The sequence below is a fragment of the Tistrella arctica genome, from assembly GCF_039630945.1.
In the GTDB taxonomy this organism is placed as follows: Bacteria; Pseudomonadota; Alphaproteobacteria; order Tistrellales; family Tistrellaceae; genus Tistrella; species Tistrella bauzanensis.
Genome location: NZ_JBBKTV010000020.1, coordinates 1 through 46,422, shown reverse-complemented (window position 1 = coordinate 46,422; position 46,422 = coordinate 1). Strand labels below are relative to the sequence as shown.

At 68.2% G+C, this 46,422-nt stretch carries 34 protein-coding genes; 15 read left to right on the top strand and 19 right to left on the bottom strand.

The annotated features are described in order from the left end of the window. Positions 1-99: 99 nt before the first annotated feature. Entirely contained in the window at positions 100-267 is a 168-nt protein-coding gene (locus tag WG924_RS26855; protein ID WP_345936108.1) for a hypothetical protein, read from the bottom strand. A 225-nt stretch (positions 268-492) separates the two neighbouring features. Between WG924_RS26855 and WG924_RS26850 the strand changes: the two genes are divergently transcribed. After that, entirely contained in the window at positions 493-1,689 is a 1,197-nt protein-coding gene (locus WG924_RS26850; protein WP_345936107.1) for a M20 aminoacylase family protein, read from the top strand. Between the two features lie 224 nt (positions 1,690-1,913). Next, positions 1,914-4,505, top strand: coding sequence for an EAL domain-containing protein (locus WG924_RS26845; RefSeq protein WP_345936106.1), 2,592 nt, complete (start codon positions 1,914-1,916; stop codon positions 4,503-4,505). Positions 4,506-4,547: 42 nt separating this feature from the next. Here WG924_RS26845 and WG924_RS26840 read toward each other — a convergent pair whose 3' ends face one another. Continuing rightward, positions 4,548-5,549 carry a threonine dehydratase gene (locus WG924_RS26840; RefSeq protein ID WP_345936105.1) on the bottom strand — a complete coding sequence of 334 codons (1,002 nt, stop codon included), beginning with the start codon at positions 5,547-5,549 and terminating at the stop codon, positions 4,548-4,550. A gap of 186 nt (positions 5,550-5,735) precedes the next feature. Between WG924_RS26840 and WG924_RS26835 the strand changes: the two genes are divergently transcribed. From WG924_RS26835 to WG924_RS26810, 6 genes are all read left to right on the top strand, one after another. Continuing rightward, the gene (locus WG924_RS26835) at positions 5,736-7,280 is read left to right on the top strand and encodes an aminotransferase-like domain-containing protein (protein ID WP_345936104.1); all 1,545 of its coding nucleotides are present in this window, start codon (positions 5,736-5,738) and stop codon (positions 7,278-7,280) included. An 87-nt stretch (positions 7,281-7,367) separates the two neighbouring features. Beyond that, complete coding sequence (locus WG924_RS26830; protein WP_345936103.1) at positions 7,368-9,068, top strand: L-lactate permease; 1,701 nt, start codon at positions 7,368-7,370, stop codon at positions 9,066-9,068. Between the two features lie 115 nt (positions 9,069-9,183). Then, positions 9,184-11,004 (top strand): gamma-glutamyltransferase family protein, encoded by a 1,821-nt coding sequence (locus WG924_RS26825; RefSeq protein ID WP_345936102.1) that lies wholly within the window; start codon positions 9,184-9,186, stop codon positions 11,002-11,004. 4 nt (positions 11,005-11,008) lie between these two features. Continuing rightward, positions 11,009-11,902: an HPr kinase/phosphorylase gene (locus WG924_RS26820; protein ID WP_345936101.1), complete on the top strand. Its 894-nt coding sequence runs from the start codon at positions 11,009-11,011 to the stop codon at positions 11,900-11,902. Beyond that, entirely contained in the window at positions 11,899-12,765 is an 867-nt protein-coding gene (locus WG924_RS26815) for a sulfotransferase domain-containing protein (protein ID WP_345936100.1), read from the top strand. Before WG924_RS26820 ends, WG924_RS26815 begins: the two co-directional genes overlap by 4 nt. 178 nt (positions 12,766-12,943) lie before the next feature. Beyond that, the gene (locus WG924_RS26810; RefSeq protein WP_345936099.1) at positions 12,944-13,081 is read left to right on the top strand and encodes a hypothetical protein; all 138 of its coding nucleotides are present in this window, start codon (positions 12,944-12,946) and stop codon (positions 13,079-13,081) included. Positions 13,082-13,105: 24 nt separating this feature from the next. Here the strand turns inward: WG924_RS26810 and glcF are convergent, their stop codons facing one another. The 6 genes from glcF to WG924_RS26780 form a co-directional block, all read right to left on the bottom strand. Further along, the gene (gene glcF / locus WG924_RS26805) at positions 13,106-14,434 is read right to left on the bottom strand and encodes a glycolate oxidase subunit GlcF (protein WP_345936098.1); all 1,329 of its coding nucleotides are present in this window, start codon (positions 14,432-14,434) and stop codon (positions 13,106-13,108) included. After that, positions 14,431-15,711 carry an FAD-binding protein gene (locus tag WG924_RS26800; RefSeq protein ID WP_345936097.1) on the bottom strand — a complete coding sequence of 427 codons (1,281 nt, stop codon included), beginning with the start codon at positions 15,709-15,711 and terminating at the stop codon, positions 14,431-14,433. Before WG924_RS26800 ends, glcF begins: the two co-directional genes overlap by 4 nt. A gap of 24 nt (positions 15,712-15,735) precedes the next feature. Next, positions 15,736-17,223 (bottom strand): FAD-linked oxidase C-terminal domain-containing protein, encoded by a 1,488-nt coding sequence (locus WG924_RS26795; RefSeq protein WP_345936096.1) that lies wholly within the window; start codon positions 17,221-17,223, stop codon positions 15,736-15,738. Positions 17,224-17,441: 218 nt separating this feature from the next. Continuing rightward, positions 17,442-17,567, bottom strand: coding sequence for a type B 50S ribosomal protein L36 (ykgO, locus tag WG924_RS26790; protein ID WP_188573920.1), 126 nt, complete (start codon positions 17,565-17,567; stop codon positions 17,442-17,444). Between the two features lie 157 nt (positions 17,568-17,724). Continuing rightward, positions 17,725-18,693 carry a class I SAM-dependent methyltransferase gene (locus tag WG924_RS26785; protein ID WP_345936095.1) on the bottom strand — a complete coding sequence of 323 codons (969 nt, stop codon included), beginning with the start codon at positions 18,691-18,693 and terminating at the stop codon, positions 17,725-17,727. A gap of 188 nt (positions 18,694-18,881) precedes the next feature. After that, positions 18,882-20,651 carry an AMP-binding protein gene (locus WG924_RS26780; protein ID WP_345936094.1) on the bottom strand — a complete coding sequence of 590 codons (1,770 nt, stop codon included), beginning with the start codon at positions 20,649-20,651 and terminating at the stop codon, positions 18,882-18,884. A gap of 407 nt (positions 20,652-21,058) precedes the next feature. Between WG924_RS26780 and WG924_RS26775 the strand changes: the two genes are divergently transcribed. Beyond that, the gene (locus WG924_RS26775) at positions 21,059-22,624 is read left to right on the top strand and encodes an acyl-CoA carboxylase subunit beta (RefSeq protein WP_345936093.1); all 1,566 of its coding nucleotides are present in this window, start codon (positions 21,059-21,061) and stop codon (positions 22,622-22,624) included. 190 nt (positions 22,625-22,814) lie between these two features. Continuing rightward, positions 22,815-23,381 (top strand): HD domain-containing protein, encoded by a 567-nt coding sequence (locus tag WG924_RS26770; RefSeq protein WP_345936092.1) that lies wholly within the window; start codon positions 22,815-22,817, stop codon positions 23,379-23,381. A 12-nt stretch (positions 23,382-23,393) separates the two neighbouring features. On the opposite strand, the gene WG924_RS26765 is transcribed toward WG924_RS26770, so the two are convergent. After that, the gene (locus WG924_RS26765; protein WP_345936091.1) at positions 23,394-24,014 is read right to left on the bottom strand and encodes a TetR/AcrR family transcriptional regulator; all 621 of its coding nucleotides are present in this window, start codon (positions 24,012-24,014) and stop codon (positions 23,394-23,396) included. Between the two features lie 80 nt (positions 24,015-24,094). On the opposite strand from WG924_RS26765, the gene WG924_RS26760 reads away from it, so the two are divergent. Further along, positions 24,095-25,324, top strand: coding sequence for a serine hydrolase domain-containing protein (locus WG924_RS26760; RefSeq protein ID WP_345936090.1), 1,230 nt, complete (start codon positions 24,095-24,097; stop codon positions 25,322-25,324). Here the strand turns inward: WG924_RS26760 and WG924_RS26755 are convergent. Next, complete coding sequence (locus tag WG924_RS26755) at positions 25,306-25,869, bottom strand: TetR/AcrR family transcriptional regulator (protein ID WP_345936089.1); 564 nt, start codon at positions 25,867-25,869, stop codon at positions 25,306-25,308. The two genes, WG924_RS26760 and WG924_RS26755, sit on opposite strands and share 19 nt — an antisense overlap. A gap of 103 nt (positions 25,870-25,972) precedes the next feature. Here WG924_RS26755 and WG924_RS26750 point away from each other — a divergent pair, with 103 nt between their 5' ends. Beyond that, the gene (locus tag WG924_RS26750; RefSeq protein WP_345936088.1) at positions 25,973-26,659 is read left to right on the top strand and encodes a glutathione S-transferase family protein; all 687 of its coding nucleotides are present in this window, start codon (positions 25,973-25,975) and stop codon (positions 26,657-26,659) included. Between the two features lie 60 nt (positions 26,660-26,719). Here WG924_RS26750 and WG924_RS26745 read toward each other — a convergent pair whose 3' ends face one another. The 3 genes from WG924_RS26745 to WG924_RS26735 form a co-directional block, all read right to left on the bottom strand. Next, a complete protein-coding gene (locus WG924_RS26745; RefSeq protein ID WP_345936087.1) occupies positions 26,720-27,514 on the bottom strand; it encodes a DUF4394 domain-containing protein in 795 nt (264 codons plus the stop codon). Between the two features lie 170 nt (positions 27,515-27,684). Further along, the gene (locus tag WG924_RS26740; protein ID WP_345936086.1) at positions 27,685-29,229 is read right to left on the bottom strand and encodes an AMP-binding protein; all 1,545 of its coding nucleotides are present in this window, start codon (positions 29,227-29,229) and stop codon (positions 27,685-27,687) included. A gap of 439 nt (positions 29,230-29,668) precedes the next feature. Beyond that, positions 29,669-30,514, bottom strand: coding sequence for a PhzF family phenazine biosynthesis protein (locus WG924_RS26735; RefSeq protein WP_345936085.1), 846 nt, complete (start codon positions 30,512-30,514; stop codon positions 29,669-29,671). Positions 30,515-30,661: 147 nt separating this feature from the next. On the opposite strand from WG924_RS26735, the gene WG924_RS26730 reads away from it, so the two are divergent. Together WG924_RS26730 and WG924_RS26725 are read left to right on the top strand one after the other, a co-directional pair. Next, complete coding sequence (locus tag WG924_RS26730) at positions 30,662-32,068, top strand: aminotransferase-like domain-containing protein (protein ID WP_345936084.1); 1,407 nt, start codon at positions 30,662-30,664, stop codon at positions 32,066-32,068. A gap of 371 nt (positions 32,069-32,439) precedes the next feature. After that, the gene (locus tag WG924_RS26725) at positions 32,440-32,583 is read left to right on the top strand and encodes a hypothetical protein (protein ID WP_188573908.1); all 144 of its coding nucleotides are present in this window, start codon (positions 32,440-32,442) and stop codon (positions 32,581-32,583) included. 73 nt (positions 32,584-32,656) lie between these two features. Here WG924_RS26725 and WG924_RS26720 read toward each other — a convergent pair whose 3' ends face one another. The 4 genes from WG924_RS26720 to WG924_RS26705 form a co-directional block, all read right to left on the bottom strand. Then, positions 32,657-33,163, bottom strand: a complete 507-nt coding sequence (locus tag WG924_RS26720; protein ID WP_345936083.1) for a DUF6314 family protein — start codon at positions 33,161-33,163, stop codon at positions 32,657-32,659. Further along, on the bottom strand, positions 33,160-34,752 hold the full coding sequence (locus WG924_RS26715; RefSeq protein ID WP_345936082.1) for a flavin-containing monooxygenase: 1,593 nt from the start codon (positions 34,750-34,752) through the stop codon (positions 33,160-33,162). The genes WG924_RS26720 and WG924_RS26715 overlap by 4 nt, the downstream gene beginning before the upstream one ends. Positions 34,753-34,956: 204 nt before the next feature. Continuing rightward, on the bottom strand, positions 34,957-35,175 hold the full coding sequence (locus WG924_RS26710; RefSeq protein ID WP_188573905.1) for an acyl-CoA carboxylase biotin carboxyl carrier protein subunit: 219 nt from the start codon (positions 35,173-35,175) through the stop codon (positions 34,957-34,959). Positions 35,176-35,223: 48 nt separating this feature from the next. Next, positions 35,224-36,618: an acetyl-CoA carboxylase biotin carboxylase subunit gene (locus WG924_RS26705; RefSeq protein WP_345936081.1), complete on the bottom strand. Its 1,395-nt coding sequence runs from the start codon at positions 36,616-36,618 to the stop codon at positions 35,224-35,226. A 161-nt stretch (positions 36,619-36,779) separates the two neighbouring features. Here WG924_RS26705 and WG924_RS26700 point away from each other — a divergent pair, with 161 nt between their 5' ends. Continuing rightward, positions 36,780-37,448 carry a DUF1826 domain-containing protein gene (locus tag WG924_RS26700; protein WP_345936080.1) on the top strand — a complete coding sequence of 223 codons (669 nt, stop codon included), beginning with the start codon at positions 36,780-36,782 and terminating at the stop codon, positions 37,446-37,448. 111 nt (positions 37,449-37,559) lie between these two features. Here WG924_RS26700 and WG924_RS26695 read toward each other — a convergent pair whose 3' ends face one another. Both WG924_RS26695 and WG924_RS26690 read right to left on the bottom strand, forming a co-directional pair. Next, positions 37,560-39,119 (bottom strand): TolC family protein, encoded by a 1,560-nt coding sequence (locus tag WG924_RS26695; protein ID WP_345936109.1) that lies wholly within the window; start codon positions 39,117-39,119, stop codon positions 37,560-37,562. Positions 39,120-39,247: 128 nt separating this feature from the next. Continuing rightward, complete coding sequence (locus tag WG924_RS26690; RefSeq protein WP_345936079.1) at positions 39,248-46,396, bottom strand: cadherin repeat domain-containing protein; 7,149 nt, start codon at positions 46,394-46,396, stop codon at positions 39,248-39,250. Positions 46,397-46,422 lie beyond the last annotated feature (26 nt).

The window sequence follows — 46,422 nt, the reverse complement described above, 5'->3', positions numbered from 1 at the left end:
GGGCGGCGCGGGGGGGGGGGGGCGGGGGCGCAGGGGCCCCCGGCGGGCGGCGGGCGCCGGGGGCGCGCGGGGGCGCGGCGCCGGCGCGCACGCCTGGGATCAGAGGTGCACGGCGATCAGCACCGGCTTCTCCTGGGTGGCCGGACGGACCTGGACCAGGAATGTCCGGCCACCGGTGAGCCCGGTGCGGAGCGCGATGTCGGGCTCCTTCGCATCAAGCCCCAGCTTGGCGAGGGCGTCCTTCACTTCGACCATATTGTCAGCCATGGCGTTGCCCTTTTCGGGGGTTATCGGAACGGCTTCATTCTACCAAAGGTTAAATTGGAGTCACGCGTATTAGTGCATAAATTCTCGCTGCCATTGAATTGACGGTTGCGCCCCCCTGCTCGGAGCCGATGCGCTTGCCATTTGTTTCGTCACGCGATTTTGAGTCTCCGCTGACGCAGCCGGCGCGGTATGCTGGCAGCGCCCCCAAAAACCCGAGGTTGCAGAATGCCAGTTTCCGCCGCCATCGACACCGACATCCGATCGCATATCGAGGCCTGGCTGCCCGAGATGATCAGCCTGCGCCACCATCTGCATCGCCATCCTGAACTGTCCTTTCAGGAACACGACACCGCGGCGCTGGTGGCCGACAGGCTGACCGGCTGGGGATATGAGGTGCATCAGGGTCTGGCCGGTACCGGCGTGGTCGGCACCCTGCGCCTTGGCGACGGGCCGGCATCGGTCGGCATCCGCGCGGATATGGATGCCCTGCCGATCCTCGAGACCACCGGGCTCGACTATGCCAGCATCCATGACGGCCGGATGCATGCCTGCGGCCATGACGGCCACACCGCGATTCTGCTGGCGGCGGCGCGCTGCCTGGCTGAACGGCGCCGGTTCGACGGCACGTTGCGGGTGATCTTTCAGCCGGCCGAGGAACATGGCGGCGGCGCCCGCAGGATGATCGAGGACGGGCTGTTCCAGATCCTGCCGGTCGACCGGATCTTCGGGCTGCACAACATGCCGGGGCTGCCGACCGGCGTGTTCGGCTTCAGACCGGGTCCATTGACGGCTGCGAATGACGACATCGTCATCACCATCCGCGGCAAGGGCGGCCACGGCGCTTTCCCCGACACCGCCATCGACCCGATCCTGGCCGGCGCCGCCATCGTCATGGCCTTGCAGGGCATCGTCGCCCGCAATGTGCCGGCGGCCCGGCCGGCGGTGATCACGGTCGGCAGTTTCCATGCCGGCACCGCCGCCAACGTCATCCCGGACGAGGCGGTGCTGCAACTGAGCATCCGCACCACCGACCCCGACACGCGCCGTCTGGTGATCCGCCGCATCCACGAGGTCGCCGAGGCCCAGGCCGCCAGTTGCGGCGCATCGGCGACGCTTGAGGTTCATGCGGGATATCCGGCCGTGATCAACGATCCCGCGGCCACCGCCTTTGCCCGCGACACGGCCGGCCGGATGTTCGGTCAGGCGCGGGTGCACGACATCGCCGATGCCGCCATGGGCAGCGAGGATTTCGCCTTCATGCTGGAAGCCGTGTCCGGCTGCTATCTGGTCGTCGGCAATGGCGACGGCACTGGTCCCACCGCCTGCATGATCCACAACCCCGGCTACGACTTCAACGATGCCATACTGGGCGATGCAGCCGCCCTGTGGGTGGGGGTTGCGGAAGCATCACTTCAAGGATGATGTCACAATGATGGTTGGGGGTACTTTGTTCACAATCTCACGCGTATGATTGTGAACGCCCCTCACAGACCCGCGCCCAAAGCCGGGCCGCCCGTGTGATTCCGGACCGGAACTGCATGCCCCCCACCGGATCCGCTGATCGTGTTGTATCTGCGCGCCCGATCAGCCAACGCAGCAATCCCCCGTCGAGGCACCGCGGCGCCCGACGGCTCCTGACAATCGTCATGGTGATCGGTCTCTGGCTTATGGGGCTGGCGCTTGCGGGGCCAGGGCTTGCCGGAGTGGCTTCCGGCACACCGGCATATGCCGATCCACCGCCCGGGCTCGCCGTCACCGGCCATGAATCCGGCGTGCGGATCGCGCCGGTAGCCCAGATCCTGGAAGACCCGCAGCGCCGGATGACCGTCACCGAGGCCCGCGCCGCCACCAATGGCTGGCGGGCGATCGACGGCGACACCGTCACCCTTCCGATATCCGGCACCGTGTGGTGGGTGCGCTTCTCGCTGGTCAACACCACCAGCACCACCGTCCGCAGCATCATCGATCTGGGCACCGCCCAACAGGATTATGCCAGTTGGTACGTCCTTGAACCCGACGGCCGACTGCTGCTGGAAAACCACACCGGTGACCGGCTGGCCTTCGACAGCCGGCTGCTGGCGCATCGTGACCTGACCTTGCCGCTGTGGGTGCCGGCGGGCGAGACGCGCGAGATCTATCTGCGCCTCGACAGCCATGACGGTCTGTTCGCGATGATGCCGTTGCGGCTGTACGACCTGTCCAGCTTCTTTGCCGCCAGCACCCGCGAGGGCCTGCTGCTGTCGCTGTTCCACGGCGGGCTGGTCTCGCTGGCGGTGTTCAACCTGCTGCTGTTCATCTCGACGCGCCAGACGCAGATCGGGCTGTATGTCTTGCATCTGCTGGCCTTCCTGCTGGCCGGCGCCAGCTTCCGCGGCTTCACCTTTCAATACCTGTGGCCGGGCAGTCCCGCCTTCCACAACATGGTGACGGTATCCTCGGTCATCCTGGCCTTCGTATCCGGCAGCGTGTTCGTGATGCGCTATGTCCGCCTGCACCGGTATGTATCCCGGATCACCCGCGATGGCCTGCACGGATTGATCCTGCTCAGTCTGGCGGGCATGGTGCCGGCCGCGTTCGGCCATTACTTGACGACGGTGATCTGGACACTGGTCGGGCTGTTTCTGATCGTGGTGGTCTATCTGCTCAATGTCCGGCTGCTGATCCGCGGCGTGCGCGAGGCGCGGTTCACCGTCCCGGCCTTTCTGGCGCTGATCATCGCCGTCACCCTCTATTATCTGCAATTGGGTGGCATCATTCCCAATCTCGGCCTTGCCGTCTGGCCGCTGCTGGTCGGCGCCTCGGTTGAACTGATGCTGCTGGCCTATGGCCTTGCCGATTCCATGAATCAGCAGCGCGAGCGTCGCTTCGCGGCTGAACGTCAGGCCGAAGCCGCCCGCCGCGACATGGCCGAGATTGAACGTCGCGCCGCCCATGCGGCCCGTCATGATGAATTGACCGCGCTGCCCAACCGGCTCCACGCGGAAGAGCGGCTGAACGCCGCGATCGATCGCGGCCGGCCGATTGCCCTGCTGCATCTGGCAATGGGCAATTTCCGCACCGTGAACGAAAGCCTGGGCCATGCCGGGGGCGATGCCGTGCTTCAGCAACTGGCCCGCCGGCTGGAGATCGCCTGCGGACCGCAAAATCTGGCGGCACGCTTGCTGGCCGACGAATTCGCCATCCTGCTGCCCGGCACCGACAGCGATGGCGCCGTGCCGGTCGCCGACCGGGTTCAAAGGCTGTTGGCGGCACCGCTGCAGGTGGCCGGCAGCGACGTCACGGTCGACTGCCGGATCGGAATCGCGGCCTTCCCGGCAGATGGCAGAACGTCTGAGGATCTGTTCAGGCGGGCAGCGATCGCGGTTCAGGATGCCGCACGCATGCCGGGGCGACTGCAGATCTATCAGCAGGGGCGCGACGATGCCTATCGTCGCCGGATCAGCCTGATCCGCGATCTTCGCCACGCCGCCGGCGAGGGTCAGTTCCGGCTACATTATCAACCCAAGATCGATATCCGGACCGGGCAGGTGGTGGCGGCCGAAGCCCTGCTGCGCTGGCAGCACCCGCTGTATGGCACGGTCTCGCCGGCCGAATTCATCCCGCTCGCCGAACACACCGGCAGCACCCGCAGCCTGACCCACTGGGTGCTGGCCGAAGCCACCCGGCAACTGGAAATCTGGGCCGGCCGCGGTTTCGCCATCGGGCTGTCGGTCAATATTTCGGCGCTGGACCTGCAGGATGCCGATCTGGCGCCCTATGTCGACCAGTTGCTGAAGCGGCATGGTGTGGCGGCCGGCCAGTTGACGCTGGAGATCACAGAAAGCGCCGTGATGACCGATCCGGCACATGCGCTGGTCGTGCTGAATGCGCTGAGAGCCTGTGGCGTGGTGCTGTCGGTCGACGATTTCGGCACCGGCTATTCATCGCTCGCCCATCTGAAACGGCTGCCGGTGCAGGAATTGAAGATCGACCAGTCGTTCATCCGGGATCTGAGCGAGACCAGTGACGATGCGGTGATCGTGCGTTCCACCATCGACATGAGCCACAGCCTCAGCCTGAGCGTGGTTGCCGAGGGGGTGGAAACCCTCGACAGCCTGCACCTGCTGGACGTCTGGGGATGCGACATCGCCCAGGGCTATGTCATCAGCCGGCCGCTGCCGCCACAGGCATTCGAGGACTGGTTGACTGAACGCCAGAGCAGGCCGGCCTCAGACGATCAGGGCATTGCCGAGGCCTGAACGCCGGGATCATGCCTGAACGCCGGGATCATGCGCCCCCGGTCATGCAGCCTGGGCTGCAATCAGTTGCGCATAGAGTGCTGCATCGATATTGCCGCCCGACAACACCACGCCAACCCGCCCGCAGCCAGCCAGCCGCCCTGCGGCGGCATCGGCCATGGCACCGGCCAGGGCCGCGGCGCCGGCGCCCTCGGCCAGGTTGTGGGTATCGTCGTGAAAGGCCCGCACAGCCGCGATGATCTGTTGCTCCGGCACCGTCACGAACCGGTCGACACCACGCGCAATGATGTCCAGCGCGAACGGGTCCGGCGCCCGGCAGGCGATGCCGTCGGCAAAGGTCGTGGCCGTGTCGGTGGTGATCCGCCGTCCGGCCGCGAATGACAGCGCATAGGCCGGGGCGCCTTCGGCCACCACACCGATGATCCGGGTCTGAAGCCCAAGCGCATCGCGGGCCCGCACGGCGCCGCAGATCCCCGACCCCATGCCGACCGCCACATACAGCCGGTCCAACGCCGGTGCCGCGCGGAACAGTTCCAAAGCCTGGGTGGCGGCGCCATCGGCGATATCGGGCGACACCGGCGGCACCAGGGCCGCCCGCCCGCCCGCTTCGGCGATCAGCACCGCCGCATGATCGCGCGCCGCCTGATAGTCGATGCCACACTCCACAACCGTCGCGCCCAGTGCCCGCATCGCCGCGTTCTTGTCGGCGCTGTTGCCCAGCGGCACCACGATCGTTGCGGACAGGCCATGGCGGCGGGCGGCGAAGGCAACCGCCTGACCGTGATTGCCACGGGTCGCCGCGACCAGTCCGGTCAGGTCCGGCCGCGACGCCACCAACCGCGCCACATGCACCAGCGCGCCGCGCAGCTTGAACGCGCCGAGGGGGGTGTGGTTGTCGTGCTTCACCCAGGTCTCCACGCCCAGCCGCGCGCTCAGCAGGGGCCAGGCATATTGCGGGGTCGGCGCCATCGCCTCGCCCACGATCCGTGCCGCCGCGTCCAGCGCGCCGGTCTCTGCCTCGGTCTGTGCCTCGATCGGTGCCATGTGTCCTGCTCCCGCCAGACCGTTTTTGTCCTTAGGACAATAATGGTCATATCTGTTCTGTATCAGATAATTATATGCGACACTGTCGCGATATCAGGACACGCCTTTGCGGGCCTGCGGTCAACGCGGCGATTGTCCTGAGGGCAAGATTGAACGGAAAACCGGATCGATGACCATGGGGCGCTCATGACCGTCACAGGAGATGTGCCGAAGGCACAGCTCGACAACTGGCGCGCCGCTGTTGCCGCCGCGCGCGGCGGTGCGGTCTATCGCGCGCTGGCCGATGCGATTGCCGCCGACATCGCGGCGGCGCGGCTGGTGCCGGGAGCGGCGCTGCCGCCCCAGCGCCGGCTGGCCTGGACGCTGGATACCGCCATCGCCACCGTCACCCGCGCCTATGCGGATTTGTCGGCGCGCGGGCTGATCACCGCCGAAACCGGCCGTGGCACCCGGGTCGGGCGCCGGCGCCGCGCCGATGACGGCGTGATCGCCCCAAGGCTGGAGCCGGCCACGCGCGACGCGGGCCCCCGCCGACGGCCGCAGCCGCGCGCCGCCGACGGCGAGGATGGTCGGATGTCGATGACGGCCGATGCGCATGCCGATAGCGCCGGTGGCCCGATCGACCTGTCGCTGGCCCAGCCAGCCGACCCCGCGGCGGCGGCGGCACTCGCCCGGACACTGACCGCGATGGCCGGGTCCGATGGTCTTCTGGCCGGCCTGCTGGCCTATCAGCCGGCACGGGGGGCCGCCCGGCACCGGACGGCGGGCCGGCAATGGCTGGGCCGCGGCGGCTGGCTGCCCGACCCGGAGCGGCTGACGGTGACGGCCGGCGCGCAGCATGCGCTGGTGGTGGCCCTGGCGGCGGTGGCGGCCCCCGGCGACAGCATCGCGGTGGAAAGTCTCGCCAACCCGTCGATCCTGGCCGCGGCCAGGTTTCGCGGCGTGCGCCTGAAGCCGCTGCCGATCGATGCCGAGGGCGCCGATCCGGCGGCGCTGGACCGGATGGCCGCGGAAGATGGCCGGCTGCGCGCGGCGATCCTGCAGCCCAGCCTGCACAACCCGACCGGCGCCACCATGTCGCCCGCCCGGCGCGCGGCGCTGGCGCGGGTGGTGATCGGCCGCGGCCTGCTGCTGATCGAAGACGACGTTCATGCGCCGCTCGGGCTCCCCGGCGCGCTGCCGGCACCGGTGGCGGCGCTGATTCCCGACCGCACCCTGCTGATCGGCAGCCCCTCGAAGGTGCTGGGGCCGGGCCTGCGCACCGGCTGGCTGGCGGCGCCCGCGTCACTCGACGACCGCATCTCGGCCGCACTCTGGGCCTCGGCATGGATGGCGCCGCCGCTGGGGGCCGAGGTCGTCAGCCGCTGGATCGCCGACGGCACGGCCGACCTCCTGACCGCATCGGCACGCGCGGCCAATATCCGCCGCCGCGAGCTTCTGGCCCGGCGGCTGCCCGGGCTGGACATGACCCGGGACCGGGCATGCGCGCAGGCCTGGATCAGGCTGCCGGACGACTGGGATCCCGATCGTTTCGCCGATGCGGCCGAAGCCGCCGGCGTCAGGGTGGCACCGGCCCGCGCCTTCACGGTCGCGCCCACGCCGGTGCCGGTGGCGGCACGGATCTCGCTGGCCGCCGCTCCGGATGATGCGGTCTTCCTGCGGGCCCTCGACCGGCTGGCCGCCCTGCTCGGCACCCGCGTGCCCCATGGCCGCACCCGTCCCATCGCGTGACGCGCTGGCAGACCCTGAAAATAAAAGTCATATTGGTTGAGATCTGCCACACCGCTACGTCGCAATCTCAGCCACAGGGTGTCCGCCGTGACAACAGGTATCCAGGCCCTGCTCGCCTTCCTGCCGATCCTGGTGGCGGGGGTGATGCTGATCGGTCTGCGCTGGCCCGCGCGCCGCGCCATGCCGATCGTCTATATCCTCACCATCGCCATCGCCCTCGGGTTATGGGGGGTCAGCGTCAACCGGGTGATCGCCTCCACCCTTCAGGGGCTGATCCAGACCGCCGGCCTGCTGTGGATCATCTTCGGCGCGATCCTGCTGCTCAACACGCTGAAATATTCCGGCGGCATCGCCGCGATCCGCTCGGGCTTCGCCGCCATCAGCCCCGACCGGCGGGTTCAGGTGATCCTGATCGCCTGGTTGTTCGGGTCGTTCATCGAGGGTGCCTCGGGCTTCGGCACACCCGCCGCCGTGGCGGCCCCCTTGATGGTGGCGGTGGGCTTTCCGGCCGCGGCGGCGGTGGTCTTCGGCATGATGATCCAGTCGACGCCGGTCTCGTTCGGCGCGGTGGGCACGCCGCTGATCGTGGGTGTGCAAACCGGGCTCGACCGGGCGGCGCTGGATGCGCGCCTGCTGGCCGAAGGGTCGGGCTGGGACGCGTTCTTCCGGTTGATCACCTCGGAAGTGGCGATCCTGCATGCGATCTGCGGCACCTTGATGCCGCTGTTCCTGATCATGGTGATGACCCGCTTCTTCGGCCGCAACCGGTCATGGACCGAAGGTCTCTCGATCCTGCCCTTCGCGATCTTCGCGGCCTTCGCCTTCACCATTCCCTATATGCTGGCCGGCGTGTTCCTGGGCGCCGAATTCCCGTCGCTGCTGGGGGGGCTGGCCGGGCTGGCCGTGGTGGCGATGGCGGCCCGTGCGGGCTTTCTGATCCCCCGCGACCGCTGGGATTTCGCCCCGCCCGCCGAATGGCCCGAGGGCTGGATCGGCCGGATCGAGATCCGGCTCGACCAGATCACCGCCCGCCGGATTCCGGTGGCCCTGGCCTGGGCACCCTATGTTCTGCTCGCGATCATCCTGGTGGTCAGCCGCACGGTGCCCGCGGTTGGCGACGCGCTCAAATCGGTGACCTTCGCCGCCCGTGGCATCCTGGGCGAGACCGGTATCAACGGCGATTTCGCGCTGCTTTATCTGCCGGGCGGCATTCTGGTCATCGTCTGCCTGGCGACGCTCGTCCTGCACCGGATGGCGATGGGCGATTTCGGCCGCGCGGTCCGCGACAGCGCCGGCACCCTCGCCGGCGCCGGCTTCGTGCTCATCTTCACCGTGCCGATGGTGCGGGTGATGATCAATTCGGGCGTCAATGCCAATGATCTGGCCAGCATGCCGGTCACCATGGCGCGTTTCGTCGCCGACAGCATGGGCCATGTCTATCCGCTGTTCGCACCCGCCGTCGGCGCCCTTGGCGCCTTCCTCGCCGGATCGAACACGGTGTCGAACCTGATGCTCAGCCAGTTTCAGTTCAGCGTCGCCGAATTGCTGGGCCTGTCGGGCGCGCTGATGGTCGCCGGCCAGTCGGTCGGTGCCGCCGCCGGCAACATGATCGCCATCCACAACGTGGTTGCGGCATCCGCCACCGTCGGCCTTCTGGGCCGTGAAGGCTCGACACTCAGGATCACCATTCTGCCGACGATCTATTATGTGCTGCTGACGGGCGTTCTGCTGCTGCTGGGGTTCCACGGTCTGGGGCTCGGCGACCCGCTGGTCGGCACCACCGGCTGACCGGCATCGCGCGGCGGGGCTGACGAGGCCGTGGCAGCGATGGCATGATAAAGCCGACAAGCCCTCTGCCCCCGGCTGCGCCATCCCGCAGCGGCCGGCCATGAAAGCCCGGATCATGCTTGCCCGCCTCCGCCGATCAGCCGCTGCCGGCGCGATCGCCGCCCTGTTCGTCGCCACGGCCGCCATGGCGCAGCCGGCGCCCGGCGGGGCGCCGTCGATGACCGACGGCCGCGCCGCGCCGGAAGCCGCGACCGGCCGCGCCGCCGCCCGCGCGCCGGTCGTCACCACCCGCACCATGGTTGTGGCCGCCCATCCCCTGGCGGTTCAGGCGGGGCGCGCGGTGCTGGCCGAAGGTGGCAGCGCCGCCGATGCCGCCATCACCGTGCAATTGATGCTGAACCTGCTGGAGCCGCAATCCAGCGGCATCGGCGGCGGGGCCTTCGTGCTCTACCATGATGCAACGGACCGGCATGATGCAGCGATGGGCCGGCTCACCACGCTGGATGCGCGGGAAACGGCACCCGCCACCGCCGGCCCCGACCTGTTCCTGGGCCCCGACGGCGCACCGATGAGCTTCCGCGCCGCCGTGCCCGGCGGGCGATCGGTCGGCGTGCCCGGTGTGCCGGCGCTGATCTTCACCCTGCATGAAAAATTCGGCCGTCTGCCGCTCGACCGCCTGTTCGCGCCGGCGATCGCGCTGGCCGAGGCGGGTGTGCCGGTCTCACCACGGCTGGCCGGCCTGCTCGCCGACCCGCGTTATTCGGCATCGTTGCGCGCCGATGCCGCCGCGACCGCCCATTTCTATCCCGGCGGCGCCCCGGCCACCGCCGGCATGCTGCTGCCCAACCCGGCCTTTGCCGAAACCTTGCGGCTGATGCGCGATCAGGGCCGGGATGCCGTCTATGGCGGACCGGTGGGTGCCGATATCGTGGCCGCGGCCGCGGCACGGGCCGACAATCCCGGGCGCATCGCGGAAGGCGATCTTGCCGCCTATCAGGTGATCGAGCGCAGCCCGGTCTGCGTGCCCTATCATCAGCACAGGGTCTGCGGCATGGGGCCGCCTTCGTCGGGCGGGCTTGCGGTCGGGCAGATTCTGGGCTTGATGGACCGTCTGCCTGTTCAAGCCGACAAGGGGCTGCTCGCCCTGCCCAACGTCACCCTGCTGGCCGAGGCCTCGAAACTTGCCTTCGCCGACCGCGACCGCTGGGTGGCCGATCCGGATATGGTCGATGTGCCAAGCGCCGGCCTGCTCAATCCGGTCTATCTGGACGCCCGCGCCCGCAGCATCGAAGCCGGGCGGGCGATGGATGTACCGGCCCCGTCAGGCATGCCGCCCGGCGCCCGGTCACTGGCGATGGCCGCCGACCGCGGCCGCCACGAGAACGGCACCTCGCACATCTCGATCGTCGACGGCAGCGGCAACGTGCTGTCGATGACCACCAGCATCGAGGGCGCCTTCGGATCGGGCGTGTTCGTGCGCGGTTTCCTGCTCAACAATCAGCTCACCGATTTCTCGTTCCGGCCCGAGATCGACGGCCGACCGGTGATCAACCGGGTCGAGCCCGGCAAACGGCCGCGCAGTTCCATGGCCCCCACCATCGTCTATGACGGCGACCAGCGCCCGGCGATCGTCGCCGGATCGCCCGGTGGCAGCCGGATCATCGGCTATGTCGCCGGCGCCCTGACCGCGATGATCGACCACGGGCTCGATCCCCAGGCGGCGGCGGAACAGCCGCATGTCCTGAACCGCAACGGCCCCACCGAGATCGAGGCCGGCACCGCGGCCGAGGCGCTGATCCCCGGCCTGACCCTGATCGGCGACGACACCGCCACCGCCGAGATGACCAGCGGTCTGAACTTGATCCGCATCAACCGCGATGGCAGCCTGACCGGCGGGTCCGACCCGCGCCGCGAAGGCATCGCCGCCGGTGACTGAGCTGATGACATATCCCGACATGCCGGCCAGCACCGCCCTACATGTCGACATCCGCCAGGGCGACCTGCCGGCACTTCCATCAAACGCTCCGCGCGATGTGGGCGTGCTGATCCGGATCGAGGACGACATGTCGATCCGGATCACCAGTCCGGTCGGCGGCGCCTGCCATCTGGACGCCACCGCCCGCACGGTCACGCTGGACCTCACCGGCGCCACGGATGCCGCCGCCGCCCGCCAGATCTTTCTTGCCGACATGCTGCCAGGGCTGCTCTGTCATCGCCGGGGGTTGCTGCCGGTTTCGGCATCCGCCGTCGAGATCGGTGGCCGGGCCGTGCTCGTCACCGGGGTATCGGGCGCCGGTAAATCCATGGTCGCCGCGGAACTGGTCAGTCGCGGTCACCGCCTTGTCGCCGATGGGGTGGTGGCGATATCGACACGGCCCGGAGCGGCGCCTGGCGCAAAAGCCCTGGTGCTTCCCGGCATCCCGGGGCTGACCCTGCGTGACGATGCCGCCGCCCGCCTGACGGGCAGGCTGGCGACCGCACGCCCGGCCCGGCGGCTGCGCGCCGAGATCCCGCGTGACAGACATTATCCATCAGCGCAGACCGTGGCATCCCTGCCGCTCGCCGCGATCTTCCATCTGTATCAGACCCATGCCGGCCCGCCTCTGGAGCTGACGCCCGTTCGTGGCATGGCGGCCTTCACCACCCTGGAGGCCAGCATCCGGCAGTTGCAGGAAGGCCGGATCCTGCGCCAGCCGCAGCCGATATTCGCAGCCCTCTCCACCCTGCTGGCGCAGGTTGCCGTGTTCGTGCTGCATCACCGCCGCGACTGGTCGGCACCCGTGATCATCGCCGACCGGATCGAGGCAGTGATGTCGGATCGGAGCACCTCATGACGACGCATCGGCATGTCACGGACGGGCCCGGCTTCGTCTGGGTCGTGGCCTATCCGAAATCGGGCAGCACCTGGCTGCGGCTGGCGCTGTGGAGCCTGCGGCACCAGGGGGCCGCGCCCGATTTCCAGGTGCTCGACCAGGGTTGGATGACCATGGCCAGCAACCGGTCGATCTTCGATCGCAGCCTCGGCCTGGACAGCGCGGCACTGACCGACGACGAGATATCGATGCTGCGTCCGGCGGCCTTCGCCCGGCAGGTGGCGCTGGCACCCCAACCCCAGCTTCGCCGCACGCACGAGGCCTGGACATTGACGCCCGACGGCCGGCCGGTATTTCCCCATGAACACACGCGCGGCATCATCTATCTGGTGCGCGACCCGCGCGACCTGGCGATATCCAACGCCTATCACTGGCGGATCGATGTCGATGCGGCAATCACCATGATGGCCAAGGCCGACGCCGCCCTCGATGCCGGTGGTGCCACCCTGTACACCCAGTTGCGCCAGCCCCTCGGGCCCTGGGCGGATCATGTCGAAAGCTGGACCACGGCGCGGGATATCCCCTGCATGGTGCTGCGCTATGAGGACATGCTCGCCGATCCCCACGACGCCTTCGGCCGGGCCGCCGCCTTCCTTAACTGGCCGGCCGATGCGGCAACCGTCGAGGGCGCGGTGCGCGGCACCCGCTTTGGCCGCCTGCAGGCCGCCGAGGACGAGACCGGTTTTGCCAATGCCGTGGCATCCGACCGGCGGTTTTTCAGACGGGGCCGCGCGCAAGTCTGGCGTCACGACTTGAGCCCGTCCCAGGTGGCGTGGATCGAGGCCCGCCACGGCGACGTCATGGCCCGCTTCGGATATCTGTGATCGATCGGCCGTCAAACGAGCCGCCACGGACAGAGCACACGCTTTGCGACTGCGCGGTGCGGCAACACCGTGTTACGGTCGTGGCTACCTGCAGTCATGGCGTCGGCGCGGACACGGACCGCCACGGCAGCGGAACGCTGACGCCGCCTATGCCATCAACCTCATGGAGGCCATCCAGATGACCGACGTCAAGCACACCCACGACACCGGCCAGACCCGCGCATGCTGGCGGAAGCCCCGCCTCACCAGCAAGGCCATGTCTGAAACCGCTTTCAGCGGCACACCTAGTTTTGATGGAAAATACAACGTCTCCTGATCCGTATTCAGGTCAGCCGGTCGATCAGGCCACGCGCCCGGCCAGCGCCTCGGGCACTGGTCCGCCGGTCAGCCAGTCGGCCAGTTCCACCGTATGAACGAAGCAGGCCTCGGGCATGTGGTTGGCAATCTGGGTGAGGCAGCCCAGATTACCGGCCGCCACCACCGTGGCGCCGGTGCGGCGCAGATTGAGGGCCTTCCGCGCCCCCAGCCGCCCGGCCAGTTCCGGTTGCAGCATGTTATAGGTGCCGGCCGATCCGCAGCAGATATGCGGCTCCATCGGCTCATGCGGGGTGATGCCCAGCCGCTTCAGCAGGTCTTTCGGCAGATCGCGGATCTTCTGGCCGTGCTGCAACGAACAGGCGGCATGATAGGCGACCGGCAGATCCGCCGGCATCTGCCGCTGCGGCACAAGCTCCAGCCCCGCCAGCACCTCGGTGATGTCGCGGGTGAGCGCCGCGATCCGGCTGGCGCGCTCGGCATAATGGGCATCGCCGGCCAGAAGATGGCCGTAATCCTTGATCGGCGTGCCGCAGCCCGATGTCGTCACCACGATCGCGTCCAGCCCACCGGCGGATGCATCATCGGCAAGCCGCGCCCAGGCCGACACGTTGCGCCGCGCCTGATCGCGGGCGCGATCGACCAGCCCCATATGCTGCACCAGCGCCCCGCAGCAGCCGGCATCCCGCGCCACCACCACCTCGATGCCATGGCGGGTCAACACCCGGATCGCGGCGGCATTGATCCCCGGCGCCAGCACCTGCTGGGCACAGCCGGCAAGCAGCGCCACCCGGCCGCGGCGTTCACCCAGGGCCGGCCAGATCTGCGGCCGGTCGGTATCGGCGGGGGGCGGCACGGTATCGGGCATCAGCGCCATCATCGCGGTCAATTCCGGTCGCCGGCCCGCAACCAGCCGGTCCAGCCCCAGCCGGCGCGCGATGGTGCCGCCGATCAGCGCCGCGCGGAAACGGCGCGGATAGGGCAGCAGCCGTGCCAGCAGGCCGCGCAGCAGCCGTTCGGGCAATGGCCGGGTATAGGTATCGGCGATCCGCGCCCGCGCCATGTCGGACAGATGCATGTAATCCACCCCCGACGGGCAGGTGGTCATGCAGGCGAAACAGCCAAGGCAGCGGTCGATATGCCGGACGATGTCGGCATTGGCCGGCTCGCCGCGTTCCAGCATGCCCTTCATCATATAGATCCGGCCGCGCGGGCTGTCGCGTTCGTCGCCCAGTTCAAGAAAGGTCGGGCAGGTGGCGGTACAGAAACCGCAATGCACGCAGCGCCGCAGGATGGACTCGGCCTCGGCGGTTGCCGGATCGGCCAGTTGTGCGGCTGAAAAGCTGGTCTTCATGGCTGCTCCCCATTCGCCGCACTAATATCGGCACCGAGATCGGGGGCCTGCATCCGCCCCGGGTTGAACAGGCCGTGCGGGTCGAACCCGGCCCGCACCCGCTCGCTCAACCGTGCAAGAACCGGCGGCTCGGGCTCGAACACCGCCACCCGCCGGCGCAGGGCATCGGAGCCGCGCAGCAGCGTGGCATGGCCGCCGCCCTGCGCCGCGACCACCCGCCGCAGATGCCCGGCACCGCCATCGCCGCCGGTGGCTTCGGGCAGGGCCACCCAGACCAGCCCGCCACCCCAATCGATGAAGCCGCGCGCGTCACCACCCAACAGCGCCGCCGCCAGTACCCGCGCCCCCGACGCCGGCGGCACCGACAGCCGCCACACCGCCTCACCCGGTTGCGGGTTCAGAACCTCGGCCACCTCGGCGATGCGCCGCCACAGCGGGCGGGTCGCCCCGGCGGCCAGAACCCTGGTGCCGGCGGTGCCGATGCCGGCATCGCCCGCGCGCGCGATCCGGTCGGCCAGCGCCCCGTCGGGCCCCTCGAAGCGGACCAGCAACACGCCCTCCGCACCTTCTGTCAGATCACCCGCCAGCGCCGCCGGCAGCCAGGCAAGACCGGTCGGCTCAAGCGGCCCGATCTGCAGGCGGGTCATGGCGGCAACCGCCATGTCGGCCGCTGCCGGCACCACCAGCGTCACCATATCCTCAGGCGCCGGCAGCACCTTCAGGGTCAGTTCGGTCATCAGCGCCAGCGTGCCGAAGCTGCCGGCGATCAGCTTGGGCAGATCATAGCCGGTGACGTTCTTCACCACCTTGGCGCCGGCCTTGAACCGTTCGGCGCGGCCGCTGATCGCGCTGAAGCCCAGCAAGTGATCGCGGGCGCCGCCGGCGCGGATCCGCCGCGGCCCGGCCATGCCGGCGGCGACCGTGCCACCGATGGTGGCAGAGGCATCGCCGGTTCCACTCAGACTGCCGGTTCCACTCAGACTGTCCGCGCCGCACAGGACCGCGAAGCCGGGCGGTTCGAAGGCCAGCATCTGGCCCCGGCCCGCCAGCAATGCCTCCACCTCGACCAGCGGTGTCGCCGGCCGCAGGCTCAGCATCAGTTCCTCGGGCTGATAATCGACGATGCCGGCCAGCCCCGACAGATCCAGCCGCACCGGCGCCACGACCGGCCGGCCGAACCCGGCCTTGCTGCCGCCGGCATGGATCGCCATCGGCCGTCCTGCCTTGACGGCATCGGTCACCACCGCCAGAAGCCCGGCCTCGTCATCGGGCCGCATCGGACCGCATCCTGTGCTCATGGCTCAGAACCTCGGCAGATGGGCATGGGGCAACTGGCCCTTGTGAACATGCATCCGGCCCAGTTCCGCGCAGCGATGCAGGGTCGGGAACACCTTGCCGGGGTTCAGCAGCCCGTCGGGGTCGAAAGCACATTTCAGCCGCTGCTGATGGGCCAGATCGGCATCGTTAAACATCTCGCCCATCAGATCGCGCTTCTCGATCCCCACGCCATGCTCGCCGGTCAGCACGCCGCCAAGACGCACGCAGGCTTTCAGAATCTCGGCCCCGAACGCCTCGGCCCGGTCCAGCTCGCCCGCCGCATTGGCATCATACAGGATCAGCGGATGCAGATTGCCATCGCCGGCATGAAACACATTGGCGCAGCGCAGGCCATAGGTCCGGGTCAGCCCGGTGATGATCTCCAGCATCTCGGGCAGCCGGCCGCGCGGGATGGTGCCATCCATACAGTAATAATCGGGCGAGATGCGCCCCACCGCCGGGAAGGCCGCCTTGCGACCAGCCCAGAACCGCTGACGTTCAGCCTCGCTCCCGCTCTCGCGCAATGTGCTGGCGCCGCAGTCGCGGGCAATGCCGGCCACCCGCGCGATCAGCGCCTCGACCTCGGGCCCCGGCCCGTCGAGTTCGGCGATCAGCAGCGCCTCGACATCCAGCGGATAACCGGCATCGCAGAACGCTTCCGCCGCATGGATCGCGTCGCGGTCCATCATTTCCAATCCCGCCGGCACGATGCCGGCCCCGATGATCCGGGCGACGCAGGCGCCGGCATCGGCCACCGCCGGAAAGCCGATCAGCAGGGCACGCACCGTCTCAGGGCGCGGCAGCAGGCGCACCGTCACCTCGGTCACCACCCCCAGCAGCCCCTCCGACCCGGTCAGCACGCCCATCAGGTCATAGCCGCCGGCATCCATATGCCGGCCGCCCAGCCGCACCACGCTGCCGTCGATCAGCACCACCTCCAGCCCCAGAATATTGTTGGTGGTGACACCATATTTCAGGCAGTGCACGCCGCCGGCATTCTCGGCGACATTGCCGCCGATCGAGCAGGCGATCTGGCTGGACGGGTCGGGCGCGTAATACAGCCCGTGGGCGGCGACGGCGGTGGTGATCGCCAGATTGGGCACGCCCGGCTGAACCACGGCACAGCGGTTGTCCAGATCGATGTCGAGGATGCGGTTGAACCGCCCCAGCCCCAGCAGCACCCCGTCGGCCAAAGGCAGCGCCCCGCCCGACAGCGAGGTGCCGGCGCCGCGCGGCACCACCCGGATGCCGCGACGGCCGCAGATCCGCATCACCGCCGCCACTTCCGCGGTATCGGCGGGCAGCACCGCCACCATCGGCTTCTGGGCATAAGCGGTCAGGCCGTCATTTTCATATGCCTCCAGCCCGGTCTGATCGGCGATCACCGCCGCCGGTCCCAGCAGCGCCGTCAGTTCGGCGATCAGATCGTCGCGCTGGGCAAGAGAGGTCGCGTCGGGGGCTGGCATATGCATCGGTGCCGTCTCCTCAAGGGCGCGCATCCGCACGCTGCATCAGGCATCAGGTGCATCAATATAGGCGTCCGTCACGCCGCTCGCACGCAAAACAACCGGAACGCAAAACGGCCGCGATCCGAAGATCGCGGCCGTTTTGTTCGATCACGCCCGCCACACATGGTGTGCAGCGGCATCATCACAAGTCCGGCACAGTGCCGGCAGATCCGATAGACGGATCAGCCCTGGCGGCACTTCATGCGCGGGTTGGACTTGTTGATGACGAAAACGCGGCCCTTGCGGCGCACGACGCGGCAGTTCTTGTCGCGCTTCTTGGCGCTCTTCAGGGAGTTGATCACCTTCATCGGTCTGGTTCCTCGCGGGTTCACGCGCCCTTGGGCACTGCCCCGGGCTCCTCCTCAGGCGAAAAGTGGGCGGAGGATATCGACGGCCCCCTGCCCTGTCAACGCGGAACCGCCCTTGATCGCATGATGGCGGCAATGCCACGCGCGGGCAGGACGGTCAGCGCCCCACCCGCCTGGCATAGACGCGATAGACCTTCAGATGGCCGCGCTCGATCAACGTCGCGCGGCAGGCCCACATCTCGATTTCTTTCAACAGGGCGCGCCGGAAGCCGCGGGTCATGTTGCCACCTTCGAGCCGGCGGGCGAAATCCGCCCAGCCACGCCGGATCAGCCGGTGCATCAGCTCGCTGATGTCGTCGCGGATCCGCACATCCAGCTTCAGCGCCTCCATCGCCTCCATGGCGTCGTCCAGGCTCCACGGCTGAGGCGTCACCGGCTCCACCCCGGCCCACAGCCGCAGGTCCGGAATGACATAGCCGGGCTTGGGCAGCATATAGTCGGTGAACAGCAACTGGCCCGATGACGGCTTCAGAGCCCCCGCCAGATCGCGGATCAGCTTGGGCTTGTCGGGCAGCACGAACAGGGCTTCGCGGCTGATCACGGCATCATAGGCATTGGGCTTCAGCTTGCTTTCAACCGCGTCGAAATGCTGCACCGGTGCCTTCCGGCCCAACCCCGCGCGGTTCGAATAGTCGTTGCCGCGCTCGGCCAGCAGCGGATCGGGCTCATATCCCATGACCCAGGCATTGGTCTGGGCCACGATCGCCCGTGGCACGCCGCCAAGGCCCGCGCCAAGGTCCAGCACCTGCATGGAACTGTCGAGCCCCAGCGGCCGGATCAGCTCGTCGACCAACTCGGGGCCACCCGGCTGAATGAAGCCCTCCCCCCACAGATGCTCGGCAACCGTGATCCGGTCGGTGGTCCAGAGCGGCCCCTTGCTGCGCTTGCCCACCACCGAATTGTCGTCCGGTGGCGGATCGACCAGATTGACCAGGTCAAGGATCGGCAGTACCGGGGTCGGGGCGGGCAAAGCCAGGACCGGTTGATTGCGCTTTTGCCACCAGCCCAGGAAGCGTTGCCGCAATCCGGGCCGTGAGGGCTTCCGCCGCGCTGATCGTCGCGCCATGCGTCACTGGGTCTCCGTGCCTGTCATCTGCCCCGTCCCGGCCACCATCCCTGGCGGCACCGACAGCATAGACGCCGAAGGGCGGTCCACTCAATCGCGGACCGCCCTTCCATCGCACAAGAACATGCGCGCCGCCACCTGCAAACGCGGCAGGCATGGCCGGTGGCCGGCCATGCCTGCCTTGAAGGCTACAGCTGCGCGGCCAGTTCCTCCTTCTTGACCTTGCCGGTCGCCGTCATCGGCAGGGTCAGGACGATCCGGAACTCCGGCACCTTGTAGATCGCCATGGATTTGCGGCACCAGGCGTCCAGCACATCGGCGGTGATCCCCTCGGCGCGGTCGGGATCCAGCCGCACGAAGGCCACCGGCACCTCGCCCTTGTCGGCATCGGGCCGGCCGATCACGGCGCTGCCGGCAATCGCCGGATGCTGGCCCAGCAGGGTCTCGATCTCGGACGGGAACACGCTCATGCCCTTGACCTTCAGCATCTCCTTGCGCCGGCCCAGATAGCGGAAGCTGCCATCGGGCTCGACCACGCCGATATCGCCGGTGCGCAGCCAGCCGCCGGCGACCAGGCTGTCGGCCGTCGCCTGCGGCTTGTTCAGATAGCCCTTCAGCAGCGACGGCCCGCGGATCAGCACCTCGCCCTCGACCCCCAGATCCTTCAGGGCGCCGGTCTCGAAATCGCAGATCTTGATCTCGGTGCCCGGCACCGGGAAGCCGCAGAACACCGGCGCCGATTTCAGGTCGTAGTCATCGGTCTGCATGCCGGTGGTGAAGGTGTCGGAGGTATGGGTTTCGGTCATGCCATAGGATGTCTCGCGCAGCACCAGCCCGGTGAGGTCACGCCAGCGGCGGCGGAATTCGGGGTTCAGCTTCTTCACGAACGAGATGGTGGTGGTCGATTTCAGCGACGACAGATCGCGCGCGGCGATATCCGGCCGGTCCATCAGCTCGACGATGTTGTCCATGATCATCGAGGCGCGGCTGACCTTGCAGCGCTCGATCGCCGCCAGCACCGCCTCGGCATCCCACCGCGCCAGCAGCACCATGGTCGATCCGGTGAACACCGGCAGCAGCACGCCCAGATTCTCGCCCGCGATCCAGAACACCGGCAGGAAGTTCAGCAGCACGTCGCTCTCGTCGCCCGGCGCCACGAAACTCGCCGACGCGGCCGAGGTATAGACCATGTCGCGCTGGGTGTGGATGCAGCCCTTGGGCATACCGGTGGTGCCGCCGGTATAATTGATCGCCGCCCAGTCATCCAGCTTCGCCACATGATCGGGCCTGCGGCCGGTTTCGGCCTCCAGCACCTCGATCAGCCGGCCATCGGCGCCGGGGCAGTCGCGGGGGGCCGCGAACAGGCCCGCGGGCGGCGGCAGCAGCGGTTCGCCATCCGGCGCCATATCGGCAAAGGACGTCACATAGACCCGCTCCAGCGACGTCCTGCCGCGCACCGCCTCGACCAGCGGATACAACTGGTCCAGCACCACGATCAACCGCGCGGCGGTGTCGTTCAGCTCATAGGCCAGTTCCAGTTCCTTGAACATCGGATTGACCGGCACATGGATGCAGCCGGCCTTCAGGATGCCATAGAACGCGATCAGGAATTGCGGGCAGTTGGGCAGGAACACCGCCACCCGGTCGCCGGGCTTGAAGCCCAAGGTCGCCAGATGGGCGGCGAAACGGTCCGACAGCCGGTCCAGATCGCCGAAACTCAGCACCCGGCCATAGAAATTGATCGCCGGCTTGTCCGGGTTGGCCTGGGCGCGCCGGGTCAGATAATCGCTGATCGGGATCTCGCCCAGCGGATACTGCGCCGCGCGCGGCAGGCCTTCCGGCCAGCGGGCGGCACGCAGGGCCGCGACATGGGTGAGATAGGCTTCTTCATCCGCGAAGCTCGTCTGAACGGGCTGGGTCTGAACAGGCTGGGCTTCGGCAGCGGTGGATGCGGGCATCAGGGCCTCCGGGGACGGCGATCAGGTCTTGCGGTGACGGCAAATCACGCCACAGACACCCGAACACGCATCCGTGTCAGAGGGTTCCCGTGGACGTTTCAACTCCCGCGCAGCGGCTGTCGGTCATCTCCCGATGAATGCGGAGGAATGTGCAAGGCATCATTCCGCCCACACCCGGCCCGGCCACACCCGGCCCGTCCGCACTCAAATCTTCGGTGGCAGATCGCACCGCGCGCAGGACAAGTGAACCATCGCCTCCGGCGTAATTCAAACGTTTATTTGATTGCGCTGAAACCATCGCTCATAATTCGGGCGAAACAAGAATGATTCCGTCTGGAGCATGGACAGGGCGCCCTCCCCCGGTGGCCCGCCGCCAGCCCGGCGGGACGATGGAGGCATACGCGAAGATGAGCTGGGAACCCGAGATCGAGGAACTGCGCCGCCGCCAGCAGATGGCCGGCCAGATGGGCGGCGTCGACAAGGTCGCCCGCCACCACGCCAATGGCAAACTGACGGTGCGCGAACGGGTGGCAAGCCTGCTCGACCAGGGCAGTTTCAACGAAATCGGCTCGGTCAGCGGCCGCGGCAGCTATGACGCCGACGGCAATCTGCTGGACCTGTCGCCGGCCAATTTCATCTATGGCCGCGGCCGCATCGATGCCCGCCCGGTGATGGTCGGCGGCGATGATTTCACCGTGCGCGGCGGCGCCGCCGATGCCGGCATCTTCGAAAAGCAGGTCCAGTGCGAGAAGATGGCCAATGAATACCGGATGCCGCTGGTCCGGCTGATCGACGGCACCGGCGGCGGCGGCTCGGTGAAGTCGTATGAAAGCATCGGCCATACCTATGTGCCGGCCAATCCGGGCTGGGACATCGTGGTCGCCAATCTGGCGACCGTGCCGGTGGTGTCGCTGGCCCTGGGGTCGGTGGCGGGACTTGGCGCCGCGCGCACCGTCGCCAGCCATTATTCGCTGATGGTGAAGAACATCTCGCAGATGTTCATCGCCGGCCCGGCGGTGGTGGCGCGGGCGGGCGAGACCCTGACCAAGGAAGAACTGGGCGGGGCGATGATCCACGCCAAGGCCGGCGCCATCGACGACGTGGTCGACAGCGAGGAAGAGGCCTTCGCCCGCACGCGGAAATTCCTGTCCTATCTGCCGTCCTCGGTCGACGAGCTGCCGCCGCGCACCGACCCGGTCGACGACCCCGTCCGCCGCGACGACTGGCTGATCAAGGCGATACCGCGCGAACGCCGCCGGGTCTATGACATGCGTCGCATCGTCCGCTCGGTGGTCGATACCGACAGCTTCTTCGAGATGGGCAAGATGTTCGGGCGCTCGGCGATGACCGGTCTGGCCCGGATCGACGGCTGGCCGGTGGCCGTGCTGGCCAGCGACCCGTATTTCTATGGTGGTGGCTGGACCGCCGATACCGCACAGAAGGTGGTGCGCTTCGTCGATCTGGCCGATACCTTCCATCTGCCGGTGGTGCATCTGGTCGACATTCCGGGGTTCCTGATCGGCCTGGATGCCGAGAAGACCGCCACCATCCGCCATGGCGCCCGCGCGCTCTCAGCCGTCTATCAGGCCCGGGTGCCATGGTGCACGATCGTGGTGCGGCGCGCCTTCGGGGTTGCCGGCGCCGCGATGACCAACCACACCCGCGCCCGCTTCCGCTATGCCTGGCCGTCGGGCGACTGGGGCTCTCTGCCCATGGAAGGCGGCATCGAGGTCGCCTATCGCGCCGAACTCGACAGGGCCGAGGCGGCGAACCCCGAAGGCGGCCGCGAGGCGCTGATGGCCGAGATCACCGAACGGCTGGAAGGGGTCCGCTCGCCCTTCCGCAGCGCCGAGGCGTTCTCGATCGAAGAGATCATCGACCCGCGCGATACCCGTGCCCGGCTGACGGAATTCGCCAATCTGGCGGCACCGCTGCGCAAGCCCGGCTTCCGTTCGGCCGGCTTCAGGCCCTGACCGCCCGGCCTCCGGCCCTGACCGCCCGACCTCAGGACACGCGCCGTCACTGAACTTTCGCGGATGTGGCCGCAGGTCAACCCGCGACGTTTGGCCCCGGCCTCGCCATATACTGTATCCACGCCCCCCGGATGATGCCTTCGGCGCGGCCGGCGTCATCCGGGGGCCCCTTCAGTGGATACGGAGCCTCATGGACCAATCCCACCTGCGCGGCTGCCTGGAGTTCATCCGGCAGACCGAAAAGCTCAAAGACGTGCTGCGCAATTCCCACACCGCGACCGGCCGCCATGAAAGCACGGCGGAGCACACCTGGCGGCTGTGCCTGATGGCGATGCTGTTTGCCCCCGATCTTCCGGGCATCGACCCGACCCGGTTGCTGAAGATCTGTCTGGTGCATGATCTGGGCGAGGCGATCAGCGGCGATATTCCGGCCATCCACCAGACCGCCGGCGACGACAAGGCCCGCCGCGAGCGCCAGGATCTGATCACCCTGCTGGAACCGCTCGACCCCGACCGTCGTGCCGAGTTCCTGGCCCTGTGGGATGACTATGATGCCGCCGCCTCGCCCGAGGCCCGTATCGTCAAGGGCCTCGACAAGCTGGAGACCATCATCCAGCACAATCAGGGCCTGAACGCCCCCGATTTCGACCACCGTTTCAATCTCGACTATGGCCGCCGCTATACCGACGCCCATCCCCTGCTCGCCAGCCTGCGCCGGCTGGTCGATGACGACACGCGCCGGCGCATCGACGGCTGAACCGCGCCTCGCCTATGCCGGCGCCAGCACCGCATCGACCATCGCCAGCAGCGCCGCCCCGTCGGCCCCGTCGCAGGCCTGGACCGACATGCCCTGAATGACCGCGCCATACAGCCGGGCCAGGGCCATGGCATCGGTGCCGGCCGGATATTCGCCAACGGCGATGCCCTGGCGGATGCGGTCGGCGACGGCCTCGATCGTGGCCCGGCGCAGGCGCGCCGCTTCCGCCGCGACCGCCTGATGGTCGGGCGCCGCCGCGACCAGGGCGGTCGATATCAGGCAACCGGCCGGATGGCTGGCATCGGTGAAGGCAAGCGCTGTTTCGCGCAACAGGCGCGCGATCGCGCCACGCGCGGTGGGCTCGCCCTGCAGCGCCGCCATGGTGAACAGGCCGGGACCGGTGCGATACAGCGCCAGCACCGCGCGATACAGCGCCTCCTTCGAGCCGAAGGCGGCGTACAGGCTGGGCGGCGTGATGCCCATGGCCGCGGTCAGATCGGCGATCGAGGTTCCCTCATAGCCGCGTTCCCAGAACAGCCGCATCGCGGTGGCCAGGGCCGCGTCGCGATCGAAGCCGCGCGGCCGGCCGCGACCGGCGCGGCCGGTGGCCGGTGGGCTCTGAGCATTTTTCATAGCGATCCCTAAACAAATGATTGCGACGCCTGCCTGCCCGGTTATTAATATAGCGACTGCTAATTAAATGGAGAAGCGCCATGCGCATGATCTCGTCCGTGGCGGCCACCGCCGCGGTGATGCTGCCGCTCGCCTTGAGCACGGCCGGGGCAGCCATGCCCACCGAGGCCGATCCGGCGCTGGCCGGCCGGCTGGATGCGGTTGTCGATGCGGCGGTCGCCGAGGGGCGGATCGCCGGCACCGTGGTTCTGGTCGCCCATGACGGTCGGCTGGTCTATCACCGCGCCGCCGGCCATCTGGATCGCGAGGCCGGCATCCCGATGCCCGAGGACGCGGTCTTCCGCTTCGCATCGGTCAGCAAGCCTTTCGTTGCCGCCGCCGTACTGGCCCTGGCCGATGCCGGGACCGTGGCGCTGGATGCGCCGGTGACGCGTTACCTGCCCGGCTTCCGGCCACGTCTTGCCGATGGCACCGCGCCGGTGATCACGCTCCGCCACCTGCTGTCTCATACCTCCGGGCTCAGCTATGGCTTTTTCGAGCCGGCGGACGGCCCCTATCACCGTGCCGGTGTCTCGGATGGCATGGATCAGCCGGGGCCGTCGCTGGCCGACAATCTGGACCGGCTGGCCTCGGTGCCGCTGATCTTCGCGCCCGGCACGGGCTGGCGGTATTCGCTCGGCATCGACGTCGCCGGGGCCGCGATCGCCGCCGCCACCGGCGAGCCCCTGCCCGATCTGGTCCGGCGGCTGGTGACGGCGCCGCTGGGCGCCACCGATACCGGCTTCAGCGTTGCCGATACAACCCGGCTGGCGGTGCCCTATGTCGACGGCGTGCCGGTGCCACGGCGCATGGCCGAGCGTGAAGATCTGGCCTTCGCGGCCAGCGCGATCACCTTCGCGCCCGACCGCGCCCTCGCCCCCGATGCTTATCCGTCAGGCGGCGCCGGCATGGCCGGCACGGCGGCGGATGTCCTGGCACTGCTGGAGGCGATCCGCCAGGGCGGCGCGCCGGTGCTGACACCCGCGGGCGCAGAGGCCTTCACCAGCCCCGCCACCGGCGATCTGCCGATCGACGTCACCGGCCCGGGCTGGCGTTTCGGGCTTGGCGCATCGGTGCTGACCGATCCGGCACTCGCCGGCAGTCCGCAAAGCCCCGGAAGCTGGAGCTGGGGCGGCGTCTATGGCCATAGCTGGTTCGTCGATCCGGTGCGGAAACTGGTGGTGGTGGCCATGACCAACACCACGCTTGCCGGCATGACCGGCGCCTGGCCCGATGCACTGCGTGACGCGGTCTATGCCACCGGCGAATGATCCTCACCCGCCAGGCCGGCGACGCCGACCGTGCGCCGCACCACATCCTCAATGGTATCTCCGTCGTCGATCGCCAGCCGCTGATCGATGATCAGACAGGCCAGCCCGTGAACGATCGCCCAGCGGGCACGGGCGAGATCGCGCTGAACACCGGCGGCGAGTTGCGCATGCGCATGCGCCGCCGCCGGCTGCAACCGCGCCTTCTGCGTCGCATCCATCGGACCGAACATCAACCGGAACAGGCCAGGGTTCTTGCGGGCGAAGCCTATATAAGCCATGGCCTGTGCCAGTGATCGGCCCTCAGCATCAACCCCGGCCGCTGTCAGAGCATCGGCCAACCGGTCGAACCCCTGGGCCGCCAGTTCCGCCAGCAGCGCCTCCCGGTTGTCGAAATGGCGATAGGGCGCCATGGCCGACACACCGGCGCGGCGCGCCACCTCGCGCAGCGCCAGCCCGCCATGGCCGTCTTCCTCAAGCACAGCATGGGCCGCGGCAAGCAACCGATACCGCAGATCAGCCGTTTGATCGGTTTGGTTTTTTTCCATTGACCCCATCGGATGCCGGCCTACTGTTTACAGTGTAAACAATACGCCACCCCATGGCCATCGGTTGATGGTCCAGCCTTCTGATGCGGGATGAACCGGTCCGATGCTCACCGTCCATCATCTGAACAATTCCCGGTCGCAACGCGTGCTCTGGCTGCTGGAAGAGCTGGGCGTGCCTTACGAGATCAAACCCTATCAGCGTGATCCTGAGACCATGGCGGCGCCTGCATCGCTGAAGGCCATCCACCCGCTGGGCAAGTCACCGGTGATCACCGACGATGCCGGCGCGCTCGGCCAGGTGACGATCGCCGAGACCGGCGCGATCATCGACTACATTCTGGACCAGTATGGCGATGGCCGCCTGATCCCGCCGCCCGGCACCCATGACCGCCTGCGCTGGCGCTATTGGATGCATTATGCCGAAGGCTCGGCCATGCCGCTTCTGGTCATGAAGCTGGTGTTGAAAGCCTCGGCCACCAAGGCGCCGGCGCTGATGCGGCCGATGGTCCGGCCGGTGGTGGGCGCCATCCTGAAAGCCTTCGTCGACCCGCGGCTGTCCACCCATCTGGACTTCTGGGAAACCGAGCTGGGCCGCAGCACCTGGCTTGCCGGCGACAGCTTCACCACCGCCGACATCATGATGAGCTTCCCGCTCGAAATCGCCGGATCGCGGATCGATTTCGGCAGCGGCAAGCCCAATGTCGAAGGCTTCGTGCGCCGCATCCATGACCGGCCCGCCTATGCCCGCGCGCTGGAACGCGGCGGCCCCTATGCCTATGCGGCCGACTGACCGGCACGGGTCCGCCACAAGAAAAGAGCCCGGCATCACGCGGGATGCCGGGCTTGCGCCTCACTCCATCCAGGCAATGTCGGTGATCGGTGCCGGGGCGCCATTGATCATGCCGGCGGATGTGGCCTTCCCGGTCATCAGGTCGACCGAATAGAGCCTGCCGCCATTGACCAGCCAGGCGGTATTGCCACCCATCCCGTCAGCCACGATGTTGAAGGCCATCGGCCGGTCGACGGTCAGACCCAGCTTGCCCACGGCCTGGAGCACGCCATCATTCGGGGGCGACTGCTTGATCAGCGCACCGATGGTGGCATCGATATCATAGAGCGCCGTGGCCTCGGCTTTCCGGCCGTTGACTGAATTGGTATAGGCGCCGGCGATGATGTCGGGGGCCTCACCCTTATGCATATCGCTGTATTTCAGCCCGCCATCGACCACCGCCTTGCCATCATCGACATTGACGCGAAGATTGGTGCCGTCCGGCGTCATCACCCGCAGCCGGTCGGCGGCCGGGTTGAAATCGACCGTGATGCCCGTCACCCCGGTGAGTTTTTCCGACAGGGTCGATTTCACCATGGCCATGCCGGTCATCGGGTCGACGGTCACGATACGGCCATCGGTCGCCAGGCCCCAGAGCATGCCATCGGCCGGGCGGACATCGATGCCGACAAGGCCCGGAACGCCTGACACCGTCGCGGTGGCGGTGACCATGCGGGTCGCGGGGTCGATGGTGACGAGCGTCTTGTCGCCGGCAAGTCCGATCAGCGACGCGGCCATGGCCGGCATGGCCGCCATCATGGTGGTGGCGGCGGTCACCAGGGCCGCGTTGCGCAATCTGCGATAGGTCGAGGTCATCTCGGCGTCTCCCTGTGGGGTCGGGGGGCGTCGGGGGCGCGATCATCGCGCCGCTTCACCCGTCAGGAGAGCTACGCCGCCACAGCGTGAACCGGATGCGGCCCGCGTTGAAAATCCTGTGTTCGAAAAAATCTGCGGGCCGGCCCCGCCCTCGCAGCCGTGCCCCGCCCTCAATCCCGTGCCGCCTCATCCGCCAGGCGCGCCCGCAAGGCAGTCTTCAGCACCTTGCCGTAATTGTTCTTGGGCAGGGCATCGACGAAGACATAGCGCTTGGGGCGTTTGAACCGGGCGATCCTGTCCAGGCACAGCCGGTCCAGCGCCGCCGCGTCGACGCCCGCGCCATCCGCCACGACGAAGGCCACCACAACCTCGCCCCAATCGGCGTCGGCGGCACCGATCACCGACACCTCGGCCACCGCCGGATGGTCCAGCAGCACCTCTTCCACCTCACGCGGATAGATGTTGCTGCCGCCCGAGATGATCACGTCCTTGGACCGATCCTTCAGCGTCAGATAGCCCTGCGCATCCAGCGCGCCCATATCGCCGGTGAACAGCCGGCCGTCGCGCAGCGTCCGGGCGGTGGCATCGGGATCGCGCCAATAGCCGGCCATCACGCTGGGGCCGGCGGCGGTGACCTCGCCGGTCTCGCCCACGGGCAACGGCCGGCCGCTCTCGTCGACCACGCCGACATCCACCAGCCATTGCGCCGGCCCCGCCGATGCCAGCCTTGCCCGGCCGGCCTCGTCATCAGGCTGAAGATGGGCGTCGCGGCCAAGGGCGGTGATGGTCATCGGGCTTTCGCCCTGGCCATAGATCTGGGCCAGACGCGGCCCCAGCCGCGCCAGCGCGGCGGTCTTGTCGGCCAGATACATCGGCGCGCCACCATAGATGATGGTCTTCAGGCCCGGCAGCGGATCGTCGCTGTCCGCCACCGCCGGATGGTGGATGAAGCGATGAACCATGGTCGGTGCCGCGAACATCGACACCCGCCGGTGGCGGCCGAACAGCCGCACCAGTTCGTCGGGCTCGAAGCCACGGCTTTCCGGAATGATCTGCCCGGCCGCCCGGGCCAGATGGGGAATGATATACAGCCCGCTGCCATGGCTCATCGGTGCCGCGTGCAGTACCCGGTCGCCGGGCAGAACCGGATCGACGTCGATCAGATGACAGGCGGTCATGGCCAGCAGATTGGCGTGGGTGAGCATCGCGCCCTTGGGCCGGCCGGTGGTGCCGCTGGTATAGAACAGCCAGGCCAGATCATGCGGGCTCACCGGCGCCTGGGCCAGCGGATCGCGCGCCACCAGCCGGGCGTAATCGGCATCATCGATCGACAGGATATGCGGCGCCGGGCTGATCGCGCCCGCGGCCATCTCCACGGTGGCGGCAAGCTTGCCGTCGGTGAACACCACCGCCGCCCCGGAATGCTCAAGGATATAGGCGATTTCGCGGGCATGCAGCTTGGCGTTCACCGGCACCGCCGCCAGCCCCGCCCGCCAGCAGGCGAACAGGATCTCGACATAGGCCGGGTCGTTGCTCATCGCCACGGCCACCCGGCTGCCGGGTGTCAGCCCCAGATGATGGCGCAGACCATGTGCCAGCCCGGCCGCCCGTCGCGCGAGCGCGGCGTGATCGGCCACCACCACGTCGCCGCGGATCAGTGCCGGCAGATCGCCATGAAGGTTTGCGGCACGGGTGAGCAGATTGCCGAGATGCATGAACGTCGCGTCCTTCCGTGGTGGCGGCCGTGGCGGATCAGGCTAGCGCAGCCGGGACCCCGCGTCGATCCGGCGGCACATCATACGGAACGCCACCGCGATGCAGCACAAGAGAGCGGATTGGCTTATGGAGAACGCGTTATTTCAAACGTTCAATTGACGCCTTGGAAATTTTAACGTAGACAGAAGCTGCGCTTGCGAAAGGATCGGTCAGGAAACACGGCATACACTGCCGGAAACTGCCCGCCCCCTGCAAACGCCCCCTGATGACACGGCATTCGGCGGCGCACGCTGCGTCTCCCCGGCAGATACGCCGCCGTAGCTCATCCGTGGCCGGTCCCCCTCCTCCCCCCTTGAGTGAGCGGACACGGATGCAGTCCTGGACGCCCGGCCATCTGGCCCGGGCGTCCATTTTTTTTGGGGGAAACATCACACGCGATCAGACGATCGGCGCCGTCAGGCCGGCAACCCGCACACTGCCGCCGGGCTCGGCATCGAAGCTCGCGCGGATCAGGCTGGGCCGGCCCATATCCTCGCCCTGGGTGATCTCGATCGTGCCCGCCTCCAGCCAGTGGATCTCGCGCAGATAGCCCGCCAGGGCCGCGGCGGCGGCGCCGGTTGCCGGGTCTTCATAGGCGCCGCCGATGGCGAAGAAATTACGGGCGTGGAAGCGGGTATCGGTTTCGGCGTGGATGAAGCTGAAGGTCACCAGCGACTGTTCGGCCTGAAGCGCCGCCCCGCGCGCGAAATGATAGCCCAACTGCGACAGGCGCCGCCGCGACGCCAGCGCCACCACCATATGATTGGCGCCGCCATGGATCAGCCGCACCGGCAGGCGGTGGTCCAGATCGGCGGCGGTCAGGCCGAATTCATCCAGCACCGCCCGGATATAGCCATCGGGCAACAGGCGGGTGCGGGTGGGTGGCGATTGCAGGGCGGCGGCCCAGCCCGTGTCACCGGCGGCCATCGCCTCCACCGTGATCCGCGCATGGTTCAGCGCCAGCGGATAAATCCCGGCGCCGAACCGGCGGCCCAGGGCCGCACCCAGCGCGATGGTGGCATGGCCGCAGAACGGCACCTCCTGCCGGGGCGCGAAATAGCGCACCCGCCACCCGTCATCGAGCGGCAGCAGGAAGGCGGTTTCCGAATAGCCGAGGCCGCTTGCCACCGACAGCATCCGCGCCTCGTCGGGCATGCTGTCCACGAACACGACGCCGGCAGGGTTGCCACCGGCGGCACCCTGTGCCGCATCGGGGGTGAAGGCCGAGATCTTCATGATGTCCATGCGCACCTGTCCTCATCCTCTGCCGGGCGGCCCGGCATCCGTCATGTTCCGGGTCACACCGTATGAGCGTGACACTTGGCCCACAATCGGAATAGTGTCACGAAACACTTTAGCGCATGTCATCGCACAGACAGGACAGCTCCACCGATGCGCCAGCCTTCCCCCTGGTCCCCCCGGATCGCCGGCGGCACGGCCCCCTTGTTCGAGCGGCTGGTAACGGCCCTGGCCGACGATATCGTCCAAGGGCGGGTGGCGCCCGGCGACCGGCTGCCGCCGCATCGCGAACTCGCCTGGGCGCTGGAGATCGGCCTCGGCACCGTCACCCGTGCTTATGCGGCCCTGGAACGGCGCGGGCTGGTCAAGTCGGTTCATGGCCGGGGCATGTTCGTGGCCTTGCCGGCCGCTCCCGAACCGGCGGTGGTGGATCTGTGCGTCAACGCGCCACCACGGCTGCTCGACACCCCGTTGCTGCAGGCCACGTTGAGCCGGCTGGCATCCCGGATCGATGCCGTGGATTTCAGCCACTACGCCCCGGCCGCGGGCAGCCCGCAGCAGCGGGCGATGATGGCGCGCTGGCTGGCGGAAGACCGCCTGCAGGTCGCCCCCGATCAGGTGCTGCTGTGCAATGGCGGCCAGCATGCGCTGTCGGTGGCCGTCGCCACCGCCTGTCGGGGCGGCGCGCCGGTGTTCACCGAGGCGCTGACCTATCCGGGCATGATCACCATCGCCCGCCATGCCGGGTTCGACCTGCATGGTGTGGCGCTGGACGACCAGGGCATGCGGCCCGACGCGCTCGACCGGGCGCTCCACGATCATCGCCGAAGCACGGGCGGCGGCGGACATACCGGCGGCCGACCGGTGGTCTATGTGACGCCGGTGCTGCACAACCCCACCGCCCGCAGCATGGACCGCGCCCGCCGGGCCGCCATCGTCGCGGTCTGTCGCAGCCATGACGCGCTGATCATCGAGGACGACGTCTATTCGGTCTTCGCCGAACCGGACATGCCGCCATTGGCGGACCTGGCGCCGGAGCGCTGTTTCTATGTCACCGGCCTGTCGAAATGCCTGAGCCCGGGCCTTCGGATCGGCGCCCTGGTCGCGCCGCGATCGCTGGCCGATGCCGCCCTGTCGGCACTGGCGGCCGGCAGCACCATGGTCGGGCCGCTGAACTGCCTGATGATGGAAGACTGGTTCGCCGACGGCACCGCCCGCATGCTGGCCCGGGCGATCCGTGGCGAAAGCCGGACCCGCAGCGCGCTGGCCCACCGTCTGCTGCCGGGCCGGATCAGCCCCACGGTGGCCCCCGGCTTCCATGTCTGGCTGCCGATGGCGCCGGCCGCCGCCGAAGCCCTGGCACTGGCCGCCGCCGCCCGTGGCATCCGCGTCACCCCGCCGTCGGCGCCGGTGGTCGATATGCGGATCGCGGGCAAAGGCGGCATCCGCCTGTGCCTGGGCGGGCCATCGATCGAGGCATTGACCGGCGCGCTCGCCACCCTTGCCGGCCTGATCGGCAGCGATCATGGCGACAGCCGGGCCGCAGATCCGGTCTATTGAGCGCCACCGGCCGGTGGCGGGCGGAACACGGCGGCGAAAAATCCTGCCGTCACGCCACAGATGGCGATATCTCACCGCCCGCGCCGCATGGTACATGAAAGACGACGTCGTCCTCCGGCATCGATCCGCCGCCCCTGGCCTGGGTCAGGTGCGGCCGCGCTCCGGTCGCCTCGTGCACCAAAAGTCGCCGTCCCTGCCGACCCCGCCGCATTGGCGGCGCGTGGCCACAGGTGCCGCCGATACCGCGCAGACCACCCACACCCTGTCTGAAGATATCCCGGACGCCCTGCCCGCAATGCCGCCGCTATCCTGTCCGGCGCGCATGGCCGTGGCACCCGTCCGCACACCCCCTGCCAATCGGGAGACGACACATGGCGAAGGGCGACCAGAAGAGCAATCGTGAAGCCCGCAAGCCGAAGAAGGAGAAGCCCAAGGCTCCGGTCGGCATTTCCAGCTTCAAGCCCGAGCAGAACCAGAAGAACGCGGCGCTGTTCGGCGGCGCCAAGAAGAAGTAAGCCGCGACACCGCGTGCGAGGGAGGTCCGACCCGGATATATCCTGGATCGGCCTCCCTATTCTGATCCAGCCATCATGATGAGCCGGCAATTCGCCGATAGCGGGTGAGCGCGCGATAGTCCTTGCGCGGACCCGTGACCCGGATGTCGGTCGAGAACCGGTCCGGCAGGTCCAGGGTCATGGTGGCGTGATAAAGATCGTCGCCGCAGTGATGCAGATCCGTGGCCGAGCAGAGCCCCTCCATACCGTCCCCTGCCCCCTCCGCACCCGCCGCAAAGGCGAGGGTCACGAAGCGCGCGCCCGCCGTGGGGCCGTCGGCGAAGTCGATGGCGATGCGGCCATCCGCCAGCAGCCGATAGGTATAACGCCGGAACACGTCGAGCACCGGTCCGTCGGGTAAGGTCAACTCGCCGGATTCGGCATAATCCAGCCGGTCCGGCCCGCCGGCGGTGAAGATGGCGATCCCGGTCATCCGCCCGACGGAGCCGCCGGTGATGGCACGCGTCATCTGCCAGCGGCCCGCCAGGGCGTTGAACCGGCCATGGTGGCAAGGGTCGACGATATCGGTCCCGGCTGTCATAGGCTCCGCTGCTGTGCGCTCGATGATGGGTCCACGGGCTGGGGGCGCAGATCGTGGCCGAACAGGGCCGCCACCTCGGCAATCACCGCCCGCGCCCCGGCCGGCCGGGCATGGGCCCCGCGCAGGCGATAATGCGCCGGCAGCACCGGCCCCTGCCACAGAAACCGGCCAAAGGTGGTGGTCTGATCCAGATCGGGCATGACATCCAGCCGCGCCGCCAGGGCATCGCACATATCGGGATAGTCGGCATGTGGAAATTGCGGTCGCGGCCGCTGGTCGCGGATCGCCCGCTCCATCGCCATCGCGCGGTCCATCGCCGGCCGGTCCGGCGCCGGCAGCCGCCCCGACAGCACGCCTGCCGCCCACCGTGCCTGAAGGTCCATCACGCCGAAATAGGGTCCGCGATACATGCCGACAAACGCCATGCCGGGGATGCCGTCGGGAAACACCGATTGCCCCAGCAGCACCGGTTGCAGACGATCATCCGGATCATAGCCCACCGCCGCGCGGACATCCGCCGGCAGCATCTCCAGACGGGGGGCATAGCCGGTGGCATAGATCACGTCGTCGACCGGCAGGTCGTGCCGTCCATCATGCAGCACCATGCGGCGCGCATCGAACTGTGCGGCCGTCATCACCCGCAACCGGCCCGACCGGATGGCATCCGGCACGGCATCGGAAATCACCATCGGTGCCAGCCGCCCGTCATCGGGCACCTGCAGCAAGGGATGCAGCAGGCCCTGATCGCCCACGATGCCCCGCAGCCAGGCATGGCGTTCGGCAGCGATGACGGCCGGGGAAAGGCCGCGCGCACGTGCCGCCTCGGCGCGGGCATTGACCACCAGATCCATCGGCAGGCGGGGGGGCGGCAGGCGGGGGGGCGGCAGGCGGGGGGGCGGCAGGCGGGGCGGCGGCAGGGTCGGGGATGTGTGGCTCATCATCGCCTGCGGCGCCGGAACCAGCCGCGGCACATACCATGCCGGCCGGCGGATCAGCATCACGGTATCGGCGGCACAGCCTGAAATCTCTGCGGCGATATCGGCGCCGGAAAAGGCGCCGCCCACCACCACCACCCGCCGGCCGGCAAAGCCTTCGGGTCCGCGATAGCTGGCGGCATGCGATACGCGCGCATCCACGCCCAACATCGCCCCCGGCGGCAGCGCCGCCTGCGCGAACACCCCTGAGGCAACGATCACCGCATCGGCCTCATACGCCACCATCCGGCCGCCGGCATCGGCGATCAACCGCCAGCCGGCGCCCGCGCGCGTCACCGCCACCACCCTGTGGCCATGACGGATGCGGCCGGTCAGATCATGCGCCCGGGCATAGCCGCGCAGGTAAGCGGCCATACGCGCGGCGGATGGAAACAGCCCGCTGTCAGGATCATGCGGGTGATCGGAAAATCCGCAGGTATAGCGCGACAGATTGGTCTTCAGGCTGCGCCAGACCAGGCCGTCATCCGGCGACCACAGGCCGCCGCATTCGGCCCTGGCCTCGAACGCCACCGCCTCCAGCCCCTCTTCCTGTGCCGCCTTCAGCGCCGCCAGCCCGGCAGGCCCGGCCCCGATAATCGCAATACCTCGCCCCACACCCGCCCCACGTCACGCTCATGAATTGAACGATAGTCGATCGTCAAGCGTGCGGACGTATGTCATACGCCCATTACGCGATCAGATTGCGAAACTATAGATCATTTTGGATGTGAAGCGTGAGCCTGTGAGCGCATGAAAAACCCGCCGGCCCCGGCCTGGACGACCAGGGGGCAGGCGGGCCTGGCTGTGCCTGCTGTATGGTCAGGCGATGGTGGCGAGCACCTGTTCCTCGGCAACCGTGTCGCCTTCGGCGACCAGCACCGTCATCACCGTGCCGGTGACCGGCGCCATGACCGGGATCTCCATCTTCATCGATTCCAGGATCATCACCGGCTCGTCGGCCTCGACATGGCCGCCGGCCGGCACCTCGATCTTCCAAACCTTGCCGGCGATCTCGCTGCGGATCTCGGTCGTGGCCATGGGGGGCGCTCCTCGTCATCTCGTATCGTGGGGGGAAAGATCGGTCGCTCAGGCGGCAAGGATGTCGGCTGCAAGGCCGGTGTGGACCTGCCCCTGCCGGAACGCCGGATGGGCCAGTGCCCGGCGCAGGAACGGGATATTGGTCTTGATACCCTCGATCTCGACGCCGGCCAGGGCCGCATCCAGCCGGTCGAGTGCGGCATCACGGGTCTCGCCATGGGCGATCACCTTGGCGACCAGCGGATCATAGAACGGTGTCACCCGCCCGCCCTCGCGATAGCCGCTATAGATCCGGACGCCGTCGGGCCTCGGCAGGCGGAACCGGTTCAGCACCCCCACCGATGGCAGAAAGCGCACCGGATCTTCGGCATAGATCCGTGCCTGGACGGCATGGCCGCTGATCGCCGGTGGCTGCGGCACGATCCGGTCGAGCACCTCGCCATAGGCCAGCCGGATCTGTGCCGCGACGATGTCGACGCCGGTCACCGCCTCGGTTACCGCATGTTCCACCTGCAGCCGGGTGTTCACCTCAAGGAAGGCGAAGCCGACCTCGCGGTCCCACAGCATCTCGACCGTGCCCAGATTGTCGTAACCGAGCCGGCCCAGAATGCCGGCGATCCGCGCACCCAATGCCGTCACCTCAGCCCGGTCCAGGCCAGGGGCCACGGCTTCCTCGATCACCTTCTGATGACGGCGCTGCACCGAACAGTCGCGCTCCGACAGGCAGATGGCGCCGCCCCGGCCATCGGCCAGGATCTGGAACTCCACATGGCGCGGTCGCTCCATCAGCCGCTCCAGATAGATCTGCGCCGACCCGAAGCTGCGCGCGGCCATGGTCCGTGCCCGGTCGATCGCCTTGTCGAGTTCCGCGGGGTCGCGCGCCGCCAGCATGCCGATACCGCCACCGCCTTCCGCCGGCTTGACCAGCACGGGAAAGCCGATCGCGGCGGCAGCGGCCCGCGCCTCGGCCGGATCGTCGCCCAGCACGCCGCTGCTGGGACCGGTGGGCATGCCTTCGGCCGCCATCAGGCGGCGGGCCTCGGTCTTGTGGCCCATCGCCTTCAGCCAGCGGGCATCCGGGCCGATGAACACCATGCCGGCAGATCGCACCGCCCCGGCAAATTCCGGGTTTTCCGACAGAAAGCCATAACCCGGATGAATGGCGGTGGCGCCGGCGGCCGATGCCGCGTCCAGCAGTTTGGGCATGCTCAAATAGCTGTCGGCCGGCGCTTCACCGCCAATCGCGTGCACGCTGTCGGCCATATCGAGATAGGACGCCGCGGCATCGGCATCGGAGTGGACCACGGCCACTCTCATTCCCAGAGCGCGGCAGCTTTCGATCACCCGCGGCACCACAGCGCCTCGATTGGCGATCAGCACCGTGTCGCCCGGCCCCGGGCCGACACCGGATGGATGGTCGCTGGTTCCAGGGTTACCCGGCATGGCGTTTCCCGATATTTTTATTTTAAACGTTTGTTTGTTTTTGAGGCTATCGGAAGCCGCGCCATCAGACAAGCCCGTTCATACGCAGGTATCACCGCGCATGGCTTGATCGGTCGGGCAGAATATGTAACGTTATTACATTACATTTATGGATCCAGCTCATGACCCCGCTCCTTGCCACACCGCCCGACCGTCTCCCCCTGCACGTCTCTGACGTGACCCTCCCCGGTCTCGTGTTGCTGAACTGCGGCCATGCGCTGGCCCTGGCGCTGGTGACGCCGGCTGCCGGGGTGGGCGTGTGGCGCCGTCCGGCGTTGGCATTCCAGGCGGCGCTGGCGGCCTGTCCGGCAGATGCCCTGCCCGATGGCCGCGTCACCATCGCCGCCACAGACGATGCCATTGCCACAGGCCTGCACCAGCTTCTGTCTCACAGCCGCCTGCCAATGGCGGTGTCGGCCGGGATCGCCGCCGATGCCGCCGCCCTCGCCCGCCATTTTGCGCGGGCAAGCGCGGCCCGCCGGTTGCAGATCCGGCTGGACGCCGTCAACGGTCCCGCCTGCCGTCGCTTCCACCAGGATCATGTCCGCGCCCGGCTGCTGTGCAGCTATCGTGGCCCCGGCACGGAACTCGCCCCGGCCAATGTCGATCTGAATGCCGGCCCGGCCGCCTTCAGCCTCGATACCGCTTGGGTGGCGGTGCTCCGCGGCCACCGCCATCCGCTGGGCGCGGGGCCGCTGCTGCATCGCTCCCCCCAGACGGCTCAGGGGGCGCCGGCCGAAACCCGGCTTCTGCTCGCCATCGATGCCGATCCGGATGACGGCCGGTCCTGACCTGACGCCCTGTCACCTCAAAAGAAGCCTGTAACATCAAAAGAAAACGGGCGGATGCGGGGCATGATCCCCCATCCGCCCGTTCCGTTCCCGGTCAAACCGGGCAGCGCCTCACTCGGCGTTGGCAAGCTCCGGCTTGTCGACCGCATCGGGCACCGGTGCGAAGGTCGGACGGCCCGCGCGCCAGGCGGCCTCGGTTGTGCCGATGGCCGTGGCAAGCGTCGAGACCGTGGGTGCCGACAGCCCTTCCGGCAGCGGATCGGCACCGATCGACAGGAACAGCCGGCCGAAGGCATTGTTCGCATCGGCGAATGCCAGGTCGCGGCGCAGTTCGGTCTGCACGGCGGCAAGCTCGGTCTGGATCACCTGCAGATCGCCGACACGGGTCCCCGCCGCCGCCCGCGCCTGATCCAGGATCCGGTTGTCGAGTTCCGACAATTCACGCGCCGTCTCGTATTGGCGACGCGCCTCCTCATAATTGGTCTGGGCGACATGGACCTGTGCCAGCACCGCCATGCTGATCGCCATCCGCCGGGCATCGACAACATCCTCATTGGCCTCGGCAACCGCCATGGCGCCGGGGATCCGCAGGATATTGAGCAGGTTCCAGGTCAGCTTGACCCCGTAATCCGCCCAATCGTTGTTCACCAGATATTTGTTGCTGTCGTAATGCGCGCCCAGATCCAGTTCGATGCCCGGCAGCAGCCGCAACAGCGCCTTGCGGGTTTCCTGCTGCGAGATCCGGGTCTGGTAATCCAGCTCCCGCACTTCCGGCCGGTTGGCCAGGGCCAGGCGCTCCAGATCGGCCGGATCCGAGGTCACCGGCGGCATGGCGCCCTGGGTCTCCGGTGCTTCCAGGCTGAAATCCTCGCCGGGGCGGATGTTGATCAGGGCGGCAAGTTCGGTCTTGGCCAGCCGCAATTCACGCCGCTGGGCCTGAAGCTGGCGCAGCGCATCCAGCAGCCCGCGACGATAGGTCAGCGCATCGGCCGGCGCCCGCAATTGCTGGCGCTCGATTTCAGCCGCCGAGGCCAGCGCCTGTTCGATCCGTGCCATCAGCGGGTCGATCCGGGTCAGCACCCGTTCGGCCGCCACCGCCCGCCAATAGGCCGACCGGACATCCTGAATGATCGTGTGGACCACGCGCCGACGCTGCTCCGCCGCGATCAGCGACCGGTCGGCATTCTGCTGTGCCGTCACATAGGACACGCCGAAATCGAGGATGTTCCACGACATGTTCAGGTCGGCGACCCGGCGGTTCCGCTCGGTCGAGGTCGACGGCACCAGCGACTGCGAGCCGGTCGCGACGTTCTCGCTGCTCGACGCGCTGACATTGTCGCGGCCGACAAAGCCCGCCGATGCGGCAAGCGACGGCAGCATGTCCCAGCGCGACAGGTCCAGCTGACGCTGGCTCAGCGCCTGTTCCATGGTCCGCAGGCGGCCGTCCAGATTGTACAGGATCGCCCGCGCCATCGCCTCATGCAGGCTCAACCGCCCGCTCAGCGGTTCCTGGTTCGAGAACATCCGCGCCAGATCCGCCGAGATCCGGGCTTCCGTCGTCTGTGGCGCGATCGGCTCGGGCGTCACGGCACAGCCGGCCAGAAGTGCCGCGGCCAGAACGGCTGCCACGGCTGATCGCCCGATCCGGCGGCCGTGCCGCGTGCCTTCCATCCGGTCAGACCGGTTCTGCCCCTGCCCCTGCATGCCCGTTCCCCATATGGCCGCGTTTGCGTTGTCGCGGTGTTGTCGCTGCTGCCGATCATTCATGGCCGGCGTCGATGATCTATGCGCGGTCATCGTCACCCTCGTGCAATCCGGATGGCCGGCCCCTGCCCCAAAGCGCTCGCCAGGGCCTCGACTTCGCGGTCGAAGCTGCCGGCTGCGTGGCGCAGGCTGGCGGTGAAGCCGGCCTCCGCCAGGACCATCTGATTGATGTCGGCATCACCATCGATCATCTGTGCCAACAGCACCAGATCCGGCTCCAGCCAGGCGAGCGTATCATCGGCGGTCTGGCCGGGGAGCGCCCCGGTCTGCGCCGCGTCGCCACCCTCGTCCTGATCGCCGCCATCCGGCGCCGCTCCGGTCTCGTCCGGAACCGGAACATCCGGGATCGGCAGGATCTGACCGGGGAAGATGACCGGCTCGATCTCGCCCGGCGTTGCGGGTTCCGCTTCGCCGCGCACCTGCAGCACGACCTGATTGATCGAGGTGCCGGATGCGGCGATCTGATCCAGGCGCCGCAGAAGATCGCCGAAGAAGGTCGTCACCATCTCGTCGTCGAGCGTGGTTTCGATGCCCAGGTCGGAAATCAGGCTGCGCGCCATCAGCGTGGTGTACTCGCCGATGATCCGGTCGCGTTCGAAGCCCGATGCGGCACGATGCGCCTCGCGGGTGAATTCCACGATCGCGGTTTCATAGAACCGGTCACGCAGCACCACCTCGATCCGGAAATAGGCATCCTCGAACCGGGCCACGTCCGGCGCGATCGACACCACCACCGGCACCACCGTCACCTCGTCGGGCGGCGTCACATCCACCGTCAGCGGCTCGATCTCGATCGTCAGCGTCACCGGTGCGCCATCCAGGGCGCCATCGCCGACCGTGGCGGTCACGGTTTCGATAAAGGCCGGCCGGCCAGGCGCGCCGGCGGTCGCGGTATCGGCATCCGGCCGGTAAACCAGCCGGCCGGCCACGATATCGGCCCAGCTGACGGTGAAGCCGTCATCCAGGGCCACGCCATCCAGATAGAAGCCGCCATGCTCGGTGATGCCGTCGAAACGCACCGTCAGCATGTCGCCATCGGGGTCGGTCGCGGTCAGTATGCCGGCATCGATCGTCACCCGGCCGTCGGCTGTGACCTGCACCGGCGACGACGGCCCGGTCAGCACCGGCGCCTCGTTGACGTCGGCAACCGCCACCGTCACCACGCTCCGGCTGGTGATGCCCTCGGCGTTGGTGACGCTGACCACCAGCCGCACCGATGCGGTGGCCTCGTGGTCGAGCGTGACATCATCCTTCAGCTTCAGCGTGGCCACGCCGTCGACCAGAACGATCTCGAAGCGGGCATCATCCACCGCCCAGACCAGATCACCGGGCACACCCGGGTCATCGACACCGACCGTGCCGACGATGGCGCCCGCCGTATTCTCGGGCACCGTATCGCCGCCGACCACCGGCGCCGACGGCGCCTCGTCGACATCGCCGACCGTGATCACGACCGTGGTGACCGCCGTCAGGCCGCCGCGATCGGTCGCGGTCAGCACCAGGCTGATCGTGTCCGCCGCCTCGGCATCCAGCGACACACCGTCGCGCAGCTTCAGAACCAGCGTGCCATCCCGATCGACCACCTCGAACCGGGTGTCGTCGACCGTGACCGCGACATCGTCGCCGGCATCCGGGTCGACGACATCGATGCTGCCGACATCGGCGCCGGCGGCATTCTCGGCCACCACGCCACCCAGCAGCACCGGCACACCCGGTGCCTCGTTGACGTCGCCGACCGTGATCACCACCGTCGACACCGCCGCAAGCCCGGTCGCGTCGCGCGCCGTCAGGTTGAGCGTCAGCGACGCCGCCGCCTCGTGGTCGAGTGAGATGCCGTCGCGCAGTTTCAGAACCAGCGCGCCGTCCCGCTCCACCACCTCGAACCGGGCGTCATCCACCGTCACCACCGGGTCGGCGCCGACATCCGGATCCGACACGGTGATGGTGCCCACCACCGCACCGGGCGCGTTCTCAGCCACACCGGCATTGTCCAGAACCGGTGCCGCCGGCGCCTCGGCCACGTCCGTCACCAGCACCTCGATGCTGCGGCTGGTGGCAAGCCCTGCCCCGTCGGTCGCGGTCAGCACCAGGGTGATGCCGCGGGCTGCCTCATGATCCAGCGACACGCCGTCGCGCAGCTTCAGAACCAGGGCGCCGTCCTGCTCCACCACCTCGAACCGGGCATCGTCGACCGTGACATCGACCATGCCGAAGGCGCTCATCGGATCGTCAGGATCACCGGTGGTGATCGTGCCGACCACCGAGCCGGCCGCGTTCTCGGCGACGACGCGGTTGTCGATCACCGGCGCGGCCGGCGCCTCGTTCACATCGCCGACCGCGATCACCACCGTGGCACTGCGGCTGCCCTCGATGGTCGTGGCGGTCAGGACCAAGGTGATGCGGTCGCCCGCCTCATGGTCCAGTGCGACACCCTCGCGCAGCTTCAGCACCGCCTGGCCATCGATCTCGACGATCTCGAACCGGGCATCATTCACGGTCAGCGTCACATCGACGCCGGTATCGACCTCTTCCAGGAAGCCGACGGCGCCAACGACACCGCCCGGCAGGTTCTCGTTCACCCGGCCATCAGCGATCACCGGCAGCGGCGGAGTGGTATCGGGCAGCACCGTCAGGGTGATGGTCGTGCTGGTGGCAAGACCGCCCATGTCGGTCGCCGTGATCACCAGATCCAGGCTGGCGGCATCGCTGAAGTCGAGCGCCTCGCCCGCCTTCAGCTTCAGCACGCCGTCGATCACCTCGAACCGGTCATCATTCACGCTATAGCTCAGGCGGTCGCCGGCATCCGGATCGCTGGCTGTGACCGCGCCAATCACCGCGCCGGCATCGCCACCGCGCACCGTGCCGCCGGTCACCACCGGTGCGGTCGGCGCCTCGTTGACATTGCCGACCGTGATGGTCAGCAGGCTGGTGTTGGCAAGACCATCCGCATCACGGGCCGTGATCACCAGGGTGACCCGGGGCTCGCTCTCGCGGTCGAGCGCCACCCCGTCCTTCAGTTTCAGCGCGCCGTCCACGATCTCGAACCGGCCGTCATCCACCGACAAGGTCAGCGCGTCACCATCCGGATCGCCCGCACTCACCGTGCCGATCACGGCGCCGGCTGCGTTTTCGGCAACCGTATCGCCATCGACCACCGGCGCCGCCGGCGCCTCGTTCACGTTCGTGACCGCGATCGTCACCGTCCGGCTGGCCATCAGTCCGCCGCCATCGGTGGCGGTCAGCACCAGATCGATCGTGCCCGCCGCCTCGTGATCCAGGCTGATGCCATCACGCAGCTTCAGCACACCGCCCACGATCTCGAACCGCGCATCGTCGACGCTGTAAGTGAGCTGGCCATTGCCGCTCGCCGCCGCGTCCGGATCGGTCGCGCTTACCCGGCCGATGATGGCACCGGCCGCATTCTCGGCAACCGTGCCACCGGCCAGGACCGGTGCGGCAGGAGCCTCGTTGACATCCGCAACCGTGATCGTCACCGGTGCCGACAGGCTATGGCCATCGGTATCGATCGAGGTGATCACCAGGCGGATCGTTGCCGCCGCCTCGCGATCCAGGCTGACACCATCGCGCAGCTTCAGCGTCTGCACGCCATCCCGATCGACGATCTCGAACCGGGCATCGTTCACCGTATAGCGGCCGCCATCCGGATCCGGCAGCGTGCCGATCACCGCACCCGCCGCATTTTCGGCCACGACGCTGCCGGTCAGCACCGGCACCGCCGGGGCGACGCCGTCATCGATCACCGTGATGGTGATCGCGCGGCCGGTGGCAAGGCCGGCGGCATCGGTGGCGGTGATCACCAGATCGACGCTCGTCTCGGTCTCGAAGTCGAGCGACACGCCGTCGCGCAGCTTCAACTGGCCATCGACGATCTCGAACCGGCCGTCATCGACCGTGAAGACCAGCATGTCGTCGGCATCGGGGTCTTCGCCGCGGACATCACCGATCACGGCACCCGGCTGGCTTTCGCCCACCGTGCTGCCCGAGACCACCGGCATCGCCGGCGCCTCGTTGACATTGGTGACAGTGATGACGACCACCCGGTCCGTCGACATGCCGTTGCCGTCGACCGCCGTCAGGATCAGCGTCACCCTCGGCTCCGCTTCATGATCGAGCGCGATGCCGTCCTTCAGCTTCAACGTGCCACCCACGATCTCGAACCGGGCGTCATCGACGTTGATCGCGATCGGGTCGCCATCCGGATCACCGGCCGAGACGGTGCCGATCACGGCACCCGCGGCATTCTCGGCCACGATCGAACCGGTCACCACCGGCGCCAGCGGCGCCTCGTTGATGTCGGTGACGTTGATCTGAACGCTGCTGCTCTGGCTGAGCCCGCGACCATCGGTCACCGTGATCACCAGATCGACGCGCGCTGCCGCCTCATGATCCAGGCTGATGCCATCACGCAGCTTCAGCACGCCGCCCACGATCTCGAAACGGGCATCGTCGACGCTGTAGGTAAGCCGGCCATTGCTGCTGCCCGCCGCGTCCGGATCGGTTGCGGTCACCACGCCGATCACGGCGCCTGCGGCATTCTCCGCCACCGTGTTGCCGCTCAACACCGGCGCCGACGGCGCCTCGTTGATATCGGTCACCCGGACCAGAACATCGGCCACCACCGTGCCACCATCGGCGCCGGTCGCGGTGATGCGCAGGGTCAGGCGGGCTGCCGCCTCGTGATCGAGCGCGATGCCATCCTTCAGCTTCAGGGTCTGGACGCCACCCGCATCAACGATCTCGAAGCGCGGATCATCGACGGTATAGGTCGCCCCCGCTGCGTCCGGCAGCGTGCCGACCACGGCACCGGCTGCGTTCTCGGCGACGACGCCGCCGCTCAGCGCCGGTGTCGGAGCGACAATGCCATCATCGATCACCCTGATGGTGACCGCGGTGGTGGCGCTGACGCCGGCCGCATCGGTCACGGTGATGACCAGATCGACAGCCGGCTCGCTCTCATAATCGAGCGCGATGCCGTCCTTCAGCTTCAGCGTGCCGTCGACGATCTCGAAACGGTCGTCATCGACCGTGAAGGTCAACGCGTCGCCGGCATCCTGATCGCTGGCGGTCACCGTGCCGATCACGCCGCCGGGCAGATTTTCGGCAACCGACCCACCATCCAGCACCGGCGCCGTCGGCGCATCATTGTCGTCCGTGACCTGAATGGTGACATCGCTGCTGACCTCGATCCCGTTCGCGGCCCGGCCGGTGATCACCAGCGACACCTGCGGCTCGGTCTCGTAGTCGAGCGAGACACCATCCCGCAGCTTCAGCACCCCGCCCGCGATCTCGAACCGGGCGTCGTCGACCGTGAAGGTGACACCGGCACCGTCCGGATCCTGCTCGACACTCACCGTGCCGATCACCGCGCCGGGGAGGTTCTCAACCACCTGATCATTGTCAAGCTGCGGCGCCGTCGGCGCCTCGGCGACATTGGTCACCGTGATCCGCACCACGCTGCTGGTCTCAAGACCATTGGCATCAATGGCGGTGAGCGTCAGGTCGATGAACGGCTCGGTCTCATGATCGAGGACTTCACCCCCCGCCAGTTGCAGCACACCGTCCACGATCTCGAAGCGCGGATCATCGACCGTGAAGGTCAGCGTGTCGCCCGCATCCGGATCGCTCGCCGTCACCGTCCCGATCACCTGTGCGTCTTCACGCACCGTGGTGTTCGACAGCACCGGCGCGGTCGGGGCCTCGTTCACATCACCGACCGCGATCGTCACCACCGCCGAGCGCGCGCCCTCGATCGTGGTCGCGGTCAGCAGCAGGGTCAGACGGTCCGCCGCCTCATGGTCCAGCGACACGCCGTCGCGCAGCTTCAGAACCTGGCGGCCATCGATCTCCACGATCTCGAACCGCGCATCATCCACCGTCAGCGTCACATCGACGCCCGGGTCGACATCCTCCAGGAAGCCGATCACCCCCACAACCGCGCCGGGGCTGTTCTCGTCGACCCGGCCATCCGCGATCACCGGCACCGGCGGTGTCGTGTCGGGCCGCACCGTCAGCGTCACCGCCGTCTGCGCGCTCAACCCGCCGCCATCGGTCACCGTGATCACCAGATCGACCGAGGCCGCATCCGCCGCCGAGAGAACAATCCCATCCCGCAGCTTCAAAACACCGCCCACGATCTCGAACCGTGCATCGTCGACGCTATAGGTGAGCCGGCCATTGCTGCTGCCGGCCGCATCCGGATCGCTCGCCGTCACCCGGCCCACGATCGCGCCGTCATCGCCGCCCTGCACCGTGTCGCCGGTCAGCACCGGCGCCACCGGCGCTTCGTTCACGTCGCCGACCGCGATCGTCAGCAGCGTCGAGGCCGACAGCCCGCCGGCATCGGTCGCGGTGATCACCACCGTCACCGTTCCGGTGGTCTCGTGGTCGAGCGCCACCCCGTCCTTCAGCTTCAGCGCGCCGTCCACGATCTCGAACCGGTCGTCATCCACCGACAGGGTCGGCGCATCACCATCCGGATCGCCCGCAGTCACCGTGCCGATCACCGCACCCGCCGCGTTCTCGGCAACCGTGTCGCCCGACACCGACGGCGCCGCCGGTGCCTCGTTCACATTGGTGACCGTGATCGTCACCGTCCGGCTGGCGGTCAGCCCGCCACCATCGGTCGCGGTCAGCACCAGATCGATCGTGCCCGCCGCCTCGTGATCCAGGCTGATGCCATCACGCAGCTTCAGCACACCGCCCACGATCTCGAACCGCGCATCGTCGACGCTGTAAGTGAGCTGGCCATTGCCGCTCGCCGGCGCATCCGGATCACTGGCACTCACCCGCCCGATCACCGCACCCGCCGCGTTCTCGGCCACAACCGTCCCCGACACCACCGGCGCCGTCGGCATCTCGTTCACATCGGCCACGGTGATCGTCACCGTCCCCGCAAGCATCGCGCCATCCGAGGCCATCGAGGTGATCACCAGGCGGATCGTCGCCGCCGCCTCGCGATCCAGGCTGACGCCATCACGCAGCTTCAACGTCTGCACGCCATCCCGATCGACGATCTCGAACCGGGCATCGTCAACCGTATAGCTGCCGCCATCCGGGTCCGGCAGCGTGCCGATCACCGCACCCGCCGCATTCTCGGCCACCGTCCGCCCGGTCAGCACCGGCACGACCGGCGTCACGCCGTCATCGCCAACCGCCAGCGTCACCGCCAGCGCCGCCGACAAACCGCCCG

Excerpts from the sequence above, each read along its gene's own strand:
- WG924_RS26815 (WP_345936100.1), top strand. The coding sequence starts at position 11,899 with ATGACGACGCATCGGCATGTCACGGACGGGCCCGGCTTCGTCTGGGTC.
- WG924_RS26725 (WP_188573908.1), top strand. The coding sequence starts at position 32,440 with ATGGCGAAGGGCGACCAGAAGAGCAATCGTGAAGCCCGCAAGCCGAAG.
- WG924_RS26780 (WP_345936094.1), bottom strand. The coding sequence starts at position 20,651 with ATGCCCGCATCCACCGCTGCCGAAGCCCAGCCTGTTCAGACCCAGCCC.
- WG924_RS26720 (WP_345936083.1), bottom strand. The coding sequence starts at position 33,163 with ATGACAGCCGGGACCGATATCGTCGACCCTTGCCACCATGGCCGGTTC.
- WG924_RS26795 (WP_345936096.1), bottom strand. The coding sequence starts at position 17,223 with ATGCATATGCCAGCCCCCGACGCGACCTCTCTTGCCCAGCGCGACGAT.
- WG924_RS26840 (WP_345936105.1), bottom strand. The coding sequence starts at position 5,549 with ATGGCACCGATCGAGGCACAGACCGAGGCAGAGACCGGCGCGCTGGAC.
- WG924_RS26765 (WP_345936091.1), bottom strand. The coding sequence starts at position 24,014 with ATGAAAAATGCTCAGAGCCCACCGGCCACCGGCCGCGCCGGTCGCGGC.
- glcF (WP_345936098.1), bottom strand. The coding sequence starts at position 14,434 with ATGAAGACCAGCTTTTCAGCCGCACAACTGGCCGATCCGGCAACCGCC.
- WG924_RS26785 (WP_345936095.1), bottom strand. The coding sequence starts at position 18,693 with ATGGCGCGACGATCAGCGCGGCGGAAGCCCTCACGGCCCGGATTGCGG.
- WG924_RS26745 (WP_345936087.1), bottom strand. The coding sequence starts at position 27,514 with ATGACCTCGACCTATCGCAGATTGCGCAACGCGGCCCTGGTGACCGCC.
- WG924_RS26835 (WP_345936104.1), top strand. The coding sequence starts at position 5,736 with ATGACCGTCACAGGAGATGTGCCGAAGGCACAGCTCGACAACTGGCGC.
- WG924_RS26700 (WP_345936080.1), top strand. The coding sequence starts at position 36,780 with ATGACCCCGCTCCTTGCCACACCGCCCGACCGTCTCCCCCTGCACGTC.
- WG924_RS26735 (WP_345936085.1), bottom strand. The coding sequence starts at position 30,514 with ATGGACATCATGAAGATCTCGGCCTTCACCCCCGATGCGGCACAGGGT.
- WG924_RS26825 (WP_345936102.1), top strand. The coding sequence starts at position 9,184 with ATGCTTGCCCGCCTCCGCCGATCAGCCGCTGCCGGCGCGATCGCCGCC.
- WG924_RS26750 (WP_345936088.1), top strand. The coding sequence starts at position 25,973 with ATGCTCACCGTCCATCATCTGAACAATTCCCGGTCGCAACGCGTGCTC.
- WG924_RS26800 (WP_345936097.1), bottom strand. The coding sequence starts at position 15,711 with ATGCGGCCCGATGACGAGGCCGGGCTTCTGGCGGTGGTGACCGATGCC.
- WG924_RS26705 (WP_345936081.1), bottom strand. The coding sequence starts at position 36,618 with ATGCCGGGTAACCCTGGAACCAGCGACCATCCATCCGGTGTCGGCCCG.
- WG924_RS26740 (WP_345936086.1), bottom strand. The coding sequence starts at position 29,229 with ATGCATCTCGGCAATCTGCTCACCCGTGCCGCAAACCTTCATGGCGAT.
- WG924_RS26775 (WP_345936093.1), top strand. The coding sequence starts at position 21,059 with ATGAGCTGGGAACCCGAGATCGAGGAACTGCGCCGCCGCCAGCAGATG.
- WG924_RS26755 (WP_345936089.1), bottom strand. The coding sequence starts at position 25,869 with ATGGAAAAAAACCAAACCGATCAAACGGCTGATCTGCGGTATCGGTTG.
- WG924_RS26695 (WP_345936109.1), bottom strand. The coding sequence starts at position 39,119 with ATGGAAGGCACGCGGCACGGCCGCCGGATCGGGCGATCAGCCGTGGCA.
- WG924_RS26855 (WP_345936108.1), bottom strand. The coding sequence starts at position 267 with ATGGCTGACAATATGGTCGAAGTGAAGGACGCCCTCGCCAAGCTGGGG.
- WG924_RS26770 (WP_345936092.1), top strand. The coding sequence starts at position 22,815 with ATGGACCAATCCCACCTGCGCGGCTGCCTGGAGTTCATCCGGCAGACC.
- WG924_RS26845 (WP_345936106.1), top strand. The coding sequence starts at position 1,914 with ATGGTGATCGGTCTCTGGCTTATGGGGCTGGCGCTTGCGGGGCCAGGG.
- WG924_RS26710 (WP_188573905.1), bottom strand. The coding sequence starts at position 35,175 with ATGGCCACGACCGAGATCCGCAGCGAGATCGCCGGCAAGGTTTGGAAG.
- WG924_RS26820 (WP_345936101.1), top strand. The coding sequence starts at position 11,009 with ATGACATATCCCGACATGCCGGCCAGCACCGCCCTACATGTCGACATC.
- WG924_RS26760 (WP_345936090.1), top strand. The coding sequence starts at position 24,095 with ATGCGCATGATCTCGTCCGTGGCGGCCACCGCCGCGGTGATGCTGCCG.
- WG924_RS26850 (WP_345936107.1), top strand. The coding sequence starts at position 493 with ATGCCAGTTTCCGCCGCCATCGACACCGACATCCGATCGCATATCGAG.
- ykgO (WP_188573920.1), bottom strand. The coding sequence starts at position 17,567 with ATGAAGGTGATCAACTCCCTGAAGAGCGCCAAGAAGCGCGACAAGAAC.
- WG924_RS26810 (WP_345936099.1), top strand. The coding sequence starts at position 12,944 with ATGACCGACGTCAAGCACACCCACGACACCGGCCAGACCCGCGCATGC.
- WG924_RS26730 (WP_345936084.1), top strand. The coding sequence starts at position 30,662 with ATGCGCCAGCCTTCCCCCTGGTCCCCCCGGATCGCCGGCGGCACGGCC.